Annotated in this window: 43 protein-coding genes (2 of these 43 running past the window's edge); 13 read left to right on the forward strand and 30 right to left on the reverse strand. The window is 65.7% G+C overall.

Features of this window, described 5'->3' with window-relative positions; translation table 11 throughout:
- The 7 genes from BW38_RS12080 to BW38_RS12055 all read left to right on the forward strand — a co-directional run.
- On the forward strand, window positions 1-719 hold the end of the coding sequence (locus BW38_RS12080; protein WP_235189927.1) for a ShlB/FhaC/HecB family hemolysin secretion/activation protein. It extends 958 nt beyond the left edge of the window; the window shows 719 of its 1,677 coding nt (coding positions 959-1,677); its start codon lies beyond the left edge, outside the window; it ends in the stop codon at window positions 717-719.
- Between the two features lie 21 nt (window positions 720-740).
- Entirely contained in the window at window positions 741-13,406 is a 12,666-nt protein-coding gene (locus BW38_RS0120620; RefSeq protein ID WP_235189925.1) for a hemagglutinin repeat-containing protein, read from the forward strand.
- Between the two features lie 3 nt (window positions 13,407-13,409).
- Window positions 13,410-13,838 (forward strand): hypothetical protein, encoded by a 429-nt coding sequence (locus tag BW38_RS12075; RefSeq protein WP_051584975.1) that lies wholly within the window; start codon window positions 13,410-13,412, stop codon window positions 13,836-13,838.
- 140 nt (window positions 13,839-13,978) lie between these two features.
- Window positions 13,979-14,851, forward strand: a complete 873-nt coding sequence (locus tag BW38_RS12070) for a DUF2628 domain-containing protein (protein ID WP_235189926.1) — start codon at window positions 13,979-13,981, stop codon at window positions 14,849-14,851.
- Between the two features lie 142 nt (window positions 14,852-14,993).
- Complete coding sequence (locus BW38_RS12065) at window positions 14,994-17,216, forward strand: methyl-accepting chemotaxis protein (protein WP_032976011.1); 2,223 nt, start codon at window positions 14,994-14,996, stop codon at window positions 17,214-17,216.
- A 154-nt stretch (window positions 17,217-17,370) separates the two neighbouring features.
- Window positions 17,371-17,739: a glycine zipper 2TM domain-containing protein gene (locus BW38_RS12060; RefSeq protein WP_025873797.1), complete on the forward strand. Its 369-nt coding sequence runs from the start codon at window positions 17,371-17,373 to the stop codon at window positions 17,737-17,739.
- Between the two features lie 190 nt (window positions 17,740-17,929).
- Complete coding sequence (locus tag BW38_RS12055; RefSeq protein WP_200867499.1) at window positions 17,930-19,246, forward strand: hypothetical protein; 1,317 nt, start codon at window positions 17,930-17,932, stop codon at window positions 19,244-19,246.
- Window positions 19,247-19,291: 45 nt separating this feature from the next.
- Here the strand turns inward: BW38_RS12055 and BW38_RS12050 are convergent, their stop codons facing one another.
- The 5 genes from BW38_RS12050 to BW38_RS12030 all read right to left on the reverse strand — a co-directional run bounded on the left by BW38_RS12050 (window position 19,292) and on the right by BW38_RS12030 (window position 24,975).
- The gene (locus BW38_RS12050) at window positions 19,292-20,419 is read right to left on the reverse strand and encodes an ABC transporter permease (protein ID WP_032976013.1); all 1,128 of its coding nucleotides are present in this window, start codon (window positions 20,417-20,419) and stop codon (window positions 19,292-19,294) included.
- Window positions 20,416-21,603 carry an ABC transporter permease gene (locus BW38_RS12045; protein WP_032976015.1) on the reverse strand — a complete coding sequence of 396 codons (1,188 nt, stop codon included), beginning with the start codon at window positions 21,601-21,603 and terminating at the stop codon, window positions 20,416-20,418. Before BW38_RS12045 ends, BW38_RS12050 begins: the two co-directional genes overlap by 4 nt.
- The gene (locus BW38_RS12040) at window positions 21,588-22,601 is read right to left on the reverse strand and encodes an efflux RND transporter periplasmic adaptor subunit (RefSeq protein WP_025873793.1); all 1,014 of its coding nucleotides are present in this window, start codon (window positions 22,599-22,601) and stop codon (window positions 21,588-21,590) included. Before BW38_RS12040 ends, BW38_RS12045 begins: the two co-directional genes overlap by 16 nt.
- Complete coding sequence (locus tag BW38_RS12035) at window positions 22,594-23,970, reverse strand: TolC family protein (protein ID WP_181950189.1); 1,377 nt, start codon at window positions 23,968-23,970, stop codon at window positions 22,594-22,596. The genes BW38_RS12040 and BW38_RS12035 overlap by 8 nt, the downstream gene beginning before the upstream one ends.
- A gap of 111 nt (window positions 23,971-24,081) precedes the next feature.
- Window positions 24,082-24,975, reverse strand: coding sequence for a LysR family transcriptional regulator ArgP (locus BW38_RS12030; protein WP_032976016.1), 894 nt, complete (start codon window positions 24,973-24,975; stop codon window positions 24,082-24,084).
- 104 nt (window positions 24,976-25,079) lie between these two features.
- On the opposite strand from BW38_RS12030, the gene BW38_RS12025 reads away from it, so the two are divergent.
- Window positions 25,080-25,694 carry a LysE/ArgO family amino acid transporter gene (locus BW38_RS12025; protein ID WP_032976017.1) on the forward strand — a complete coding sequence of 205 codons (615 nt, stop codon included), beginning with the start codon at window positions 25,080-25,082 and terminating at the stop codon, window positions 25,692-25,694.
- Here the strand turns inward: BW38_RS12025 and map are convergent.
- The 15 genes from map to BW38_RS11950 form a co-directional block, all read right to left on the reverse strand.
- Window positions 25,691-26,473, reverse strand: coding sequence for a type I methionyl aminopeptidase (map, locus tag BW38_RS12020; RefSeq protein WP_200867500.1), 783 nt, complete (start codon window positions 26,471-26,473; stop codon window positions 25,691-25,693). The genes BW38_RS12025 and map overlap by 4 nt on opposite strands.
- A 10-nt stretch (window positions 26,474-26,483) precedes the next feature.
- Entirely contained in the window at window positions 26,484-26,696 is a 213-nt protein-coding gene (locus BW38_RS12015; protein WP_025873788.1) for a ParD-like family protein, read from the reverse strand.
- Between the two features lie 67 nt (window positions 26,697-26,763).
- Window positions 26,764-27,123, reverse strand: coding sequence for a VOC family protein (locus tag BW38_RS12010; RefSeq protein WP_032976020.1), 360 nt, complete (start codon window positions 27,121-27,123; stop codon window positions 26,764-26,766).
- A 186-nt stretch (window positions 27,124-27,309) separates the two neighbouring features.
- Entirely contained in the window at window positions 27,310-28,194 is an 885-nt protein-coding gene (locus BW38_RS12005) for an arginase family protein (RefSeq protein ID WP_032976021.1), read from the reverse strand.
- A 3-nt stretch (window positions 28,195-28,197) separates the two neighbouring features.
- Window positions 28,198-29,262, reverse strand: a complete 1,065-nt coding sequence (locus BW38_RS12000) for a GNAT family N-acetyltransferase (protein WP_032976022.1) — start codon at window positions 29,260-29,262, stop codon at window positions 28,198-28,200.
- Window positions 29,263-29,294: 32 nt separating this feature from the next.
- Window positions 29,295-30,695, reverse strand: a complete 1,401-nt coding sequence (locus BW38_RS11995) for an aminotransferase class III-fold pyridoxal phosphate-dependent enzyme (RefSeq protein ID WP_032976023.1) — start codon at window positions 30,693-30,695, stop codon at window positions 29,295-29,297.
- Window positions 30,696-30,743: 48 nt separating this feature from the next.
- The gene (locus BW38_RS11990; RefSeq protein ID WP_025873783.1) at window positions 30,744-31,430 is read right to left on the reverse strand and encodes an MtnX-like HAD-IB family phosphatase; all 687 of its coding nucleotides are present in this window, start codon (window positions 31,428-31,430) and stop codon (window positions 30,744-30,746) included.
- 162 nt (window positions 31,431-31,592) lie between these two features.
- The gene (locus BW38_RS11985) at window positions 31,593-32,795 is read right to left on the reverse strand and encodes a DegT/DnrJ/EryC1/StrS family aminotransferase (RefSeq protein ID WP_032976024.1); all 1,203 of its coding nucleotides are present in this window, start codon (window positions 32,793-32,795) and stop codon (window positions 31,593-31,595) included.
- Complete coding sequence (locus BW38_RS11980; protein ID WP_025873781.1) at window positions 32,792-33,190, reverse strand: DMT family transporter; 399 nt, start codon at window positions 33,188-33,190, stop codon at window positions 32,792-32,794. The genes BW38_RS11985 and BW38_RS11980 overlap by 4 nt, the downstream gene beginning before the upstream one ends.
- Window positions 33,187-33,546 carry an EamA family transporter gene (locus tag BW38_RS11975; protein WP_032976025.1) on the reverse strand — a complete coding sequence of 120 codons (360 nt, stop codon included), beginning with the start codon at window positions 33,544-33,546 and terminating at the stop codon, window positions 33,187-33,189. The genes BW38_RS11980 and BW38_RS11975 overlap by 4 nt, the downstream gene beginning before the upstream one ends.
- 1 nt (window position 33,547) lies before the next feature.
- A complete protein-coding gene (locus BW38_RS11970; RefSeq protein ID WP_032976026.1) occupies window positions 33,548-34,384 on the reverse strand; it encodes an alpha/beta fold hydrolase in 837 nt (278 codons plus the stop codon).
- 79 nt (window positions 34,385-34,463) lie between these two features.
- Window positions 34,464-35,843: a sensor histidine kinase gene (locus BW38_RS11965; protein WP_025873778.1), complete on the reverse strand. Its 1,380-nt coding sequence runs from the start codon at window positions 35,841-35,843 to the stop codon at window positions 34,464-34,466.
- Window positions 35,840-36,511, reverse strand: coding sequence for a response regulator (locus BW38_RS11960; RefSeq protein ID WP_025873777.1), 672 nt, complete (start codon window positions 36,509-36,511; stop codon window positions 35,840-35,842). The genes BW38_RS11965 and BW38_RS11960 overlap by 4 nt, the downstream gene beginning before the upstream one ends.
- 131 nt (window positions 36,512-36,642) lie before the next feature.
- Complete coding sequence (locus tag BW38_RS11955) at window positions 36,643-37,767, reverse strand: metallophosphoesterase (protein ID WP_032976027.1); 1,125 nt, start codon at window positions 37,765-37,767, stop codon at window positions 36,643-36,645.
- Window positions 37,768-37,841: 74 nt separating this feature from the next.
- A complete protein-coding gene (locus BW38_RS11950) occupies window positions 37,842-38,291 on the reverse strand; it encodes a helix-turn-helix domain-containing protein (protein ID WP_032976028.1) in 450 nt (149 codons plus the stop codon).
- Window positions 38,292-38,370: 79 nt separating this feature from the next.
- Here BW38_RS11950 and BW38_RS11945 point away from each other — a divergent pair, with 79 nt between their 5' ends.
- Window positions 38,371-39,552, forward strand: coding sequence for an MFS transporter (locus BW38_RS11945; RefSeq protein WP_032976030.1), 1,182 nt, complete (start codon window positions 38,371-38,373; stop codon window positions 39,550-39,552).
- 40 nt (window positions 39,553-39,592) lie between these two features.
- Here BW38_RS11945 and BW38_RS11940 read toward each other — a convergent pair whose 3' ends face one another.
- Window positions 39,593-41,008: a GGDEF domain-containing protein gene (locus BW38_RS11940; protein ID WP_032976031.1), complete on the reverse strand. Its 1,416-nt coding sequence runs from the start codon at window positions 41,006-41,008 to the stop codon at window positions 39,593-39,595.
- A gap of 287 nt (window positions 41,009-41,295) precedes the next feature.
- Between BW38_RS11940 and BW38_RS11935 the strand changes: the two genes are divergently transcribed.
- Window positions 41,296-43,542 (forward strand): TonB-dependent siderophore receptor, encoded by a 2,247-nt coding sequence (locus tag BW38_RS11935; protein WP_032976032.1) that lies wholly within the window; start codon window positions 41,296-41,298, stop codon window positions 43,540-43,542.
- A 45-nt stretch (window positions 43,543-43,587) separates the two neighbouring features.
- On the opposite strand, the gene BW38_RS11930 is transcribed toward BW38_RS11935, so the two are convergent.
- Entirely contained in the window at window positions 43,588-44,514 is a 927-nt protein-coding gene (locus tag BW38_RS11930; protein ID WP_032976034.1) for a hypothetical protein, read from the reverse strand.
- Window positions 44,515-44,735: 221 nt separating this feature from the next.
- Here BW38_RS11930 and BW38_RS11925 point away from each other — a divergent pair, with 221 nt between their 5' ends.
- On the forward strand, window positions 44,736-45,710 hold the full coding sequence (locus tag BW38_RS11925) for a cation diffusion facilitator family transporter (RefSeq protein ID WP_032976035.1): 975 nt from the start codon (window positions 44,736-44,738) through the stop codon (window positions 45,708-45,710).
- Between the two features lie 27 nt (window positions 45,711-45,737).
- Here the strand turns inward: BW38_RS11925 and nfi are convergent, their stop codons facing one another.
- Window positions 45,738-46,418 (reverse strand): deoxyribonuclease V, encoded by a 681-nt coding sequence (gene nfi / locus BW38_RS11920; protein ID WP_025873770.1) that lies wholly within the window; start codon window positions 46,416-46,418, stop codon window positions 45,738-45,740.
- Between the two features lie 94 nt (window positions 46,419-46,512).
- Here nfi and gpmA point away from each other — a divergent pair, with 94 nt between their 5' ends.
- Window positions 46,513-47,262: a 2,3-diphosphoglycerate-dependent phosphoglycerate mutase gene (gene gpmA / locus BW38_RS11915; RefSeq protein ID WP_032976037.1), complete on the forward strand. Its 750-nt coding sequence runs from the start codon at window positions 46,513-46,515 to the stop codon at window positions 47,260-47,262.
- A 63-nt stretch (window positions 47,263-47,325) separates the two neighbouring features.
- Here the strand turns inward: gpmA and BW38_RS21760 are convergent, their stop codons facing one another.
- On the reverse strand, window positions 47,326-48,138 hold the full coding sequence (locus tag BW38_RS21760; RefSeq protein WP_152543300.1) for a hypothetical protein: 813 nt from the start codon (window positions 48,136-48,138) through the stop codon (window positions 47,326-47,328).
- A 25-nt stretch (window positions 48,139-48,163) separates the two neighbouring features.
- Window positions 48,164-49,141 carry a 5'-nucleotidase gene (locus BW38_RS11910; RefSeq protein ID WP_081794552.1) on the reverse strand — a complete coding sequence of 326 codons (978 nt, stop codon included), beginning with the start codon at window positions 49,139-49,141 and terminating at the stop codon, window positions 48,164-48,166.
- 179 nt (window positions 49,142-49,320) lie between these two features.
- On the opposite strand from BW38_RS11910, the gene BW38_RS11905 reads away from it, so the two are divergent.
- Entirely contained in the window at window positions 49,321-51,411 is a 2,091-nt protein-coding gene (locus BW38_RS11905) for a M13 family metallopeptidase (protein ID WP_032976040.1), read from the forward strand.
- An 81-nt stretch (window positions 51,412-51,492) separates the two neighbouring features.
- On the opposite strand, the gene BW38_RS11900 is transcribed toward BW38_RS11905, so the two are convergent.
- From BW38_RS11900 to BW38_RS11880, 5 genes are all read right to left on the reverse strand, one after another.
- Complete coding sequence (locus tag BW38_RS11900; RefSeq protein ID WP_032976041.1) at window positions 51,493-52,053, reverse strand: hypothetical protein; 561 nt, start codon at window positions 52,051-52,053, stop codon at window positions 51,493-51,495.
- A gap of 99 nt (window positions 52,054-52,152) precedes the next feature.
- Entirely contained in the window at window positions 52,153-52,758 is a 606-nt protein-coding gene (locus tag BW38_RS11895) for an HD domain-containing phosphohydrolase (protein WP_025873766.1), read from the reverse strand.
- A 182-nt stretch (window positions 52,759-52,940) separates the two neighbouring features.
- On the reverse strand, window positions 52,941-53,456 hold the full coding sequence (locus tag BW38_RS11890) for a hypothetical protein (protein ID WP_032976043.1): 516 nt from the start codon (window positions 53,454-53,456) through the stop codon (window positions 52,941-52,943).
- Window positions 53,457-53,538: 82 nt separating this feature from the next.
- Window positions 53,539-57,003 (reverse strand): transcription-repair coupling factor, encoded by a 3,465-nt coding sequence (gene mfd, locus BW38_RS11885; protein ID WP_032976045.1) that lies wholly within the window; start codon window positions 57,001-57,003, stop codon window positions 53,539-53,541.
- A gap of 126 nt (window positions 57,004-57,129) precedes the next feature.
- A protein-coding gene (locus BW38_RS11880) for a GNAT family N-acetyltransferase (protein WP_025879325.1) crosses the window boundary here: on the reverse strand, window positions 57,130-57,671 show its 3' portion. Its footprint extends 4 nt past the window's final position; the window shows 542 of its 546 coding nt (coding positions 5-546); its start codon lies beyond the right edge, outside the window; the stop codon is at window positions 57,130-57,132.

Consider the following 57,671-nt stretch of genomic DNA (forward strand, 5'->3'; position numbering starts at 1 on the left):
TGCTGCGCAATGCCAAGACCAAGCTGGGCATCTACGGCCGCGGCTGGCAGCGCACGTCGAAGAACTACATCGACGATACCGAGATCGAGGTGCAGCGTCGCCGTACCTCGGGCTGGGAGCTCGGCCTGACCCACAAGCAGTTCATCGGTGCGGCCACGCTTGATGCCACGCTGGCATACCGGCGCGGCACCGGTGCCTTCCATGCACTGCGCTCCCCGGAAGAGATGGCCCGGGCGTGGGATCCAAGCCTGCCGTTGGAAGGCACCTCGCGGATGAAGCTGATCACGGCTGACGCGCAGTTCAGCGTGCCGTTCCAGCTGGGCAAGCAGCGCCTGCGCTACACCGCTGCCTGGCGCGCGCAGTGGAACCGCACACCATTGTCGCCCCAGGATCGCTTTGCGATCGGCGGCCGCTACACGGTGCGTGGCTTCGATGGCGAAAGCTCGCTCAGCGGCGAGCGTGGCTGGTCGCTGCGCAACGATCTGTCGCTGGGTATCGGCGGCGGCCAGGAGTTCTACGTCGCCGCCGACTACGGCCGCATCGGCGGACCATCGGCGCAATGGCAATCCGGCCGGGATCTGGCCGGCATGGCATTGGGCCTGCGCGGCGGCTGGCAGCAGCTTTCCTGGGACGGCTTCGTGGGCTCGGCCCTGCACAAGCCCTCCAACTTCCCGACTGACTACACCACCTTCGGCTTCAGCCTGGCGTGGCGCTACTGATCTGGCACAAGGATTCGTGAAATGAACAGCATCTATCGCCTGGTTTTCAACCGCGCGCTGCGCGTGTGGCAGGTCGCTTCGGAACTGGTGAAAGGCGGTGGCGGCCTGGTCGGCCAGGTCGCCGGCCGGCAGACGGCAGCCGTGTCGCCGCTCGGCTTCGCGCTGATGTGCGCGTTGGGATGGGTCAGCCTGGCGCCCGTGGCTGCAGCGCAATCGGTCGGCCACATCGTGTCCGATCCCAAGGCGCCCGGCCGTGAGCGGCCCACCGTGGTCAGCGCGCCGAACGGTGTGCCGATGGTCAACATCACCACGCCATCGGCCGGTGGTGTTTCGCGCAACCGTTACTCGCAGTTCGATGTCGGCCGCGAGGGCGTGATCCTCAACAACGCGCGTGGCCAGGTGCAGACGCAGCTGGGTGGCTGGGTGCAGGGCAATCCGTGGCTGGCCACCGGCAGCGCCCGGGTCATCCTCAACGAGGTCAACGGCCCGGCCAGCCGGCTCAATGGCTACGTGGAAGTGGCCGGACAGCGCGCCGAGGTGATCATCGCCAATCCTGCCGGCATCCAGGTCAACGGTGGCGGTTTCCTCAATGCCAGCCGCGTCACGCTCACCACCGGCACGCCGGTGTTCAGCGGCAGCGGTTCGCTGGAAGGTTATCGGGTCAGTGGTGGGGCAATCGAGGTCAACGGCGATGGCCTTGATGCCAGCCGCGCCGACTACACCGACCTGATCACCCGATCGCTGAAGGTCAACGCCGGCATCTGGGCCAACCAGCTGCAGGCGACCCTCGGCAGCAACGTAGTCAGTGCCGACCACAGCCAGGTCAACGCTGCGGCGGCCAGCGGTGAAGCGCCGACCTTTGCGCTGGATGTGGGCGCGCTGGGTGGCATGTTCGCCAACAAGATCTGGCTGGTCGGCAATGAACACGGCGTGGGCGTGCGCAATGCCGGCAGCATCGGTGCCCAGGCCGGCGAACTCGTGGTCACGGTGGATGGCCGGCTGGAGAACACCGGCGCGCTGCAGTCACTGCAGAACGTGCGCGTGCAGGCGAGCGGCGATCTGGCCAATGCCGGCACCATCGCTGCCACGCATGAAGCTGCGATCACCTCCGGTGGCACGCTGGACAACAGCGGCGGCAAGCTCAATGCACAGCGCCTGCAGCTGCAGGCACAGGCTCTGCGCAACCGTGGCGGTGCCATCGAGCAGACCGGCGTGCAGGCGTTGAGCCTCACCGCAGGCAGCGTGAGCAATCGCAGCGAAGGCCTGATCGGTGCGCTGGATGCGGTGGCGTCGGGCGGCTCCGGCGGTACCCCCAGTGGCACCTCGCCGGGAAGCGGCGGAACGCCAGGTACCGGTGCGCCCGGAACCGGCACGCCCGGTACGGGTACTCCGGGTACGCCGGGTACCGGCACTGGCGGCGGTACGCCGGTGACGCCGGCTGTTCCGTTGGCCGCCGGTGTGCTGGACATCGCCGGCACGCTCGACAACGACGGCGGCAGCATCAGCAACGGCGGTCGTGTATCGCTGGTTGCGGGCAATGGTCTGGACAACAGCGGAGGCCGCCTTGGTGTTGCCTCGCTGCGCGCCACGGGCGATCTGAACAACGATGGCGGCACACTGCAGGTGCACGGTGACGCTGCGCTGCAGCTGGGCACGCTGTCCAACCAGAAGGGCGCGCTGAGTGTGGCCGGTGCGCTGCAGCTGCAGACACTGTCGCTGGACAACCGGGCAGGCGAGCTGCGCCATGCCGGCAGTGCCGAGTCGGCATGGACAGTGCAAGACGCGTTCAACAACGAGGGCGGCCTGCTGGCGACCAATGCCGAGCGCTTGACGCTGGGGGCAGGTCGGGTCTTCAACGCCGGTGGCCGCATCGAGCATGCCGGTAACGGCGGCCTGTTGCTGACCACGGGCGACTGGAGCGGTGCCGGCGGTCGCCTGAGCACGCTCGGTCGCCTGGACTGGACGGTGGGCAATGCGGACGTGCGCAATGGCACGCTCACTGCAGCGCAGTTCCAGATCGTCGCCGGCACGCTGGACAACCGCGGCGGCAGCCTGCTGTCGCTGGGCAACCAGGGCAGCATGCTGCGCGCCGGTACGCTGGACAACAGTGCTGGTGGCACCGTGGCCGGCAATGGCGAGCTGACCGTCTCGGCGGGGACGCTGGACAACAGCAAGGGCCTGCTGCAGCAGGCCGGCAACGGCGCGTTGCGTGTACATGCCGATACGCTGCGTGGCAGCGAAGGCCGCCTGCTCAGCAACGGCGACCTGTCGCTGACCGGTGGCCAGCTGGATGTGAGTGGCGGCACCACCTCGGCGCAGAGCGTGCAGATCCAGGCCGACGGCCTGCGCAACGCCGGTGGCCAGATCGTGTCGCTCGGGAATTCCGAGTTGGCGCTGGATGTACGTGGCACCTTCGACAACCAAGGCGGGCAGGTGCTTGGCAACGCGGGCCTGCGCATCGATGCGGGCCGCATCGACAACCAGAAGGGCACGCTGCAGTCGGCCGGTAGCCAGGGCGCGACACTGACCGTGCGCGACGAACTGGACAACAGCGCCGGTACGATCTCTGGCAACGGCCAGTTGCAGCTGCACGTCGGCAGCCTGCTCAATCAGGGCGGCAAGGTGCTTGCGGCGGGTAACGGCCTGTTGCAGGTGCAGGCCCGCGAACTGCTGGACAACAGCAACGGCGGCCGCCTGGCCGGCACGGGCGACGTGCTGCTGCAGGCGGCGCGGCTGGACAACCGCAGCGGTGCAATCGAGCACGCCGGCAGCGGCACGCTGCAGATCCGTGCCGATGCGCTGCAGGGCGCGGGGGGCCGGATTCTCAGCCAGTCGGCGCTGACGCTTGGGGGGGGCGAGCTGGTGCTGGGTGCCGGCAGCACCACCCAGGCCGAGCGCATCGCGATCAATGCCGAACGCCTGGACAACGCCGGCGGCAACCTCAGCGCCACCGGCAGCGATGCACTGCAGTTGCGCGTGGCACAGACCGTGGACAACAGCGGCGGCACGATCGCAGGCAACGGCGCCCTGGATGTGCAGGCCGGTGAACTGCTCAACCGCAAGGGCACGCTCAGTGCTGCCGGTGCAGCCGACAGCACGTTGCAGGTCGACGGTACGCTGGACAACCATGAAGGCACCATCGCCAGCAATGCCAACCGGCTGACCCTCACTGCCGCACAGCTGGACAATACCGCCGGTGCCATCCGCCAGGCCGGCAACCAGGGCCTGGATATCACCACGGCCCGCCTGGATGGCAGCAAGGGCACGCTGGTCTCTGCGGCTACGCTGACCCTGCGCGCGGATGAGGTAGACCATCGCGACGCAACGCTGGGGGCTGACCGCTTCGACCTCGAGGCCGGAACGCTGGACAACACCGGCGGCCGCATCATCGCAAGTGGCGAGGGTGCCAGCCGCATCCATGCCACCACGCTGGGCAATGCCGGCGGTACGCTGGCCAGCAATGGTGACCTGACGCTGCAGGCGCAGACGCTGGACAACAGCGCAGGCAAGATCCAGCACGCCGGCAGCGGCCAGTTGCAGGTGCTCGCACAGACCCTGCTGGGTGCGGGTGGCAGCGTGCTCAGCAATGGCACGTTGGTGCTGGAGGGCAAAACGCTTGACCTGTCGAAGGCGACCACCTCGGCGCGCCGCATCGATATCGACGCCGATAGCCTGACCACCGCCGGCGGTGCGCTCACTGCCACCGGCGAAGAAGCACTGCGCCTGCGGGTGCAGGGGCTGCTGGACAATCGCGGCGGGTCGCTGGCCAGCAATGGCGTGCTCGACGTTTCCGCGCGGCAGCTGATCAATGCGCAGGGCACCCTGCAGGGCGCCGGCAGCGGCCGTTCCACCCTGGCCGTCGGCCAGGCACTGGACAACCAGAGCGGGCGCATCCTGCTGGGTGGCGCGGGCACGATCAATGCCGCCAGCCTCGACAACCTCGGCGGTACTGTCCATGCCGGCGGCAGCGAACTGGTGCTGGGCATCGACGGTCGCCTCGACAACGGCAGCCAGGGGCTGCTGTCCAGCGCCGGTGCGATGACCCTGGGCGCCGCCAGCCTCGACAACCGGCACGGCACGGTGGTGGCAGGCAAGGACCTGCTGCTGACCACGGTTGCAGGCGTGGACAACAGCGATGGCGCGATGCAGGCCGGCGAGCTGCTGCAGCTGCAGGCCAATGGCCTCGACAACCAACGCGGCACGCTGCTGGGGGGGCAGCTGACCGTCGATACCCGCGGCCAGCGGCTAGACAACAGCGCAGGTACGCTGGGTACGCAGAAGGGTGCGCTGACCGTGCACAGTGGCGCGCTGCTCAACCAGGGCGGCCGGGTGCAGTCGGCCGCCGATCTGCGCATCGATACCGCAGGGCAGACCATCGACAACCGGGACACCGCCAGCAGTGGTGGCCTGTTGGCGGCGGGCACACTGCAGCTGGACGCTGGTGCGCTGGACAACCGAGGTGGCACGCTGAACGCACAGGGCGATGCGCGGCTGGTGCTGGCCAGTGCCGACAACAGCGCTGGCGGTACGCTTGCCAGCGCGTCGGGCCTGTCGCTGCAGGCGACGACGCTGGCCAACGGCGCCGGGCGCGTGCAGGCCGGGCGCAATCTCGACCTGACCCTGAGCGGGCACCTGGACAACACTGCCGGCGCGATCGCCGCCGGCCAGTTGCTGACCCTCACCGCAGCCAGCGTGGACAACCGCAACACCCGCGGCGGCGATGGCACCCGCGGCCTGCAGGCAGGCCAGCTGCAGTTCGGAACGCAGTGGCTGGACAACAGCCAGGGACAGATCGTCACCGATGGCGGCGCGCGGTTGCAGGTCAACGGCCAGCTGCAGAACAACGGGGGTGTCATCACCACCGGCGGCAACCTCGACAGCAGTGCCGACAGCGTCGCCAACAGTGGCGGCCTGCTGCGGGCCGATGGCAGCCAGACCCTGGTGGCGCGCGCGCTCAGCGAGGACGGCCAGGTACACGCCCAGCGCGACTTGAGCCTGACCCTGCAGCAGGGCCTGAGCAACCGCGGCGAATGGGTGGCCAACGGCACGCTGGCCCTGCATCTGTCCGGCGACCTGGACAACCAGGGCCTACTGCGTGGCGGCAACCTCGATCTCAACGCGCAGAACATCACCAACGCGGCCAACGGCGAGATCTCCAGCGAAGGCATCACCCATCTCAATGCACGCGGCCAGCTGACCAATCGCGGCCTGATCGACGGCAAGGTGACCCACCTCGAAGCCGACGTGCTGGACAACCTTGGCACCGGCCGCATCTATGGCGACCACGTGGCGATCTCGGCCGGCGTGCTGAAGAACCATGCCGAGGATGCCAACGGTGCCACCCGCGTCGGCACCGTGGCCGCGCGCGAGCGCCTGGACCTGGGCGTGCGCGAACTGCAGAACACCGGCAAGGGCCTGATCTACAGCGGCGGCGACGCGGCCATCGGTGGATCGCTGGGGGCTGATCGCATTGCTGCGGGCACGGCCGGCAGGATCGACAACATCGGTTCGATCATTGATGTGAGCGGCAACCTGGCGATCGATGCGGGCGCGATCAACAACATCCGTGAGAACGTGTCGGTCGTTTCGACAAAGACGATCGACACCACCGCGAGCATGACGGTTGCGTCGTGGCAGAAGAACAGCAAGAACACGGCGGGAACGGTCAGCGACACCAGCAACTACAAAGCATGGGAGTTCTACTACATCGCGCCGGAAGACGTGCTGCAGGATGAACCCTTCATTGCCGCCGACGGCACCCGGCTGGGCAAGGCGGTGATCCGCCTGACTGCGAACACCTCGCGCTTCTTCTTCGGCTCCGGCGGCTTGGGCTATGACGTGCGTGGCGAGCGCTGGCGCATGGATCCGGTGAACGGGACGGTCACGATCTACTACGTAAGCAAGGGTACTGCCGCCAATCCGGACCAGGTGGCAGGTGGCGATCCCTTCGATGTGCTCAAGTCCAAGGAGAAGTTCACCTACCAGACCGACCGTCTGACGTTCTCCAACGCGTACGGAACCTGCAGTACCACGTGCATCCAGTTCATCACCCCCGCCGGCTTCAACAACCCAGACGCGACCATCTTCGGGCGGCGCCAGCACACCCAGGAAACCAGCCTCAACGAGCAGAACCGCCTGGCGCACCATGTCGCCTACGAGGACCAGCTGCAGTCCGGCGTCGGCGCCGATGCGGTCATTCGATCGGGTGGCAACATGCGCCTTTCGGTAGATGAGCTGAACAACCTCTACGCGCAGATCGCTGCCGGCGGCAATATGCAGATCGTTGGCCACGGCGCGGACAGCCGTGTGCGCAATGAGGGCGTGGAGCTGTTTCGAACGCATACGTTCAACAACACATCGATTGCCTACAACGGCACCCGCACGCAGTGGGAAGCAGCACCCATCTCCGAAAAGATTGGTCAACTGGGCGGGCAGATCACTGCCAACGGTACGCTCAGCATCGACGTCGGCGATCTGAGCAACCTCAACCAAGGGCGCAACGCACCCAACGTGCAGGATGGCGCGGCAATGGCCAACCTCAACGTGCAGGGGCCGAAGACGCTGCCGGACGGCCCTGGCCATAACGGTGCGCAGGGACCGGGCCACAGCGGAGGGACGGGGGCGGAACGCGCGCTGGCACGGGCGGCAGATGCCGCCGGCACGCAGCAGGGCGGCACGGTCGGGGGCATCGCCGGCAATGGCACTGCATCCGGGGCGCGCGTGGTCGCGGCGGCCGGCGGCTCGCCGGACCGCATTGCGATGGGCGCGCCGGACACCCGTGCACCCACGGCCAGCCTGTTCAACGTCAACCGCAACGGCGGCAACTATCTGGTTGAAACCGATCCGCGTTTCACCGACCACAAGACGTGGCTGAGCTCGGACCACCTGCTTGGGCAGATGGGCTACTCGCCCGATACCGTGCAGAAGCGGCTGGGTGACGGCTACTACGAACAGAAGCTGGTGCGCGAGCAGATCGGCGAGTTGACCGGACGCCGCTTCCTGGACGGTTACGCCAGCGACGAGGCGCAGTACCGCGCGCTGCTGGAAGCCGGCGCTACCGTGGCCAGCGAATGGGGCCTGCGCCCCGGCGTGGCGCTGACCGAGGCGCAGATGGCGCAGCTGACCAGTGACATCGTCTGGCTCGTCGAGCAGACCGTGACGCTGGCCGACGGCAGCACCACCACCGCACTGGTGCCGCAGGTCTACCTGCGCCTGCGCCCGGGCGATCTGGATGGACAGGGGACGCTACTTGCCGGCGCCAACGTCGATATCAAGTTGGCCAATGGCCTGGTCAACACCGGTGACATCGCTGGCCGCAAGCTGGTGACCATCGATGCCGGCAACATCGAACACCTGGGCGGCAGCATTTCCGGACAGTACGTCGGGTTGGCGTCGGACAAGGACATCCGCATTGCCGGCGCGACCGTGACGGCGACCGATGCGCTGTCGGTGCAGGCGGCGGGCAATGTCACGGTGGCCTCGACAGTGGAGACCCTCGGCGCAGGTGGAACGCATGCGTTCGAGATTACCCAGCTTGATCGTGTCGCCGGACTGTATGTGACCAACCCAAGCGGCGATGGCGTGTTGTCGGTGGTGGCCGGCGGTGACATCAGCCTGCAGGCCGCGCAGATCCGCAATGCCGGTGCTGATGGTCTTACCCAGTTGGCGGCAGGCGGCAGCCTTGATCTGGGCGCGTTGACGCTTGGCCAGCGCAACGACTCCACCTACGACGAGCGCAATCATGTGCGCAGCAGCCAGACTACGCACGCAGCCACCAGTGTGCAGGGCGGCGGCGATGTGGTGCTCGCTGCCGGCAAGGACATCAACCTTGCTGCAGCGCAGATCAAGGCCGGTGGTGGCCTGGCATTGCAGGCCGGCGGTGACATCAACAGCCAGGCGCTGGTGGACAGTGTCAGCAGCGACTCCAGCGCGGCGGGCAAACGCAGCTCGCGACAGGTCAGTCAGAGTGATGAAACGGTGCGGGGCAGCACGCTGCAGGCAGGGGACAATCTGCTGCTGAGCGCTGGCCGCGACGTGAACCTGACCGCCGCACTGGTCGAGAGCAGCGATGGCGCAGTCAGCGTAGTCGCTGGCCGCGACGTGAATCTGCTCTCGGCCAACGAGACGCACGACTACAGCCTGGACAGCTACGAGAAGAAAAAGAAGACGCTCTCCAGCACCACCACCACGCGCAGCGTCGACAACAGCGACAGCTATGCCATCGGCACGGCGATCCAGGGCGAGAGCATCAACATCACTGCCGGTCGCGATCTGACCGCAGTCGGTGCGGTGGTCGATGCCACTGGCAACGTGATTCTGGGAGCGGGCAACAATGTACTGATCACCGCCGCAGAGGACCATCACAGCAGTGAGTCCAGCGAGAGCAAAAAGAAATCCGGTATTACCGGAGGCTTTGGCAACGGCGTGGCGTCGGTGGGCTACAGCAGCGCGAAGAACAGCAGCACCAGCGCCGAGCAGTCCACCACCCAGGTCGGCTCGGCCATCGCCTCACGCGAAGGTAATGTGCTGATCAATGCCGGCAACCAGCTGACCATTGCCGCTTCGGACGTCGCCGCTGGCGAGAACCTGACGCTGGTGGGCAAGGACATCGCGCTGCTGGCGCGGCAGGACATCACGGACAGCCAATCCAGCCAGGCGAGCAAGTCCAGCGGCTTCTCGGTGGGCGTGACCTACGACCCGACCAAGGCCTACCGCAGCGCCCGCGACTCGACCACCGACGGCATGGGCGACAGTGGCTCGGCGATGGGGCGGATCACCCGCACCGCTGAAGGTGCGGCCTCCGGCCTGCGTGCAGCCACCACGTCGACCGTGGTGACCGCCGGCAGCCAGCGGTCCAACAGCGAGCAGAGCCATTCGACCAGTGACGCGCGTGTCAGCCAGCTGGCTGCCGGTGGCGATCTTACGCTGATTGCCAACGGAGGCTCGATCCTCAGCCAGGGCACGCAGATGTCGGCCGAGGGCAATGCCGTGCTGCTGGCCACCAAGGACATCGTGTTCGACGTTGCCCACAACACCGAGCGCAGCGACAGCAGCAGCCGGGGCAAGGGCTGGGGCCTGGCCAACAACACCAGTGGCCTGCCGTTTGGCACCAACAACTCGCAGAGCGACGGCAGCGGCAGCAGCGACACCATCACCGGCACTCAGTTGTCGGTGGGAGGTGGCGTTCGCATGGCCACCACCGAAGGCAACATCAGCCTGACCGCGGCCAACATCGCCGCCGAGAAGGACGTGAACATCCGTGCGGCCGGTGATCTGCTGGTGCGCAGCGGGCAGGACACGGTCAGCAATGCCAATACGTCGGACAGCAAGGCGATCGGCTCGGTGCAGATTTCCGATACCGAAAAGTTCTCCGGCTGGCACCGCGAGCAGCACCAGGACGACAGCGCGCAGGTGTCACAGGTGGCCAGCAGCATCGGCAGCCTGGGCGGCAACGTGAACCTGACGGCTGGCGGCAAGTACACGCAGACGGCCAGCAACGTGGTGGCCGCCAAGGACGTGAACATCACTGCCGCCGAGATCGAGCTGCTGACCGCCGATGAAAGCGGTCATTACTCGCAGAGCGACAAGGACCTGAAGATCGGCGTGTTCGCACGGGTGAAGTCGCCGCTGATCGACCTGATCAACAACGTGGACGCGGCCCGTCAGTCCGATGACCGCCTGCAGAAGATGCAGGGCATGGCCGCCGGCGCCAACGCGTATCAAGCGGCCAGTGCGATCTCGGCGCTGTCCGGCCGTGCCGGCAGCGGCGACCTGTTCAGTGCTGAAGCCGGCATCGGCTTCAAGACGGCCAACAGCAGCGCCGATGGCAGCAGCACGGTCTCGCGCGGCTCGACCATCCAGGGCGGCGGCAACGTCAACCTGACCAGCACCACGGGCGACATCCACGTGGTGCAGGGCAACCTGAGCGCGGGCAACACGCTCAGCCTGGATTCGGCCGGCGACATCCTGCTGGAAGCGGGCAAGGCACACGTGGCAGACCGCAGCAAGAGCAGCAATGCCGGCGCCGAAGTGGGCGTTGGCGTTGTCGTGGGCGCGCAGACAGGCGTGTATGTGTATGCCGAAGCCAGCGTGGGCAGCAGCAAGGCGAACTCGGACAGCAATACCTGGCAGAACACCACGCTGACCGGCCAGAACATCTCGCTGAAGGCCGAGGGTGATACCACCTTGCGTGGCGCGACTGCCACGGCCGATCGCATCGACGTCAAGACCGGCGGCACGCTGACGATCGAATCGCTGCACGACATTGCCGAGAGCATGTCCAAGAACAGCCAAGTGGGTGGGCGCGTGCAGGTGGCCTTCGGTAATGCGTGGAATGCCGATGGCTATGCCAGCGCAGGCAAGGCCGAGGGCAGCTACCAGGGCGTGGGCCAGCAGAGTGGCTTGTTTGCCGGCAACGGTGGCTATCACGTGGATGCTGGACACGTGAACCTGATTGGCGGCGCGATTTCCAGTACCAACGCGGCCAACAGTGAACTGACCGCACAGACGCTGACCTTCAGCGACCTGCAGAACCAGATGGACTACTCGGCCAGCTCCGGCAGCATCAGCGGTGGTGCGGGCGGGCAGATGAAGGGTTGGGACCCGAAGGCGGGCACTACCGCCCCCCGCGGTGGCCCAGGCATGTCGATGACGGAGAACGGCAGCGACAGCAGTTCAACGCTTGCGACGCTGACCGAAGGCAACATCACCATCGGTGGCAAGCAGACCACGGCGGCGGAGCTGGGTATCAATACCGATGCCAGTGCAGCGCATCGTGCGCTGGAGGCGATGCCGGATGCCACCAAGCTGCTGGCGGACCAGCAGGCGATGGCGGCTGCGGCGGGGACGGTGCTTTCCACAAGCCAGCAGATCGCCAACGACATTGGCAGTGCTGGAGCGAACAAGATCACCGACAAGTATCGGGAAGGGCTGAGCGTCGAAGAAAGACGGGTATTTGATGACCTTCCTTGGGACGAGCAGTTCAATCGTCTGGTGGCGTTCGATCCCGCCTATCCCGAAGCGCTGGTGACCCAGCAGAAGTGGGCCCCCGATGGCGTCTATGGCCGCGCGCTGGGTGCGGTCACCACCGCATTGGTCGGTGGCGTGGCCGGGCAGGGCTTGGGCCAGCTGGGCTCCAATGCGTTAGCGCCGTATGCGGCGGAACTGATCGGCAAGACGTTCGATCCGAACAAGCAGAGCGCGGTCCCCAGTGAGGCCATGCAGATGCTGTCGCACGCACTGCTGGGAGCATTGTTGGCGGAGGCCAATGGTGGCTCGGCGGGGAGTGGGGCGCTGGCGGCGGGTGGGGGTGAGCTGGCAGCGAAGTTCCTTGGCGACTACTACGCCAAACAGAATGGCGGGCAGTTGACTCCCGAGCAGGCGGAGCAAGTAAGGGTGCTCGGACAAGCGGTCGGCGCAATGGCGGGAGGACTTTCCGGTGCAGGAATTTCTGGCGCGACATTGGGCATGGGTATCGCGAAAAACTCCGTTGAGAACAACTACCTGAATCACGACGAGCGGATGGAGTACCTTCAGGCGACTGTTATCTGTTCTGATGCAGGTAAAGACTGCGATATCAAGGAGAACTTCGAGCGGCTCTCCGCTGAGCGCGATTACAAGCTGATGATGGCATGCCAAGTGCCAGGGTCTATCGCGTGCAGTGAGCAGCGATCACTGGCGAAGATTGCATTGGAATCGCATAACTCTCCTATATATAAGGGGGAGTATGACGCCTGGATGGCGGAAAACGCCGATAAGCTCATCGCTGCGAGCAAGAATGCCGGTTCTGGGGTCAACCTTGACACGTTGGCAATTCACTCTTCCACCGAAGATCTGCAAAGGAAGGTGTACTGTTCGCTGGTTGGTGAGTGCGGTTCGAACACTGTCGATCTATTGCGTGGTGCAGGCTACGGTGCGGAAGCCGACTGGCTGTTGTCGACGAATCGAGCGGTCGCTGGTGCTGCGTTCGTAAACGGGCTCTGGACCGGGGGGAAGGACCTTGTAGCTGGTGCGGCAAGCATGAACCAGATCAGTGTTCTGCTGGGCTTTTTCTCGGATTACAAGGAGATGGACAAGCTTGGCTTGCAAGCCTTCTCCGAAAAACGCAACAACGCGATCAGTCAGGGCATCAATGAGTACATGGAGAAGACGGCAGGCCTTGCGTACTACCTGACTGGTGGTAGGAACTCGTGGAATTTTGAAGACGTAGATCAAGCGGCTGACATTGGTGGAAAGTTCACGTTTGACATCGGAACTTCCTTGGTCGGGCCGGGGGCATTCCTCGCCAAGAGGACCATGACGGCTGCTTCGGAGGTAAGACTTATCGCCGATGCGGAACAGCAGCTCATAAAGTACATCGCAGGTATTGGGAGGAACCCGCCAGCAACCGCGATCGGTGCCGTTGATCCTACAACTGGTAGAATTGTGACTATGTCGAGTGGCCCTGTTCCTGCCGTGATCGCACCGGAACTGAAGGCGTACGCCGATTCGCTCGGAGGCCTTGGTGTCAAGACGGCATGTGGGAATACTATTGGTCGTTGCGCAGAATTCAGAGCTGCAAACGAACTGATGCTGGCAAATCCACGCCTGAAGCTTGAGGATATCAAATTCACTGCTGCTGTTCGGCCAAGAAGTGGTCTTCCTGTTCCTAGATGTGATAATTGCAAGAATATATTTGGAGGTGAGTAATATATGGAGATGGATGAGGAATTTCTTGAGGTCAATGACATAGATTGGTTTGCAGTTGGTGCTGATGGATATGTTTGTCATTTTGCTACGGGAGGGCGTGGTTTCGTGCCGCGCCAGGTTGCGTCGTCCATCGAGGGCTGGCAATTGGTGTGTGACTATATTTACTCGCTTCCTATTTGCTCGGGCGTCATCGTGGTTGAAGAGAGCTTGCCTGATTTCAGCGGCCTCGCTCAGCGCGAGGCTTATCTTCGCTCTTTCCTTGAAATGGCAAGTCGCGGGATTTTTAGTCATGACGTAAGCGGGGATGGTTATCGCCTTATCGCCAAGCCGGAGCTTGCGCTTCGCGATGACGACCTTCCCGAGCGTGTTCGAAATCATATTCCAAGGATCGCCATCGGTTCGGACGATGTTCTGCTTCATTTGATGCGCTGAATGTGGCTTTTGTGGAAGAGTGTGAAAGGGGCAGGCGATGCCGGACCGGGCAATTGATCGGCTACCGGGTTACCCGGCTAGAACAGTCAATCCTTCGAATGACTGTCAGTGTGTTTTTTTTGGATGAAGAATCAGTGCAGATGAAGATCGAGCCCACTTTCGGTAGTGCAGAGGGTGGCGCGGAGCGAGACGCAGACTCGGCCGCTGACGAGTCAAGTGAAAAGAGTGCGCTGGCGATTGTGGTTGGGGACCGGTTCTCCACCTATTGCCATTTCTGGAGGCTGGACGACGCAGCCGGCAGGGCGCCGAGACGGTGGCATTGGCCGGCGTTCCTGTTTTCATCATTGTGGTTCTTCTTCCGACGCATGCCTGTATGGGGCACGATCTGGTTCATCGTTCCGCCTTTGGCGATGACCACGTTCACTCAGATGGGTCTGCCATGGTTCGCGGTAGTCGTCTTCGTGGTCTGCCGCGTGCTTGCCGGAATTCTGGCGAATTCCCTGTACCTGTCTCATTGCCGGAGGATTGCCCGCAAGGTGCTTGCCGGGCATGGAGGCGCGCATCGGCGGCGTGCCGAACTGCAGAAGGCCGGTGGTGTCAGCTACACCGCTCTGGTGATCGCCTTGGCGGTAACGGCCTCACAGAACACCCTGATCAATCTGGCAGTTCGTTCGATGCCGAAGGCAGCGCCCAGGCAGTCTTCACTGCACCTGCCGGCGAACCGGCCGGACCCGGATCTCGAATATGCGGAGAGGGAGGTGTACCAGGAGGAGCTGCGTGCGATCGCGATGACGGCGTGGCCGGCGGGTGTTCCAATGGACAACAATGTCTGCATTGTCGAGCTACGTCTGACGCCACCGGGTACCGTGCTGGATGCCAATGTTCTGGAGCCTTGCACGTTGGACGAAGCACAGCGCGAGCAACTGCTCGTCGAAATCAGGCGTACCGATTTCACGGTCGAGGGGAAAATGCGGTTCTTCACCCGCCATACCGTCATCGGCTTGCGTGGCTGATTCCCGCCACGGGCCTGATTTCCTCACGGTGAGATTCTGCTTGAACGCGTTTATGTTAACGCGGCGTTGTTTCAATAACTGATCTTAAAGTTTCCCGCAGTCGTGCCGCCACCGATATAGGGCCACGATCAAGGGAATTGAGATGCTCGCCTTACGCAACCTCCGTGTGGGATCCCGGCTTTCTGCCGGCTTCGGTCTGCTGTTGCTGTTCATCCTGGCCATTGTCGGCCTGGTGTTGTACGGAAACCATTTGAAGTCCGCCCAGTTCGAGAAAGTGGTGGGCGTGAACATGGTCAAGATGCGGTTGTTGAACGACATGCTCGATACCAACAACGCGGTGCTGATGCATCGCCGCCTGATGGTGATCAAGCGCGGCGAGGAGTTCGACAAGGATTACCAGCGGGCGCAGGAACTGAGCCGCACCTACGATGGAATCTGGGACAAGTACGTCAAGATTCCCCGCGATCCCACCGGCGATACGCTGGTGGCGCAGATCGCGGCGGCACGCAAGGCCACCGACGTCTCCACTCAACAATTGCATGAGCGGATGAAGGCGGGCGACTACGACGGTGCAGCCACCGAGCTGCTGGCCGAGCACGGTCTGGCCACGGCCTGGAATGGAGCGATCTCCAGCCTGCTGCGGCACCAGGAAACCCTGACCGAACGCAGCCGTGAGGAATACCGCGCCACGGAAGCGTGGACGGGAACCCTGTCCATCGCCTTCGGTGTGCTCAGCCTGATTCTCGGCGCACTGGCCGCGTGGGCGATCACCCGCAGCCTGACCCGCCCCTTGGCGGGCGCGGTGAAGCTGGCCGATGGCATCGCCAACGGTCGCTTGGACAACGTCATCGATGCCTCGGGCAACGACGAGGTGACCCAGTTGCTGAAGTCCATGCAGCGCATGCAGGGGCAGCTGCAGGCGGTGATGGCCGCGCAGGGCGAGATGGCGCGGCAGCACGATGATGGCAGCCTGGGTTATCGCATGGACGAGAGCGCCTTCCCCGGCGACTACGGGCGCATGGTGCATGACACCAACGCGCTGGTGGGCTCGCACGTGCACGTGCAGAACCGCCTGATCGAGGTGATGAAGCACTACGCGCGCGGCGACCTGTCGGTGGACATGGATCGCCTGCCGGGCGAGAAGGCGGCGATCACCCAGGCCATGGACGAGACCAAATCGAGTCTGTCGGCCATCAACGGCGAGATCCGCCGGCTGGCCACAGCCGCGGCCGCAGGCGACTTCAGCCTGCGTGGCGACGAAACACGCTTCGAGCATGATTTCGGCGACATGGTGACCGGGCTGAACCGGTTGATGCAAACCACGGACGAGAACCTGGTGCAGGTGTCGAGCCTGCTGCAGGCGATCTCGCGCGGCGATCTGACAGTACGCATGCAGGGCGATTTCCACGGTGTGTTCGCCCGCATGCGCGACGACTGCAACGCGACCGTCGAGCAGCTGACCCAGATCGTCGGCCGTATCCAGGCCAGTGCATCCAGCATCAATCTGGCAGCGGGGGAGATTGCCTCCGGCAATACCGATCTGTCGCGGCGTACCGAGCAGCAGGCGGCCAACCTGGAAGAAACGGCAGCGTCGATGGAGGAGCTGACCTCCACGGTGAAGCAGAACGCCGAACACGCGCGCCAGGCCAACCAGCTGGCGATCGGTGCACATGGGGTGGCTTCGCAGGGCGGCGAGGTGGTCGGCCAGGTGGTGACCACCATGAGCGCCATCGAAGCGTCGTCGAAGAAGATCGCCGAGATCATCAGCGTGATCGATGGCATCGCTTTCCAGACCAACATCCTGGCGCTCAACGCCGCCGTGGAGGCCGCGCGTGCGGGTGAGCAGGGCAGGGGCTTTGCGGTGGTGGCCAGCGAGGTGCGCACCTTGGCACAGCGCTCGGCGGGTGCGGCCAAGGAGATCAAGGGCCTGATCGAGGAGTCGGTGGGCAAGGTGTCCGACGGCTCGGCGCTGGTGCGTCAGGCCGGCACGACGATGGGCGAGATTGTCGCCTCGGTGCAGCGGGTGACCGACATCATGGCGGAGATCTCTGCAGCCTCGCAGGAGCAGAGCTCGGGCATCGAGCAGGTCAACCAGACCGTGATGCAGATGGACGAGACCACCCAGCAGAACGCCGCGCTGGTGGAAGAGGCCAGCGCTGCTGCGCGGTCGATGGAAGAACAGGCAAACCTGCTGGCCGAAGCGGTGTCGGTGTTCCGCACCGGCGCTTCGGTGGCGGCGGCAGCGGTCCGTCCGATGTTGGCAGCGGTCGCTGCAAGCGTGCCGCCGGTGCGTCGCGTGACCGGGGTGCCGCTGCGGAATGCCCCGTCGCTCGCTGCCAACACGGGTGGGTGGGAAGAGTTCTAAGCCGGGTGGGAGACGGCGCCCATCGCGAGGCTGGTCGCGATGGGCGCATTTTTGTTTCCTGAACCGATGATGGCCGCTCAGCCTCCGGAGACGTGGATTTCACCTGCAGTTGCCACGTGCAGGCAGACACTTGCGCCATACCGGAGCACAGGAGATGGCCATGAAGACCTCGACCCGATTGATGGTGCTGGGCACCCTGCTGGCGGCCTCGTCCGTTGCTGGCGCACAGAATTACGGCCCGCGTGATGAAGGGCGCAAGTTCAACGATGGCAGCCGCGTGGTCTGCAAGAACGTGGAAGTACAGCGCAATACCCGCGATCCCAACCGCATCACCGGTACCGCTACGGGCGCCGTGGTCGGCGGCCTGTTGGGCAACCAGGTAGGCGGCGGCAACGGCAAGAAGCTGGCGACCGTCGCCGGTGCCGTGGCGGGCGGTGCAGCTGGGCGGCAGATCCAGGGCAACCATCAGCAGAAGACCGGCGATCGCGTGGTCGAGCGCCGTTGTGAGCGCGTCTATCGCTGATGCCTCCATGCGATAACCCCTTCCACACTGCTGTACCCCGAACGCCGGCCCTGTGCCGGCGTTCTCCGTTTCCGGACCCGTTCCGTGGGGCAGGGCGCATGCCTATACTGCGCCGACCTCCAGGGATGAATCGCCAGTGAACAAGTCGAGCGCTGTAGACCGTCGGGAACCGTCCGATGTTGCTGATGCAATGCCTCGCACGACAGCCAGCTACTCCCGCGTGCGTGACCGCACCGACGAGCTGGAGCTGTTCATTTCCGGCCTGCTCGCCTTCGCACTGCTCGCCGTGCCGGGCTACCTGTTCGATGCGTGGGCGCGCAGCAGCCTGCATACCGAAGGTGTCTATTTCCAGGCGCTGTGGTTCGCCTTCAGCATCGGCGTCGGCATGTGCTACGTGCTGGCGGTGGCCTTGATCATCCACTTGGCCGTGCGCGGCTACTGGATCGGCCTGATCGGCCTGAAATCGCACTTCCCCAACGGTATCGACTGGGATCGGTTGACGATGCTGGGGCCGTTCTCACGCGCGTTCCTGCAGCAGCGCGACGGCGGCCTCGACGGCACCATTGAACGCGCGGACCGGCTTGCCACCATGCTGTTCTCGACCACGCTGTTGTGCGTGCAGACCCTGGCCGGCACGCTGGTGGTAGCCATTGTCTCGCTTGGCGTGGCGATGGCCATCGGCGCCGCCTTCGGCGATGTCGATCGCATCACGCTGGGAATCGTTGCGGTGTTGATGCTCTGTCTGCTCGGTCTGGCGATGGTGCCGATGCTGCTGGAAAAGTCGATCGCGCGGCGTCGCGCGCGGGGCCTGGACACGGCACGGCAGGAGAAGCGACTGCAGTCGGTGCTGGCTGGCCTGCAGCGGGTACCCATGCTGCGCCTGCTGCAGACCATGCAGTGGACCCTGCAGAGCAACCTGCGCGGCCGCTCGTTCACGGTGATCTATATTTCGGCGGTGATGCTGGCGATGGTGCTCGCCGCCCTGCAGGTCTATGGCTCGATGACGTTCTCGCTGTTCAACCGCTACAGCGTGCTGACCGAGGAGGCAGTGAACCACGGCATGCTGGGCGCGCACTACGAATCGCTGCGCTCGGCGCACGACCAGTTGCTGCCTTATCCGATGATTCCGGCCGATACCATCAGTGCATCGCGGTTGCGCCTGTTCATTCCCCATCGCCCGCAGCGTGACAACCCGGTGGCGCGACAGCGCTGCGCCGGTGGTGCACGCAACGAAGCGCAGGGCGCACTGGCCGCGACAGCAGCGGTGAACTGCATGGCCACGCTGTGGACGGTGCAGCTCGACGGCGGCAAGGTCGACCTGCATGATTTCGTGCCGATGGAACGCCGCGACCTGGACATGCGCGGGCTGGTGGGCTATCTGCCGATGGCGGACCTGGAGCCGGGCCGGCATGACCTGCGACTGGTCTGGAACGTGGACGGCGGCGAACGCGGCCCCAGCCGTCGTCGCGAATACAGCATCCCGTTCTGGTACGCGCCGGAGCCGTAAAAGGAGACGGAGGGCATTAAGTCGATTTCTCCCTCTCCGTGCCAGCTACGACTTAATCCCCTTCGTCCCCTTTGGGCTGTGCAGACGCCAGAGGGCGAGGGCGCCGTACAGCACCAGCAGCACGGCCAGGGTGATCAGTTCGCGGCTGACCTCGGCCAGGCTGGCGTCCATCTGGTTCAGGCGCACCATCAGGTTGATGCCGGAGGTGGTCGGCAGCAGCTGCGCCAGCCACACCAGCGGGCGCGGGGTCATCACCGCCGGCCACGACAGGCTGGCCAGGAAGAACAGCGGGATCGAGGTGGCGATGATGTACTGGAAGGCGCGTTCGCGCGTGCGGAAGAAACTGCCGACGAACAGCCCGAACGCCACCGTGGCAGCGATGAACAGGGTGCCGCCGAGCAGCTGGCCGAGCGGGTTGCCGCCACGCGGATAGTCCTGCACCCAGGCGGTGAAGCCGGCGTACCAGAACAGCCCGAACAGCCCGATCAGGCCGAAACCGAGGGCCATGCCGGTCAGGGTAGGCAGGTCGAACTGCAGGCGCCGGCCCAGCACCAGCCGGCGGCCACCGAGCAGCACGCCGATGCCCATCAGCAGCGTCTGGTGCACGATCAGTTCGGCCACGCCGGGCACGATCGCGCTGCCATAGCCTTCCTGCGTGTTGAACAAGGGCCGCTGCACGAGGGTGACCGGTGGTGCCTGTGGCGCGCCCATGAACGCGGCCTGGGTGACCGCCGCCTCACGGCCGAACGCACCCAGTGCATCGGCCACGCTGCCCAGCACCCAGCTGGCGCGGCCAAGATAGGCGCCGTTGCCGAGCAGCACCAGTTTGGCCGGATGCCCGCGCAGGATGTCGCGTTCTAGGTTGGCCGGGATCAGCACGATGCCTTCGGCATGGCCGGCCTCCAGCTGTGCGCGCGCTTCCTGCAGGTCGGCCGGTTGCCCGACCACATGGGCCACGCGCAGCGAATCGAGCTTGCGCAGCAGTTCGCGGCTGGTCGCGCTGTGGTCTTCATCGACGACCAGCACGGGCAGGTTGCCGGCCACCTGGTGGCGATAGGCGGCGGGGTAGAAGAACGAGTACAGAATCACCGCGCCGACCATCACCACGATCGCGTAGCGGTCGCAGAGCACGGCCAACAGGGTCTGTCGCAGGCTGTGCCAGATCCGGCTCATGTGCCTGCCCCGGCCGGCTGCGCGGCCTGCGGCGTGCGCGCGAACGCCAGCAGGCGCCAGCCGCCGATGCCGCCAGCAACCGCGATCATCAGCAGCAGCGTGGCCAGCGGCCATAGCGACACCGCCAACGGCGAGCCGATGAACTGCTGCTGGGTCTGCAGCTTGATGTAGGCGCTGAGCGGCAGCAGCAGGTGCCAGACGCGGGTGAACAACGGTGCGTCGATCACCGGGAACGTGGCGCTGGAGAACGCCAGCGCGGTGCCGATGCTCAGGCCCACGGCGGACAGGGCCGTGCCCATGTCACGGGTGACGCCGACGAAGAACAGGGCATAGGCCGCGGTGGCCAGGTAGAACAGCGGCTGTGCGAGCAGCAGCAGAAGCACGCTGCCAGCGATGCCGTCGCCACGCAGCCAGGCCAGATAGGCCGCGCCCAGCGCGCCGTACAACGAGAACAGCAGCACGTAGGGCAGCACCTTGCCTGCAATGGCCGACCATGGTGCATGGCCCAGCCAGGCGGGCAGGGTACCGTCGCGGATCTCACGGCCGAGGCTGCCGGCCACGGCCAGCGCCAGTACCAGCGACAGTACCGCCGGGAAGATCAGTGGCAGCAGGAACAGCTCGTAGCTGCGCGCCGGATTGAACAGGATGTCCGACTGCACCGCGATCGGGGCGGCACGCAGCTTGCCCGGCCCGACCTGCAGGCCGATGCGTTCGCGCAGCAACCGCGCGTTCCACGCAGAGACCGCGTCGCCGATATCCCGCGCGGCGGACTGGCCGGTGGTCATGTAGGTGGCGTTGTAATAGGAAAACACCGTGCCCTGCCGGCCGCGAAGCGCCTGGCGGGTCACATCGCGCGGCACCAGCACCACCGCGAACACCTCCAGCCGACGCAGCTGCGCGCGCGCCTCATCCATATCGACCGGTTGGCTTGCGATGCGCACGCCGGGGCTGGCGTCGAGCATGCGCAGCAGCAGGCGGCTGTCGCTGCTGTGGTCAAGGTCGACCACGGCAATCGGCACATCGCGCATCACCGATGCGGAGAACATCCAGGCCATCACCACCAGCATCAACAGTGGCAGCACGGTGACCAGCGCCAGGTCCGCACGGCTGCTGCGCAACCGGCGCAGTTCGCGCTGCCATGAGCTGCCGAAGCTGCTGCGGCTGGTGTTCAGTGCTGCGGCCATGCGAACAGCACGCTCATGCCGGGGCGGAAGCCCTCGATGCGGCGTACCGGGCGCACCCGCACTTCGAAGCTGCGCACGTCATAGCCCGATGACTGGCGGGTGGTGCGCCAGGTGGCGTAGTCGCCCGCGGGATTGATGAAGTAGACCTCGAACTCACCGTCCTTGCCGAGTGCCGGCACGCTGCCCTGCAGCTTGCTGCCGACCTTCAGGCCCTGCATCTGCGATTCGCGCAGGTTCATCGACACCCACATGCGGTCGATGTCGACCAGAGTGAACACCGGGTAGCCGGCTGGTACCAGTTCGCCCGGGTCGGCCATGCGCTTGTTGATCTCGCCGGCCACCGGCGCGCGGCCTTCCACTTCAACGCGCGCGGCGTTGACTTCCGCCACCGCGCCCTGGGCCTGCTGCACCTGGCCCTGCGCGGCACGCTTGTCCTGTTCGCGCGCGCCGGTCAACGCCATGTCGTACTGGGCGCGGGCGGCGCGGGCCAGTTCGCGCGAGCTGGTGGCCTGGGCCGCCGCTTCATCGCGCTTCTGCCGGGTCATCACCCCTTCGTTGAACAGGTTCTGCACGCGCCGGTAGGTGGCATCGGCAAGCGTGGCACCGGCTTCGGCGCGCTTCCAGTTGGCTTCGGCCGCGCGGATGTCTTCGCTGCGTGCGCCTTCGGCAGCCTTGTCGGCCACCGCCTGCGCCGCAGCCAGTGCGCCGTGTGCCTGCTGTTCCTTGGCTGCTACTTCGGGGCTGTCGAGCAGGAACAGCACCTGCCCGGCCTGCACGCGATCGCCCTCGCGGACCTTCAGTTCGGCCACGCGCGCGGTGATCTTGGCCGACACGTTGAGGGTGTCGGCGTCGGCCATGCCCTGGATCTGGTCGGCGGGGCTGCGCCAGGCCAGCCACAGGCCCAGCACCACCGCCACCAGCAGCACCACCAGCAGAATCGGCCCCAGCCGGCGCTTGCCCGGGGGCGTCGTTGCTTCGTCGTGCAACACATCACTCATGATCAATTACCTCGTCTGCACGCCGCCGATGGTCTTCGAAGCGGTCCATCTGTCCACTCACCTCGAGCAGTTGTGCCAAGGCGATATCGTATTGGTAGGCGGCCTGCGCACGTTCAACGCGGGCACCGCCAAGACCGAGCCGTGCGTCGATCACGTCCAGCGAGGTGGCCTGGCCTTCGCGGAAGGCCAGCTCCTGCAGGCGCAGGTTCTCGTCGGCCTGGGCGATGCTGCTGTCCAGCAGCACGAACTGCTGGCGTGCGGTTTCCAGCTCGTTCCAGGCCTTGCGCACACCCAGCGCGACCTGGTTCTCGGCCTCGCGCAGGCCGGCCTCGGCCTGTTCCTGCTGCGCGCGTGCCGCACTGATCTGTGCCGGCCGTGAGTTCGGCGACAGGAACGTGTACTTCAGGCCGATGCCAAACGCCCAGTCCGGATCGGTCAGCATTTCGTCGCGGCGCCGGAAGTCGTACTGGCCGAACAGGAATACCGTTGGCTTCAGCTTGGCCTGCTGCACGCGCACGCCCTGTTCGGCCTGCGCCACGATCGCCCGCAGGCGGGCGATCTGCGGCTGCCGTGCCTGCGCGGTGCGCTCGAAGCTGGCGACCGGTTCCAGCGGCGCGCGCTGCACGAACAGCGGCGACAGCGGCTGCACATCGCCGCCACTGCGCAACAGCGTGGCCAGCGCAGCCTTCAGCGTGGCCAGATCATTGAGCGTCTTCTGGTACTCGCGCTCGGCCTTGTCGCGGGCGACGGTGGCCTGCAGGCGCTGCGCACGCGTGGCGAAGCCTTCGCGTTCCAGTTTCTCGGCATCGGACAGGTGGCGGTTCAAGCCATCGCGCACGTCGCGGCGCACGACCACTGCCTGTTCGGCCAAGCGCTGACCGAAGTAGGCCTGGGCCAGTTGCACGGTCAGCGACTGCCGCTGCGCTTCGCGCTCGGCGCTGGCCTGTTCGCTGGCCGCGCCGGCAGCACGCTGCGCGGCCGGAATCAGGCCGCCGGTGTACAGCGGCAGCACCGCAGTGACCACCGGCCGTGTGCGCCAGTCGCGCTCGGTGAACGACAGCGGTGAGTCGATGCCAAAGGCTTCGGCCACCGGCGCCAGCGAGCCCAGCGGCAGGGTCAGTGTCTTCTGGAACTGCAGCCGCCGCACTTCGCCGGTGATCTCCGGCAGGCGCAGCAGGCGGGTGGCCTCGTGCAGGTCTTCCTTGTTGCGCACGCCGGCATCAGCAGCGGCCAGCGCGTCGGAGACCTGTTCCAGACGCTGCCGCGCCTGTTCCCATTCCAGTGCGGGAGGCGCGCTGGTCTGTGCCGCTGCAGCCAGCGGCAGGCTGGCCAGCAAGGCCAGGCCGGCAGCGCCGAGCGCGCGATGCATCCTTGTCCGTGGGCAGCTCAGGCGCATGCCGTTCCTGTAGTGAAGAAGTGGGCAAACGGTAGTGGTCCGCGCGTGAAGCCGGGGTCTGCGGTGGTCTGGATCATGCTCTTTTCAACGTAGGGTATTGCCCGCGGCGGTACGCAGCGCGTGGGTGATGTGTTGCAACGTGCTCGAACGCACGGCGGCATGCTGCCAGAACAAGGGTACGTCGAGCCAGCGACGCGGTTCCAGCACCACTATCTGTCCGGCCTCTGCCGCTGGCCTGACCAGGGCCTCCGGTGCCAGGCACCAGCCCAGCCCACGCGCGGCAGCATCGACGAAGCCGGTGGAGGAGGGCAGGTAGTGTACGGGCGGTTGCATTCGCGCGCGGGTGAGCCTGCGCAGGAAACGCCATTGCAGTTCATCCTTGCGGTTGAACACGATCATCGGCGCCGAGGCCAACGCCTCGGCCTGCATGCCCGTGCTGAAGTGGCGGCGCGCAAATGCCGGTGAGGCGATGGCGTGGTAGCGCATCGCGCCCAGCGGATGCACGTTGCAACCCTTCAGCGGTCTGCGTTCGGCGGTGACCGCGCCAAGCACGCTGCCGGTGCGCAGCAGTTCCAGGGTGTGGTCCTGGTCGTCCATGCGCAGGTCGAACAGGTAGCCGTGGCGCTGGTGCAGCTCGGCGATGGCGGCGACGAACCAGGTGTCCAGCGAATCGTCGTTGACCGCCAGCGGAATCGGTGTGCGGGTGGCATCGCTGCCGCGTTCCGGCAGCAGTTCGGCAAGCGCTTCGGCCTGCAGTGCCTGCATCGGCCGCACCCGCCGCAGCAGCACTTCGCCGGCAGCAGTAGGCCGGCACGGGGCCTGGCGCACCACCAGCACCTGGCCCAGCCGGTCTTCAAGCGCCTTGATCCGTTGCGACAACGCCGACGGGCTGATCGACAGGCGGCGTGCGGCGGCCTCGAAGCTGCCTTCTTCGAGCACGGCGGTGAAGGCGCTCAACTGCGGATGTACCAGGTCCACGCGGTGCCTCTTCAGTTTTTCTGCACAGGATAAAGAAAAACCAGTTTGCCTTAACGAGTCCGTTGGTCGCACCCTGCGCCTCTTCTCAAGGTGGAGAGCGTCGGATGTGGATTGCTGCGGCCCTGGCCGGTCTGTTTGCAGGTGCTGGCCTGATCATCGCCATCGGCGCGCAGAACGCCTTCGTGCTGCGCCAGGGGCTGCAGCACCGCTACGTGGGCATGGTGGTGCTGGCCTGCATGGGCGCGGACATCGCGCTGATCCTGGCCGGCGTGGGCGGCATGGGGGCGCTGGTGCTGCAGTGGCCGTTGCTGTTGCAGGTGCTGCGCTTCGGCGGGGCCGCCTTCCTGCTGTGCTATGGGCTGCAGGCTGGGCTGCGCGCGTGGCGCGGTGGCAGCGCGCTGGCCGCGGCCGATGCCAGTGGTGGCAGCCGGCGGCAGGTGCTGCTGGCCTGCCTGGCCTTCACCCTGCTCAACCCGCACGTCTACCTGGATACGATGGTGCTGCTGGGCAGCCTGTCCACGCGCTACCCGGGTGACCTGCGCTGGGCGTTCGCAGCGGGCGCCTGCGTGGCCAGCGTGCTCTGGTTCTGTGGGCTGGGGTTCGGCGCACGGTTGCTGCAGCCGGTGTTCCGCAACGCGGCAGCATGGCGGTTGCTGGATGCTGGCGTGGCGGCCTTCATGCTGTGCCTTGCGCTGCTGTTGCTGCTGCGCCCGCTCTAGGCCGCATCCAGCGCGCACAACGGGGTTTCACCAGGGCGCAGGGTCAGCACGCGCACGCCGCTGCCGGTCACGGCCACGGTGTGCTCGAACTGCGCCGACAGCTTGCCGTCACGGGTATACACCGGCCATTCGTCGGGCTGCTGGCGGATGGCAGGCTTGCCCTGATTGAGCATCGGCTCGATGGTGAACACCATGCCTTCCTGCAGCTCCATGCCGGTGCCGGCATGGCCGTAATGCAGGATCTGCGGTTCCTCGTGCATCTCCTGGCCGATACCGTGGCCGCAGTACTCCTTGACCACGCAGTAGCCGTGGCTGCGGGCGTGGCGGGCGATGGCGTGGCCGATATCGCCCAGGCGCGCGCCGGGCCGCACGGCGGCGATGCCTTTCCACATGGCCTGGTAGGTCACCTGCACCAGCTTGCGCGCGGCGTAGTCGGCATCACCCACAACATACGTGGTGCTGGAGTCGGCAATGTAGCCGTTCTTCTCCAGCGTGATGTCGAGGTTGACGATCTGGCCATTGCGCAGCACGTCATCGGCCGACGGCATGCCGTGGCAGATGACGTTGTCGATCGAGGCATTGAGCACGTACGGGAACCCGTACTGCCCCTTGCTGGCGGGCCGTGCCTGCAGCTCGTCGACGATCATCCGCTCGACGATGTCGTTGATCTCCAGCGTGCTGCGGCCCTGCAGCGGCAGGGCGTCGAGCATGGCGAAGATCTGCGCCAGCAGTCGTCCGGACTCGGCCAGGCGGTCGATCTCGTCGGGGCGCTTGATCATGGCCATCGGCTCAGGCCCGCCCGGGGGCAAGCAGCTGCGGCTGCACACCGGCGGCGCGCAGTTCACTGGCGACGACGTCCTGGAAGCTCAGGGTCGGGTTCATCTCGCACAGCATGCCGACCCGGATCCAGAACGTGGCCTGGGCGTTGATCGAGCGGTTGGAGACGGTGCAGGCACGGCGCAGCTGGTCGTGCAGGGTGTCATCGATGTTGACGATGCCCATGGGCGTTCTCGATTGGGGATATACGAAGCGTATACGAAACGTATATTCCCGTTCAAGCGCGTGGCATTCAGCCAGCGTCGGTGGCGAAGCGCAGGCGGTTGCCGTCCGGGTCGACGATCAGCATCTCGCGGCTTCCCCAGTCGGTATCGTGTGGCGGCTGCTCGATGGATACTCCCGCAGCGCTGAACGCGCGGTGCAGGCCATCGACGTCGGTGACGATGAAATACACCGCACCGCCCACCTCGCAGTCGCCGGTGTGTTCGGTCAGGAAGATCGTCTGGCCTTCGCGGGTGAGCCGGGCGAACAGCGGGAAGCCGGGTTCGAAGCGGTGCTCCCAGTCGACGAGGAAGCCCAGGCCCTGCACGTAGAAGGGCAGGCTGGTATCGGCATGGCGCATGCGCAGCTGCGGGATGACGGTCTGGGGCATGGCAGCGGCTCCGGGGGCGGACGTCCAGTGTAATGCCGGCCGCTGGCCGGCATCCTCGTGAGCCCGGGAACAACGAGGTTGCCGGCCAGCGGCCGGCACTACCGACTCTGCCTGGGTCTGGCAGGTGCCAACCTTGGTTGGCACATCGTGGTACAGCTGCCGGTCAGCGGCCGGCACTACCCCCGCTCAGCAGGCCGTCGGAACGGCGGCCATCGCCGCCAGCAGTTCGCGGTTCACCTGCTGGTGCTGCTGCTGCCATGCCGGAAGATCATCGGCGCTGACGTCGGGCTGACCATCCAGCGATGACAACCAGCGCTTGAAACGGCTCTGGTAGTTGGCAAGTGACACCTCGCCGGTGATGTCGCTGCCCACCAGTCCACCGGTGCGCAGGGCCTCGATCACCATCAGCGCGTGTTCAAGCTGGAAGCGGCCCTGGTCCCAGTTGCTGCGGGCGACATCTTCAGCGAACACGTCCTTGTCGATCGACAGGTAGGTCGGTTGAGGGGCCTGCGCCTGTTCGGCGGCGAACGCGGCGACCAGGGCCTCGGGATGGTCGAAGTGGCGGAAGGCAGCTGACATGCCCACGCGGCTGGCCCAGCCCACATCCACATCCATGCACCAGTAGGTCAGCCGCCGCCCCAGCAGCGGCCGCCAGTGGTTCTCCCACGCATGGCCCAGGCCGATATCGGCGGAGGTGATGCCCAGCACATGCACATGCGATACCTGCGGCAATGCGGCGGCAGCATTGACCCAGGAACCGCAGTGCATGCCGAAGGGAAAGCGCATGTTGTCCGGATGGTTGTCCAGCACCACCAGCTGGAACGGGGCACGCGTGTGCAGGTGCTGCAGCAGCGGCAGGCTGAGATGGTGGAAGTCGCCGCTGCCGAGCATGACCGTGCCGAGCTGTGCCGGCAGCGGCCGAAGAACTTCAGTGGCGAAGCGTGACAGCGTGGCGTTGCGGCAGGCAAAGCGCAGCGGGTCATGCCAGTGCTGCAGCGCAAGCGTGCGTGCCTGTGGCAATGGCAGTACGCCACCATCGAGGTCGAGGATCAGCGGCGGACGCAGTTGCATCGGTCAGCCTCCTCCATCCGGCTCAGCCTGCAGGTGCGGGGCCAGCCTGCGCAGGACGGCGCGCAGCAGCGGCGAACGCGCATGCACCGCGTGTACGGTGGAGGTGAAGCGGGCACCCAGTTCGGCCTTGATGCGTGAATCGGTCCAGCCGGCAACGTAGTGGCTGAGGCCGTGCTGCAACGCGTATTCCAGGTTGTGCATCCAGCTGACCGAGTACAGGTTGTGGTCGCGCGACTGCGGATAGGACAGGCCGATGTACTTGTCCACCAGCTTGCCGGCATGCACGTAGCACAGGTTCCAGCCGATCAGCTCGCCGTTGTGGCGGTAAAGGAACAAGCGCCCCTGTCCCTGCGTATCTGCCAGCAGGTGCTGGAAGAAGGGTAGCTCAAGCCGGTCGAAATGCACGGCGCTCTGTGCATACACCTGCAGGTACAGCGCATGCAGTTCGGCCTGCAGCCGCGGTTCGGCAAGGGCAGGGTCACCGGTGGCGATGCAGTCGATCTGCAGGTTGCTGCGTGAGCGCAGCTTGCGCCGGATGTTCTTGCGACGCGCTGCGGACAGGCGTGCCAGATAGGCGTCGATGCAATCGAAATCGATCGCCACCCATGCCAGCGGCATGCCTTCCAGCGGGATGAAACCGCGTGCTTCCAGCGCCTGCAGGAAGGCGTGGCTGTGTGCGTTGGCGGCATCGTCCAGCAAGGGCGAATCGATCGCCAGATCCTTGACCACCAGCAGCCGGCTGTCACCGACGCCATGGCGCAGCACGTCGTCGGCCAGTGCAGCCGCCGACACATGCGCCGGCAGCGGTGTGTACTCGGTGCTGGTGGCACCGATGAACCGCGTCTGCCAGGTCAGCCACGGCCGCCACAGGCGCGACAGCGGCAGCCCCAGCAGGCGCGAGCGCAGTGCATCGTCCAGGGTTGTGGTCAGATCCAATGGCGCACGGAAACTGGGCAGGCCGCTGGGCAGGCGGCTGGCATCGAACCCCAGGGGAGGGTGGGCCAGGAAGCCCTCCAGCAGCGCGGCCGGTTCCAGCGCGGTGCTGGATACACGCGGGATCATGTCCATGCGGGGCACGGGAACCGGCAGCGCATTCCCGCTCAGCCCTTGGCCTTGGTCAGCAGCTGGTCCAGCAGGGTAATCGCCAGGTCGATCTCTTCGTAGCTGATGTTCAACGAGGGCGCGAAGGTGATCACGTTCTTGTACCAGCCACCCACATCGAGCACGAGGCCCATGCGCTTGCCGTCGTGCAGCAGGTCGCCGGCCAGGCCGATGTCGACCATGCGGTCCAGCAGTTCACGGTTCGGGGTGAAGCCATCGGCGGCGCAGATTTCCGCACGCAGTGCCAGGCCGAGGCCATCGACATCGCCGATTTCCGGATGGCGCTTCTGCAGACCGCGCAGGCCGTCGAGGAAGTAGGCCCCCTTCTCCGGCACGGTGCGCTCGTAGTCCATCTCCTTGCCCAGCTTCAGCACTTCCAGGCCTAGGCGCGTGCCCAGCGGATTGGAGTTGAAGGTGGAGTGGGTGGAGCCCGGTGGGAACACGGTCGGGTTGATCAGCTCTTCGCGCGCCCACAGGCCAGACAACGGGTTGAGGCCATTGGTCAGCGCCTTGCCGAACACCAGCACGTCCGGGGTGACATCGAAGTGTTCGATGGCCCACAGCTTGCCGGTGCGCCAGAAGCCCATCTGGATCTCATCGACGACCATCAGGATGCCGTACTTGTCCAGCACGCGCTTGAGGCCCTTGAAGAAGTTGCGCGGCGGAATGACGTAGCCGCCGGTGCCCTGGATCGGCTCGACGTAGAACGCGGCGTACTCGGCCTGGCCGACCTTGGGATCCCACACGCCGTTGTACTCGCTTTCGAACAGGCGCTCGAACTGGTGCACACAGTGGTCGGAGTACTCGTCCGGGGTCATGCCCTTCGGGCGACGGAACGGATACGGGAACGGGATGAACATCGCGCGTTCGCCGAAATGGCCGTAGCGGCGGCGGTAGCGGTAGCTGGAGGTGATCGACGAGGCGCCGAGGGTGCGGCCGTGGTAGCCGCCTTCGAAGGCGAACATCAGGCTCTTGCCGTTGCGCGCGTTGCGGACGATCTTCAGCGAATCCTCCACCGCCTGCGCACCACCGACGTTGAAGTGCACACGGCCATCAAGGCCGAACTTCTCGTGCATGTCCACCGCGATGGTCTTGGCCAGCTGCACACGGGTGGGGTGCAGGTACTGGCTGGCGACCTGCGGCAGGGTGTCGATCTGGTCCTTCAGCGCATTGTTCAGGCGCTGGTTGGCGTAACCGAAGTTGCACGCCGAGTACCACATCTGCAGATCGAGGTACGGGGTGCCGGCGGCATCGAACATGTAGCTGCCTTCGCAGCGCTGGAAGATCTTCGGCGGATCAACGTAGTGCACGGTGTCGCCGAAGGAGCTGTAGCGGGCTTCATCTGCCAGCAGCTGTGCATCGGTGATGGCGGCATCGGCGTTCTTGTCAAAAATATTCATCGGTTCGATTCCGGAGAGGGCATTCAAAGGAAGCAACGGGCGGAGCGATCAGGCGGTGGCGAGCAGCCGCGGAAGCGAGGGCTGAAGCAGGCTGCCGTCGAGCAGGCGCGGCAGCAGCGCAGTAGCGTCGTGGAAGGTGTCGATGGCGGCGTGGGGAATGCCGGCGTCGGTGCAATGGGCAATCAGGCGACGCTTGGCGAACACGAAATCGGCGTGTTCGGATACGCAGAAATCGGAGGCGCCATCGCCGATCATCAGCACGCGGGGAGCTTCGTCAGCACGCGCCTGCGCCGCGCAGGTGCACTTGCAGGTGCCGCTGCGGCAGCCTTCGGCCTGGTAGGGAGATTCAAGCTGCCAATGGCCGTCAGACCAGCGCAGGTGATTGGCCACCACAGGCAGCGGCGGCAGGCCGTGATTGGCGAGGATGCGATGGATTGCGTAGTCCAGGCCGTCGCTGACGATGCGCAGTGGCAGGCCCAACGCCTGCGCGCGTTTGACGAAAGCGGCGAAGCCCGGATCGATCCGTACCTGGTCCAGGTGTGCATCGAGGGTGGCCGGATCAAGCTTCAGCAGGCGGACCTGGCCCTGCATGCATTCACGCGAACCGATCTCGCCTGAGCGCCACTGGTCTTCCAGCTGCTGCCAACCGGGCTGGCCGAAGTTTTCCAGCAGCGAATCAATGACGTCCTCGAGGCTGATGGTGCCATCGAAGTCACACAGGATGCTCCATTGCATGGGCAGCTCCGTCGATGAAGAGAGGCCTTGGCACGATGCCGGCGACGGGGCCAATGTAGGCAGGCCGTCTTTCTCGTTCCTTTCCACCTGAAAGCCCGAACGGAGGCACTCGGGAAGCGTTCAGCCAGTGAGCGCGAAGCAGGCTTTGCCCGGCTTCAACCTCTACTGACCAGCCAGTACCTTCACGATCTCGCAGCTGTCTTCGTGGGTCAGCCAGGGGCTGTTGCCCACGGTCAGGGAGCGGGCGGCGAAGTCGCGGGCATTGGGTACGTCCGCGTCTGCGACGACGCCTCGCAGATAGGCATAGTCCGGCAGGGCGTGGATGAACATGCGGCTGACACCCAGGCCGCGCTGCCACAGCGATGAAAGCGCTTTGTCACGCGCAAGTTCGCTGGGCAGCAGCAGCATCAGCATCGGCCAGGTGCCAAGAGTGCCAGGCATCCCGTCCACCACTTCAACGGCAGGCAGCGATTCCAGCTGCACGCGCAGCTGCAGCGCGCGCAGGCGGGCGGCCTGCAGGAAGGCGGGCAGGCGCTGTGCAGCGTGTGCCCCGACGTTCTGCCGCCAGCGGCTGACGCGATGCTGCGGAATATCCAGTGGAAACACATCACCCACCGCAGCTTCCAGGTCGCCACGGCGCAGGGCACGCCGCAGCGGATTTCCATACACCAGCGACAGCAGGGAAGGGCGGTAGCAGGCCGCCAGGCCCAGCAGCTGCAGGCTGCGCGTCAGCTCCCAGCGCGGGTTGAAGGGCGTGTGTCCTGCGGCCTGCTCGATCAATGCCGCACGCAGTTCTTCATCACGTGTCAGCAGCAGGCCGCCCTCATGCAGGCTCAGGCCCTTGCCGGCGGCCAGGCTGAAGAAGCCGATGTCGCCGCGCAGGCCGACGCTGTTGCCGGCCACGCGTGCACCCAGTGCCTGTGCAGCGTCCTCGATCACCCACGCACCGACGCGGTGCGCAATGGCACATGCGCGATCAACATCGGTGATGCGCCCGCCCAGATGCGTGGGAATGATCGCCAGCGTGCGTGCATCGGCTGCGGCGTGCAGCGCCACCGGGTCGAAATCGAAATGGTCGCGGCGGGTATCGCACAGGTGTATGCGCAGGCCTAGGCTGTGCACGGCAATCGGTACCAGCGGACAGGTATAGGCCGGCAGGATCACCGTATCGCGCTGCGGCGCGCGCCTGCGCAGGGTGCGCAGGGCGATCAGCAGGGCATGGGTGCCCGAGCAGGTCAGCTGCAGCGGCGGCGTGCCCAGCTGCCCGGCCAGAATCGTGCACAGGTCGCCGCCGCCGGGAAGGAAATCGCTGGCCTGCAGGGGCAGGCCAGCGGTGGGAGGCAACTCGCGCGACAGCAGGCTCACGGGGCCGCTTCGGTAACTGCATGCGGATCATCCGCCTCGGCACGGCCCAGGCAGATGATGCCGGCCACGATCAGCACCGCACCGATCAGGTGATGCAGCGTCAACGGTTCGTGCAGCAGCCACGCCGACAGCAGCAGCACGCTGATCACTTCCAGGTGTGAGGCCGCGAACGCAGGGCCGATCGGCGCGTGCCGCAGCAGGCTCATCCAGGTGAAGAACGCGCCGACGTAACCGAGCATCGCGCCGTATACCCAAGGCTGTGACAGCACGCGCAGCAGCCATGCGCTGTTGGCCTCGACCGGCAGCGCGGCGTCTCCGGCATACTTGAAGCACAGCTGGGCCAGGGTGTCGAAGGCCATCAGCAGCGGGAAGCCGACCAGGTACAGCCGCCTCATGTTCCGGCTCCGACCACGGCAACGCCGGCGCTGACCAGCAGCATGCCGGTCACCCGCAACGGCGTCAGCCGCTCGCGGAACAGGATGCGGCCGGCCACCATCAGCGCGACGATGTTGATCGAGCCGAGCAGCACGCCCTGCGACAACGGCACCAGCGACAGGAAGGCGATCCAGGCGACGAATTCAAGCACGTAGCAGGCGATGCCCAGCCACAGCCAGGGACGGCCGAACATGTGTTTCCAGCGCTGCAGGCCTTCGACATCCTGCGGGTCGCTGGCGGCAGCCTTGAAGGCCAACTGGCCGCCGGTATCGAGCACCACGTTGACCAGCCACAGCAGGGTCGCAAGCGATCCCATCTCAGGCGACCGCCTGCAGCACGCCCGCACGTTCGCCGATGTCGCTGAAGAAGCGCGCGCTGCGGCGGATCACTTCGCGCCGTTCGCGATCGATGGTGATCATGTGGTAGCTGTCTTCCAGTACAACCAGTTCGGTCGGTCCGCTGACGCGCGAGATCACCAGTTCGGCATTGCCCATGCTGGCCACGTCATCCTCGCGGGCATGCATCACCAGGCATGGTGCCGTGACCTGGTGCAGGTGACGGCGTGTCCAGGTGCTCAGTGCACGCATTTCGGCCAATGCATGCCACGGGTTGCCTGGCAGGCCGGCAGCGGCACTGTCACCAGAGAGCATGGCGGCGCTGACCTGCGCACGCAGGCGCTCGTCGCGCAGGCCGTACGGCGGCTCTTCCATGAACATGCGGTCGCGGCCGATCCCCAGGCGCTTGAACCACGGAAACAGGAACGAGAAGCGTGCGACCGCCGGAATGTTCCAGCCGTCGTAGCGGAAGGTGGCGCCGTACACCCCCACGCCGGAGACCCAGTCCGGCCGCCGCGCGGCCAGCGCCAGCGCCAGTACCGCCCCCATCGACAGGCCGCCGACGAACAGCTGGTCGACCTTGCCACGCAGGTCCGCCGCCGCGTCTTCCACGCCCTGGTACCACTGTTCCCAGCGGGTCTGCAGCAGGTCTTCGACGCTGCCGCAGTGACCCGGCAGCTGCACGCCATGCACGCTGAAGCCCGCGTTGTTCAGCCCTTTGCCCAGCATGCGCATTTCGGCGGGCGTGCCGGTCAGGCCATGGATCAGCAGGACACCCTGCGGGCCACCGGGAAGAAAGAACTCATGGGATGCAGGCACCAGTCGGCTCCAGCGCGGCAGTCGGGAAGGCCAGCATCGCAAGCGCGATTTTCGGCAACCTTTCAGCGGTTCGTCTGGATCAAGGGCCCTTCAGCAATGGTATGGTGATGGACACCTTCAGGCCACCGCCGGGACGGTTGAGGTAGCCCAGGCGTCCGCCCAGGTGCTCGACGGCCTCATGGGCGATGGCCAGGCCCAGGCCGGTGCCGCTGGCTGCAGTGCCGGGCGCACGGAAGAAGCGCTCCCCCAGCCGCGACATCACGTCCTCGGGCACGCCCGGGCCATTGTCTTCGACGTACAGCTCGACATCGTTGTCGTCCAGGGCCTGCACGCCGACGGTGACGGTCGCATCCGCGCCGGCGTAGCGCAGGGCGTTGTCGATAAGATTGTCCAGCGCCTCGTGCAGCAGTGCGCCGTTGCCCAGTATCCGCACCGGCTGCTGCGGACCCAGGTAGCCCAGGTCGATGCCATCGCGGATCGCTTCGGGCACGCGCATGCCCACCCATTGCGGCACCAGCTCGGACACATCCAACGCCTCCACCGTCTCCGGCACGGTCTGTGCCCGGCTCAACGCCAGCAGCTGGGTGCTGACGCGTGCAGTGCGCTGGTTGAGCCGGCGGATGTTCTGCAGCGCTTCGCGCACGGTCTCTGGATCGCCGTGCGCCAGTGCCTGGTCCACGTGCAGTGCCATGCCCGCCAACGGCGAGCGCAACTGGTGGGCGGCGTCGGCAATGAAGCGGTTCTGCAGCGTGATCATTTCCGCCTGCCGCGCGAACAGGCCATCGATGGTGCTGATCAGGGGCTGGATTTCCTCGGGCACGTCCGCGTCGGAAATCGGTGCCAGCTCGCCGCGGCGCTGGGCCAGGCGCGAGGTCAGCGGGGTCAGGATACGCAGGCCGTGGGTGACGCCGAACCAGACCAGCGCGGCCATTCCCAGCGCCAGCATGGCCATCAGCGGAATGACGATCATCAGGATTTCGCGCGCACGCTGGCGACGGTCGGCCATGCTTTCGGCCACGGTCACTGCCAGCTGGTCCTGCGGATCGTTCATCGCCTGGGTGCAGACCGTCGACATGCGCACCTGCTGGCCGTTCAACTCACCTTCGTACAGCGCCGGGTGCGTACCGCTGCAGTCCTGCGAGGGCGCATAGGCGCTGAAATCTGCGTTGCCGGCGATGGTGCCCAAGCGGCTGCTGTCGACGTTGAAGTAGCGATGACCGTCGGGGTCGTACTCGATCAGAAAACGTGCCTGCGGAGACAGGTCGCTGCTGACCGGCATCGTGCTGAGCATCTGTGCGAACGACACCGTGTCATCGGTCAGGTTGCGGTCGTGGATGCGGTTGGAGTAGTCCAGCGCCACGTAGTAGGCCAGCAGCGTGTTGAAGGTCAGCAGGCCCAGCATCGGCAACGCCAGGAAGGCGAGCAGGCGCCGGCGCAGGCTGGGCGGTCCGCTGATCACGCGCTGGCGTCTTCCAGCATGTAACCCAGCCCGCGCACCGTGCGGATGCCCATACCACCCGGCTGCAGCTTGCGGCGCAGGCGGTGCAGGGCGATGTCCAGGCCGTTGTCGGTCAGGTCCTGGCCCCAGTCGCATAGGGCCTCCACCAGCTGCGCACGCGAGACGATGCGCTCGGCACGCACCGCCAGGGCGGACAGCAGGCCGAATTCGCGCGCGGTCAGCTCCAGCGTCTGCTCGTCTATCCACACCCGGTGCCCGGTCAGGTCCAGGCGCAGCCGGCCGATGCGCAGGTCGGGGTTGCCGTTGCTGGTGACCCGGCGCAACTGCGCGCGCACGCGTGCTTCGAATTCGTCCAGGGCGAAGGGCTTGACCAGGTAGTCGTCGGCTCCCAGGTCGAGCACGCGCACGCGCTCGGCCAGGCCATCGCGTGCGGTGACCACCAGCACGGCCAGGCCATCGCCGCGCTGGCGCAACCGCTGCAGCACATCGCGGCCGTCCAGCTGGGGCAGGCCCAGGTCCAGCACCAGCAGCGCGTACTGGGTGGAGTTCAGGGCGGCATCGGCATGCGCGCCGTTGTCCACGTGGTCGACCACGTGGCCCTGCCGGCGCATCGAGGCGCACAGGCCAGAGGCGATGTCCGGATCGTCTTCTGCGATGAGTACGCGCATGCGCGGGGCTCCTGGGGGCGGATGGGCCGCCCGCTGGACAGGGCGGGCCTCTCGGCTGCCGAGGGTAGCGGCAAACGGGGGGGAGGTGGCAGGCGTGAGGGGGCCAGGCGCACCCGGCGCTGGCCCTTCGTTCAGTCCTGCAGGCCAGGCTGGCCCTTGGCCAGCGGCACCCGCGATCCGTCCAGCAGGCCGCGGCTGAGCTTGCCGTCCTCGATGAACAGCAGTTCGCCGTTCTCGCCATTCTTGATGCTGCTGTCGATGGCAATCACGCGGCCGTCGTGGAAGCTGCTGACGTGTGGCATCGAGGTGTGGCCGACCACGATGCGCTTGAGCTGGAGACGGTCGAGCACCGCCTGTACGCCCTGGCTGTCCAGGCGCCCGTCGAAGTAGCCGCGGTACCAGATCGGGCTGGTCTTGCCGTCGTACAACGGTGCGGTGACGGGGTCTGCCTTCACCTCGGCCTTGGGAATGCCCAGCGAGGCCTGGTAGGCGGCATTGGTGTGGGCCGGGTCCAATGCCATCTGCACCGCTTCGGGCGAGATGCCGCCATGCAGGAACAGGGTATCGCCGATCTGCAGCAGCACCGGCCACGTGCGCAGCCACTGGCCGATCACCGAGTCGGCAGCATACAGCTGCGGATAGCTGCGACCGAGCAGCTGCGCGCTGCGCAGGTATTTCGGATTGACGTAACGCAGGTCGTCGTACAGCACCATGGTCTCGTGGTTGCCGAGCACGAAATGCACCGCGCCACCGGCGGCGGCCGCCTGCTGCTGCAGGCCATACAGCAGCCAGAACGCTTCGGTCACCTGCGGGCCGCGATCGAACACGTCGCCGGCGATCACCAGCGTATCCGTGCCCAGTGCCCAGCGGTCCTGCGTGTCGATCACCCGGTTGGCGCGCAGCAGGCGGACCAGCAGCGCGTACTGGCCGTGGATGTCGGACACGGCGACGATGCGTGGCACGGCCGGCAGTATCGATGCCGACGGCGCGTTCGGCGGCAGCACATGCACCGCATGCGGGTAGCCGCAGCGCGCGGCAACCTCCGTGCCATCGGTGCCGGCCTGCACGCTGTGGGTTTCCACCTGGTCCTGGCAGATCCACTGCGCTTTCAGCTGCGCGCCTTCACGGAACAGGTAGGGGCCGTCGCTGTCCACGTGCTCTGCAGGTGCTGCCACGTCGCGGGCAGAGGCCAGTGGTGCGGCCAGCAGCAGGACCAGTGGCAGCAGGATCGACAGGGTTCGGGCGTGGTTCGGCATCGGCGGCATCCAGCGGCAGGAGACGAGCGATGCTAACCGTCCACGGACGCCATCGGTGTGCGCGAACGGGCGGATCAGGCCCGGCCGCCTTCCCCCTTGAGCTTGCGCACGCGGGTATCGGCGGCGCGCACGGGCTGGCCGTCACGGCCATGGGGTTGCATGTAGGGCAGTGGCCGGCGGCTGCTGGATTCGATCAGTTGCGAGTGCGCTTCGCCAGCAGCGAAGCAATGCCGTTCTCCCCATTGGCGCAGGGCCACCAGCAGCGGAAACAGGTCCTGGCCGGCCGCGGTCAGCACATAGTCGTGGTAGGCGCTGCCATCGGCGGCGGGCTGCTGCACCAGCAGCCCCGCCTCGACCAGGCGCCGCAGGCGGTCGCTGAGGATGTTGCGCGCCGCGCCCAGGCTGCGCTGGAAATCGCCAAAGCGACTGACGCCATCGAAGGCATCGCGGATGACCAGCAACGCCCAGCGGTCGCCGAGCAGATCGGCGCTGCGGGCCACGGGGCAGGGGCTGTTGGCGTGCATGGCGGACTCCCTCGATTGTGGTTGCAGTTTAAAACCAGTGGCGCTACCGTGCACCTGGTTTCAAAATGCAACCACACTGATGATGCCTTCGCTGTCCCGCCCCGTGTTGGGCCTGCTCGCCATTGCTGCCGGTGCCAGCGTGGCCAATGTCTATTTCGCGCAGCCGTTGCTGGAGCGCCTGGCCCGCGATTTCGCCCTGGATGCCGCCGTGGCCGGTGCAGTGCTGGCTGCCACCCAGGCCGGCAGCGTGCTGGCCCTGCTCGGGCTGCTGCCGTTGGCCGACCGTGGCGACCGCCGTCGACTGCTGCGGGTGCAACTGCTGGCGCTGGTGGTGGCGCTGCTATGGCTGGCCGCCGCCCGCAGTACCGCGTGGTTGCTGTCGGGCATGCTGCTGGCGGGTCTGCTGGGTACCGCGCTCACCCAGGGACTGATCGCCTACGCCGCCAACCTCGCTGCACCGGAGCAACGCGGGCGGGTGGTCGGCATGGTCCAGGGCGGCGTGTTCATCGGCCTGCTGTCGGCACGCGTGGTCTCAGGTGCGGTAGCCGCCGTAGCGGGATGGCGCGCGGTGTACCTGCTGTCGGCATTGCTGATGGCGGCGCTGGCACTGCTGCTGTGGCGGCGCCTGCCGCACGTGCCGGTGCCCGCAATGCCGCCGTCGTGGCGCAACCTGCTGCGTTCGATGGCCGATATGCTGCGGCAGGATCGCGCGCTGCGCGAACGCGGGCCGCTGGCATTGTTCCTGTTTGCCGGTCTCAACGTGTTCTGGGCCGCGGTGCCACTGCCGTTGTCGGCGCCGCCGTTGAACTGGTCGACCGCCGCCATCGGCGCGCTGGGCCTGGCCGGCATCATCGGCGCACTACTGGCAGCGCGGGTCGGGCACTGGATGGATCGTGGCCTTGCCCACCGGGTGAGCCTGGGGGCGCTGCTGCTGATGCTGGTCGCCTGGCTGCCGTTGCTGGGCCTGCCGTACTCGCTGGCCCTGTTGCTGCTGGGCGTAGTGGTGCTGGATCTGGGCGGGCAGGCGTTGCATGTGTCCAACCAGGCCCTGCTGCTGCGTGCACCGGCCGAACAGCATGGACGCCTGGTGGCGCTGTACATGATGTTCTATGCCGTGGGCAGCGGTGTGGGGGCTGCGGCAGGCACCTGGACGCAGGCGCGCCATGGGTGGCCGGCGGTGTGCGCGCTGGGCGCGGGCATCGCGCTGCTGGCACTGACGTGGTGGGCGACGTGGCGCATACCGCGCAAGGACGCTGCGTAGCGTCGAGACCGTCCGGCGCCACGTCACGCGCGCTGCAGGCTCAACGTTGCAGCGCGCGTCGTCCCGGAGCTTCCGGCAGTGCGTCGTCGGCCACCACCACCCGGTTGCGGCCCTGTCGCTTGGCGGCATACATCGCCGCGTCGGCGCGCGCCATCAGCCGCTCGTAATCGGGATGCCCATCGTGTCCGGCCACGCCGATGCTCGCGGTCAGCGCCAGCGTCTGTCCGTTGGGCAGGGTGATCGGCGACTGTGCGATCTGCCGGCGCAGGCTTTCGGCGATCACCTCCGCCTGTGACTCGCTTGCCGCCACCAGCACCACCACGAACTCCTCGCCGCCGTAGCGGAACAGGTAGTCGCTGCCTCGGGTCTGCTGGCCGAGCAGGGCTGCGACGTGCTGCAGCGCGCGGTCGCCGGCGTCATGACCGTGGCCATCGTTGATCGCCTTGAAATGGTCCAGGTCCAGCAGCAACAACGAGAACGGCGTGTGGTTGCGCGTGGACAACTCGATCTCACGACGTAGCACGGTCGGCAGGAAGCGCCGGTTGAGCAGGTTGGTCAACGCATCGCTGCCCGCATCCAGTTCACCGATGCGTTCGAACAGCAAGGTCATCAGGTTGCGGATGGTGGCCAGGTCTTCGCGGATCATCGGCAGGGCGGTCAGCCGCCGTGCCGGATCTTCATCGGTGGCGCGCTGCAGGCGGTTGTCGATGCGGGCCATCAGCTGGCCCACCTGCTGCGTCTCGCTGCTTTCGCCGAAGCTGGGAATGCCCTTGTGGGTGAACCACAGGCCGAATTCCGAGCTCGCCAGACTGGCGTTGTCGGCACCGGTCGCATGGCCGGCGAGGGTGTACAGCAGGCTGTTTTCCCAATCCAGCAGCAGGGCGCGCTGGCGCTCGCGCTCGGTGCTGACGTTCTGCACCAGCGAGAACAGCCGGTACGCCGCATCGGTGCGCGAAGAGCGCTCACGGGCGTGCGTATAGGCCAGCGTCATGCCTTCCATGGCGATGTCCATGATCGCGCTGAGGCAATCGATGGCGGCGAAGGCGGTGTCGTTGTCAGCGGCATCGGCGCGCAGGCGGATGAACAGCTCGTGCTTGAGTACGCGCGCACCGCGGGCCACCAGGTCCACCGGAATACCGACCCGTGCGTGCACATCGCCGATCACCCGTTGTGCGGCGACGGTAGCGGCAATGCCATCCGCATCGGTGGTCAGCAGCTGGGCCAGCCAACGCTGCATCGCCGGTTGCAGGCGCTGCTTGACCTGTTCGTGGGACAGGAAGCGGCGCGCACGCGTGTCCTGCAGCAGCACTTCGTAGAAGCGCTGCGCCAGCGTCGGCGGTGCATCGGCGGCCACGGCATGCAGCAGCGCGGCGGCGGCGGGGCCGGCCAGCAGCAGACACTGCTGCCAGGCCTGAGCCAGCGGTTGGCTGGCTTCGTCCAGTTGGGGTGTATCCACGTCGATCTCTAACGGCGCACAACAGACCACGGTATCGGCCGCAGCTGTCGACGGTTGATGGCAGGGAAGCCGGCCAGTTTAAGCGCCATGCAGGCCGAAAAACGCGGATGAAGCACATGCCGGCCGATGCCGCAATGCGTTGACGCATTTGAGAATCACTCGCATTTATGAAAAAATGATGGCAGGAACCGGCATGCGGGCATCCCGCAGTGATCGTTCCGCCTCCCCCGTCGCCGCCTCGTGCCCTATGCCAGAGGCTTCCGTTGCCCTGCCAGAAGGTTCAGAACATGCCTGCAAACACTCTTTCACCGCGCCCGCTGGCGCTTGCCATCGCTGCGCTGCTGGCCACCGCTGCCGTCACCGCCCATGCGGAAACCGATGCCACCGATATCGACACCGTGCATGTCACTGCCTCGCAGATCGCGCGGCAGGCGCTGGGCACTTCCACCATTACCGCCGAGGACATCGCCAAGCGGCCGCCGGTCAACGACATCGCCGAACTGCTGCGGACGATGCCCGGTGTCAATCTGACCGGCAACAGTGCATCGGGCCAGTACGGCAACAACCGGCAGATCGATCTGCGCGGCATGGGGCCGGAAAACACCCTGATCCTGATCGACGGCAAGCGCGTGGGTGCACGCGACGCGGTGCGCATGGGCCGCAGTGGCGAGCGCAACACGCGCGGCGATACCAACTGGGTGCCGGCGGAAATGATCGAACGCATCGAAGTGCTGCGCGGCCCGGCAGCGGCACGCTATGGCTCGGGTGCCTCCGGTGGCGTGGTCAACATCATCACCAAGCGCCCGACCGGCGACCTGACCGGTGCGGTTGACCTGTACGGCCTGGTACCCGAACACAGTGCCGAGGGCGGCAGCGAACGCCTCGGCCTGCAGCTGAGCGGGCCGATGACCGACACGCTGTCGTTCCGGTTGTACGGCAACCTCAACAAGACCGATGCCGATTCGCTGGATCTCAACCGCGACTTCGCCACCGGTGCCAATGCGGTACCGCCAGCGGGCCGCGAAGGCGTCAAGAACCGCGACGTCAACGCGCTGCTGCGTTGGGACGTGACCGCCAACCAGGTGGTCGAGTTCGAGGCCGGTACCAGCCGCCAGGGCAACATCTATGCCGGCGATCGTGCGGTCAGTACCACTGGTACCTCCACCGGTGTCGACCTGGCCGCGCTGGCCGAGCAGCAGGCCGAGACCAACCGCATGTATCGCACCACCGGCGCGATCACCCATCGCGGACGCTGGGGCGATGTCAGCTCGCGGCTGACGGCAGCGGTGGAAGGGGTGAACAATTCGCGCATCAACGAAGGCCTGGCCGGCGGTCCGGAAGGCAGCTTCAATGGCGCCGACTGGTCGACCTCGCGCCTGCGCAACTACCAGCTGGACGGCGAGGTCAGCTTCCCGACCACCCTCGGCGGCGCGGAGAACGTGTGGACGCTGGGCTTCGAGTACCTCGACAGCCGACTGACCGATCCCTATTCGATGAGCCAGTCCAGCAGCAGCGGTGGCGGCATTCCGGGCCTTTCGGCCGATCGTGCACGCGGCAAGTCCGATGCACAGACCACCGCCGTCTACGTGGAAGACAACATCTATCTCGGTGAACGCTGGATCGTGACCCCGGGCCTGCGTTTCGACCATCACAGCCAGTTCGGCAACAACACCAGTCCGAGCCTCAACGCGCAGTTCCGGCTCAACAGTGACTGGGTGGTCAAGGGCGGCATCGCACGCGCGTTCAAGGCGCCGAACCTGTACCAGTCCAACCCGGACTATCTGTATTACACCCGTGGCAACGGCTGCCCGAACGCGTTGCCGAGCCTGGGCGCCGGCTGCTACATGCAGGGCAATGCGGATCTCAGGGCAGAGACCAGCCTGAACAAGGAACTGGGCGTGGAGTGGGCACCGCAGAGCGGCTGGCAGGCCTCGTTGACCTATTTCCACAATGACTACAAGGACAAGATCCAGGCCGGTTACACCCAGATCGGCCTGACGGCCGACCGCAAGGGCCGCATCTTCCGCTGGGAGAACGCACCCAAGGCCATCGTGCAGGGGCTCGAGGGCAACCTGGTGATCCCGCTGCTGGGCGAGCAGGGTGACCGCCTGAAGTGGAGCAACAACTTCACCTACATGGTGGAGAACGAAAACAAGAGCACCGGCCAGCCGCTGTCGGTGATTCCCAAGTACACCGTCAACACCATGCTGGACTGGCAGGCCACCGAGCAGCTGTCGCTGCTGCTGACCGGCACCTTCTACGGCAAGCAGGAACCGGCCACGGCCAACATCAACAACGATCCGCGCTGCACCGCCAACTGCGATGCGTCCACCGTGCTGCAGACCCGCGGCGCGTACAACGTCTGGGGCGTGAGCGCGCGCTACAAGGTGACCGACACGGTCAGCGTGGGCTTCGGCGTCAACAACCTGGCCGACAAGCGCCTGTTCCGCGAGGCCAACAGCAGTGACGCCGGTGCGGCGACCTACAACGAACCCGGCCGCGCGTACTGGGCCAGTCTGCGTTTCGGCTTCTGATCCGATGAGCGCTGCGCCGGGAGGGTTCCGGCGCAGCCTGATGGCTTACTTTACCTGGCGGCAATCGCGAAGGTGGACACCACCGGTGTCCATCTTGTCGACCACGCCGTCCAGCTTCACCCAGTCGTTCTCGCGCAGGGTGGCGCCCAGCGCCATCTGATCCGGGGCCAACGCACAGTGAACGGTGAAATTGGCATTGTTGTTGTCGTTCGACTGGCGCCCGCCGATGCCACCGATGCCCTTCATCTTGGTGACCAGATAGCCCACCTCGATGGTGTTTGTAAAGCGGTTGGGCTGGGCGGTGTAGACCTGGCCATCGATGATGAAACGACGGCCGAAATACTTGACCAGCAACGGCTGGTACATTGCTTCCGTGTCGGGCGGGGTGCTGGAGCCGGAGAACAGCGCCTTGAGCGGTGCGGTATTGATTTCCCGCTGCAGCCGCTTGGAGTCCTTGCCCATTTCGGTGGACATGCCGACCGCGGTGGCCTGGATCGGCTTGTCGAAGCCACTGGAGACACGCACGGCTTCGGCGATCGCCTCGCCCTCGGGGCCGGTCTTGAGCTTGTCCAGCCAGCCACACAGCGCGCTGCGTGCGTCCTCTTCCTTGGCGGTCTGCCCCCGTGACAGTTTGGTGCCGACCGCCACGTTGCCGCCATTGGAGGCGGTGATGACGCTGACCAGCGGCACCTTCGTGTCGGTCTGCAGCACGTACATCTGGCCTTCCGTCTCGGTGATGACGTCACCGCTGACGAAATTGTTGCCCTCATCAAGTGCCGCCTTGCGCAGCTGGCCCAGCGCACTGCGCGGCTTCAGGCCGGGAAGAGTGACCTCGGAGGTAAAGAACTGGCCATTGCGGGGGTCACCTACCGAGCGGAAATTCTGCTGGCAGGTCTTGGCCGAGGCGCTTGCGGCCATGCCCAGCGTACAGGCCACGGCGACGGCGACCCAGGGAGTCTTGGTAGTCCACATGTTCCGAATTCCTTGTGCTTGTGTGTCCATTGCGGGCAGCCACGCCGAGGCGATACGGCTGCCCGTCCCCGTCCAGAGGGGATGCGGCCATCATAGTGTGGCCCGGCACGGGCGCAAGCCGCAGCGACCCGCGTCGCGGATTCTGCAATGTTATAAACACCGTGATAGTTTCCCGACACCCGCCGGCGTAGCCTGACTCCCATCGCCAAGGAGCTGTTGCCATGGGTCACGACCACGATCACCTGCCATCCGAGATCCGCCACGAGAAACCCTTGTGGTGGGCGCTCGGCCTGACCTCCACCTTCCTTGTCGTGGAGGTGGTCGGTGCGTTCTGGACCAACAGTCTGGCACTGCTGTCCGATGCCGCGCACATGGCTACCGACACCCTGGCGCTGATGATCGCGCTGGTGGCCGTGCGGCTGAGCCGGCGCCCGCCGGATGCGCGCCGCACCTACGGTTATGCACGTCTTGAAGCACTGGGCGCGATGATCAACGGCGCAATGCTGTTCGTGGTTGCCGGCTACATCCTGTGGGAAGCCATCGGTCGCTTCCGCCAACCGCAGGAGATCGCCTCCACCGGCATGCTGGTGATTGCAGCGGTCGGCCTGGTGATCAACATGATCTCCATGCGCCTGCTGCAGGCCGGCAGCGGCGAGAGCCTCAACGTGAAGGGCGCCTACCTGGAAGTGTGGGCCGACATGCTCGGCTCGGTGGCGGTGATCGCCGGCGCGCTGTTGATCCAATGGACCGGATGGAAGCCGATCGACCCGATCCTGGCCGTTCTGATCGGTTTGTGGGTGCTGCCGCGCACGTATGTGCTGATGCGCGAGGCCATCAACGTGCTGCTGGAAGGCGTGCCCAAGGGCATGGACGTGGCCAGGGTCCGCGACCGCCTGTCCGACCACGACGCAGTGCTGGACGTGCATGACCTGCACGTGTGGGCGCTGGCGTCCAGCACGCCGGCACTGACCGCGCACATCGTGATGCGCGAAGGCGACGACGCCGACCGCCTGCGGCGCGAACTCGGTGATCGCCTGCACGATGATTTCGGTATCGAACACGTGACCCTGCAGATCGAAGCCGACCACTGCGGCGAAGCCTGTGGCCAGCCGTCGGCGACGAGGGACGACGATCACGCCGGGCACGATCATGCAGCTGCCGATGCGCAGGGCCATCGCGGTCACGTGCATCGCTGAAGCGGGTGTGGCGGCCGGTGCCCGGCGCTACCTCTGTTCGTCGCGCCGCGAGGCCAGCCGATCCGCCAGCCGGGTCGGCTCGGGCAGGCGATAGCCGCGCAGCGTGCGCTGTACCCAGGCCAGCGCGGTATCGGCACTGACCCGATGCCCGCCGGCGACGAACAGCGGCTTGCAGCGAAGCTTGCTGCGCAACACCCAGCCGAGCTGCTCGCCGCCGTCCAGCAACGGCGTGTGCGCGCCGGCCTCAGGGTCGGGCTCGATGAAGCGGCCCACCAGCTTCGATTTGGCCACGCCGATGCTCGGCAGGTCGGTCACCACGCCCAGGTGTGCGGCAATGCCCAGCCGGCGCGGATGGCTGATGCCATGGCCATCGACGAACACCAGGTCCGGTGCGCGCGGCAGCAACGCCAACGCAGCCAGCAGCGCCGGCAGTTCGCGGAAGCTGAGCAGGCCCGGGATATAGGGCATCACGGTGGGGATGCGGGCGATTTCCTGCGCCACCGGCTGCAGGGTGTCCGCGTCGAGCAACACGGCCGCAGCGCGGGTGATCGCGCCGTCTTCCTCGAAGCCGACATCCAGCCCGGCCAGCCAGCGCACGGTAGCGGGCAGCCGGTCCTGCCGCTGCACGCGGGTCGCCAGCTGCTTCTGCTGTTCGCGGGCGGCGCTGACGCTGCCTTCCCAGCGCCCGGGGTCGATCAGTGTATTCATCGGCCACAGGATGACATCCACACCGCCACGGCGCGGTGAGCGGGCGCCGGGGCTACAATGGCCGCCTGCCTTTCCTCGCGTTGGAGACCCTGCAGTGACCCGTAAACTCGTACTGTTGCGCCATGGCCAGAGCCAGTGGAACCTGGACAACCGCTTCACCGGCTGGGTCGATGTCGATCTGACCGAGCAGGGGCGCCGGGAAGCGGCTGCCGCCGGCCGCCTGATGCGCGAGGAAGGCCTGCAGTTCGACGTCGCCCACACCTCCGTGCTCAAGCGCGCCATCCACACCCTGCAGGGTGCGTTGGCCGAGCTGGAGCAGGACTGGCTGCCGGTGAACAAGTCCTGGCGCCTCAACGAGCGCCACTACGGTGGCCTGCAGGGCCTGGACAAGGCCGAGACCGCCGCCAAGCATGGCGAGGACCAGGTCAAGGTGTGGCGCCGTTCGTACGACATCCCGCCGCCGGCGATGGACCTGGAAGATCCGGGCCACCCGATCCACGACCGCCGCTATGCCGGGCTGGATCGCAACGCGCTGCCGGGCACCGAATCGCTGGCCACGACGCTCGACCGCGTGCTGCCGTACTGGCACGACGCCATCGCGCCGCAGTTGAAGGATGGCAGGACCGTGCTGGTCACCGCCCACGGCAACTCGCTGCGCGCGCTGTACAAGTACCTCAACAACGTCTCGCGCGAGGAAATCCTCGAGCTGAACATCCCGACCGGCATTCCGCTGCTGTTCGAGTTGAACGACGACCTCACCGTGAAGTCGTTCCGTTACCTGGGTGACCCGGAAGCGGCACGCAAGGCCGCCGAAGCCGTGGCCAACCAGGGCAAGGCCAAGTAAGAACGAAGGGCCGGCGCAAGCCGGCCTTTCTAAGACTTGGAGTTTCAAGACCGAAGAAGCTAGTCAAAACGGAATATCATCGTCTTCAATGAAGCGGGTGCTGGGACGAATGGGTTCTCTGCGGGTAACAAGAAGATCCTTGTGAAGCTTCATCCATTGGATGCCTTCAGGAGTTATTTGGTAGTGCTTGACGGGGTATGTTTGCCCGTTTGAATCCTCCTCAACAAGGCTCCGGGAAATTAGGAAACTCTTTTCGGTCAGTGTCGCGACGCCGAGGGCGATGCCCACCTCAGTTAAGCCGGCGCTTGAGAGCTTTCTATCCAGTTCCCAGTGGCTGATGCTTCCGATTTCGGTGGGCCAGAATGCAAACGCCAAGGACAAGACCGCGATCTCATTTGCATCAAGGTCTGTGTTGTTCGCGATGTTGGGATTCAACGTTGGCGCAAGCTGTGATCGTTGCTCGTTGCGCAATTCGTGTTGAATGAGTTTGACAAGATTGGCTTCCAGTTCTTCGTAGCCGCTTCTGGAGTCAGTTCGGTAAAAGACAACAGGTCGATGTTGAACATCAAAAGGAAGCCTGGGGCGCTTTCCTTTTTCACAGAGTATGACAACAGGTCGATTGAGGGCTAGTGCGTAACCGAGTTCTAGCCAGACGTTGGGGTTGTCTTCGGAAACTTCGGCGATACAGATGGATGCGCTGGCGATTGCGCTTTCAATTTTTTCAATTATCGGATTTAGACCAAGGATTTCATCTGCTCTTTGAGGCTCCACTTCTGCAAAAAGAAGTGCCGGGCGTATGGTCTCTCTATATCTTCGGTCGTAGACGTTCCCATCGAAAGTCTGAATCACAAAGCAGGTCGGTTTTGCCTGTTGCATGTGAGGTTCTCTTGGGTGATCCAATTTATTGACCGGTCGCCGCTAGCTCTTCCGTCTGTGGCGATGTCGTCTTCGGTTTGTTCGTTATTCCGAAGGGAATGTGTACAGATGGTGCGGCTTGGCTTGCTGCGGCAAGGTGCAGTGATTGATCGTCGAAAAATATATGAGGCTTGAGGACTTCGAGGATCAAGCGTTTTTCAATTCCACCCAAGAAGAATGCGTCGTTTACAATTACGCCCCAACTCTTCAGTGTGTTGATTGCGCGCTCATGCGATGGAGCATTTCGGGCGGTGACGATGGAGACACGAAGCCTATTTTTGTATGTTGGGTCCGACTTCCTTTTCAGCTCCTCGGCCTTCTGGATTGTTGAGATCTTGAGGAGGAACTGCTTTAGTGGGCCGCCACCGTGAGGTTCCATGACATTGGCTGTCTCGTGAGTGTGGAATTGCGCAAGGTTTCCATTCTGCATCACGGTTTCGGATGAGTCGTCAGCAAGAACTCCATCGAAGTCGAAGGCAATGCGAAGTGTTGTGTCGCTTGGGTCGTCAATTTTCTTTGAATCCATTACATATCCGGCCGGCAGTCCAAGTGCAATCGCTTCGAGAACATCGCTCTGATTGCCTGATAGGAATAGGGATATGTTGAGCGCAGGCACATATGCGTAGGGCGAAAGGCCTTGCTGAAAAATTGCGCGAGAGATGCTCAAGTTGTGGTGGGCAATTGAATTCATCACCCGAAGTCCCGTATCTGGATCATTACGAGATAGAAGGACGACTTCGACCAGCGGAGCGTGGGGGGCGGGACTTAGGTCATTGAGAGAGAGAAGGCGTCGGATGAAGGAGAAAGCCATTCCCGGCTGGAGTGCATCGTTCCTGTGCTGCTCTTGATATGTGCGATAGGCTTCCTCCCCCTCGTTTCGAAAGACCCTATCCGACTCGCTCAAGTCGAACATTGCACTAGATGCGACACCTACCACCAAACGATCCTTTAGTTCGTAAGGCATATCTTCTCCATTTTTTATGATTTTTGCGGTAGATCCGATTGGGGCGATGTTAGCAAGCACGATAGCGGAAAACCCCAAAGGCGAAATCCAACAGCTGTGGAGCCTGCGGCGTGACCTTTGGCCGGTCCCCACCATCGCCGCAGCGGCTACGCTGGACGATTCGCCGTTGGAGACACGCCATGAACGTCCGTAATCTGGTCCCGCTGGGCCTGACCATCGCCATCGCCGCTTCGCTCGCCGCCTGTGGCAAGAACGAGACCGCGCCCGCTGCCGACGCCGCCAAGCCGGCGTTCGACCAGTCGCAGATCAAGACCGCGCTGATCAGCCTCAACAGCGCCGATCTGGATCCGTCCATCGCCGCGTGTACCGACCTCAACGGCTTCGTCAACAGCAAGTGGCTGAAGGCCAACCCGGTGCCGGGCGACCAGACCACCTGGGGCAGCTTCGAAATCCTGCGCGAGCGCTCGCTGGAAGTGCAGCACGCGCTGGTGCAGCAGGCCGCCGCCAGCCAGGCCAAGGCCGGCTCGGTGGAAGCCAAGATCGGTGACATCTGGAAGACCGGCAACGACGAAGCGAAGATCGAGGCCGCCGGCCTGGCGCCGCTGCAGCCGACGCTGGACAAGATCACTGCGCTGAACGACACCGCCGCCATCACCCAGTACCTGCGCGACAGCCAGGCGCAGGGCCAGGGCGTGCTGTTCTCGCTGTTCGCCAATGCCGATTACAAGGATTCGGCCAACGTCATTGCGTACGTCGGCCAGGGCGGCCTGGGCCTGCCGGAGAAGGGCTATTACTTCGACGACGCGCAGGCCAAGATCCGCGACGCCTACGTGGCCTACATCGCGCAGGTGCTGACGCTGTCCGGCGTGGACGCGGCGCAGGCTGCCGAACAGGCCAAGGCGGTGATGGCGTTCGAGACCCGCCTGGCCAAGGCCTCGATGTCGCGCATCGAAATGCGTGACCCGGCCAAGCGCTACAACCCGCTCAGCGCCGCCGACGCGGACAAGCTGACCCCGAACTTCAGCTGGACCGCGCTGTTTGACACCCTGAAGGTGCCGGCCGCGCAGAAGTTCTCGCTGGCCCAGCCGGGCTTCTTCAGCGAAATGGACAAGATGCTGGCCGACGTGCCGGCCGCCACCTGGCAGTCCTACCTGCGCTTCCACACCATCGACGACGCCTCGCCGTACCTGAGCAGCCAGTTCGAGAAGGCCAACTTCGAGTTCTACGGCAAGACCCTGCGCGGCCAGCAGGAAATGCAGCCGCGCTGGAAGCGCGTGCTGGAGTCGGTGAACGGCGGCATGGGCGAAGCCCTCGGCCAGCTGTACGTGGACGCGGTGTTCCCGGCCGAATCGAAGGAGGCCATGCAGCACCTGGTGCAGAACCTGTCGGTGGCGCTGAAGGCGCGCCTGGAGCAGCTGCCGTGGATGGGCGAGGAAACCAGGAAGAAGGCACTGGAAAAGTGGGCCAGCTTCACCCCGAAGATCGGTTACCCGGACAAGTGGCGTGAGTGGACGGGCCTGCAGACCAACGGTGACAGCTACCTGGGCAACATGCAGGCAGCGCGTGCGTTCAACTACCGCTACATGCTGGACAAGATCGGCAAGCCGGTGGACAAGACCGAGTGGGGCATGACCCCGCAGACCGTCAATGCCTACTACAACGCCACCAAGAACGAGATCGTGTTCCCGGCGGCGATCCTGCAGGCACCGTTCTTCGATGCCAAGGCCGATCCGGCATTGAACTATGGCGGCATCGGGGCGGTCATCGGCCACGAGATGATGCACGGCTACGACGACTCGGGCAGCCAGTTCGCCGCCAACGGCAACTTCGACAACTGGTGGACCGACAGCGACCGCAAGGCCTTCACCGAACGCACCGACCAGCTGGTCGCGCAGTTCGACGGCTATGAATCGGTGCCGGGCGTGTTCGTGAAGGGCAAGCTGACCCTGGGCGAGAACATCGGTGATCTGGGTGGCCTGACCGTGGCCTACGATGCCCTGCAGATGGCGCTGAAGGAGAACCCGAAGGCGAACGTCGAGGTGGACGGTCACAGCCAGGACCAGCGCTTCTTCATGAACTGGGCCACCGTGTGGCGTCGCAACTTCACCGACGGTGAGCTGCGCGTGCGCCTGAACACCGATCCGCATGCACCGGCGAACTTCCGTGCCAACGGCGCGCCGTCGAACATGCCGTCCTATGCCGCCGCGTTCCAGTGCAAGGCCGGCGATGCGATGGTGCGTGCGGACGACAAGCGCGTGGTGATCTGGTAAGCGATCGCCGGTAACGCGTGAAGCAGAAGGCCCGGCGAATGCCGGGCCTTCTCGTTGCAGTCGGCTAGAACAGGCGGCAGATCAGCCCGGGCATTTCAGGTACTGAGACAATGTGGCCTGCCATGCGCTGGCCGGGTCGAAGCCTGGCACCAGGCCACCGCCCTTGCCGGTGAAATTGGACATGCCATGGGCCAGCATGTAGGTCGGGGTGTACGAGGGCGGCCCCATGCGCTTGCTGAAGGTGCAGATGCCAGCGACGTAGGCTGGCGCCTTGTCGGGGCTCAGCTGCGCCTTCAATGCGCTGTCGAAGCGACCGAGATTCTCCTCGCCCATGGCCGAACCGGCCATCGCCTTGAGCGCGTTGTAGGCAGCGTGTCCCGTCTCGTCTGCGACGCGCTGGCGATCGAAATGAGCGAACACGCCGGCGATGTTGTAGAGATCGATGGCGTCCTGCATGCGTCCATCCTGCACGCAGCGCGGCAGGGCATTCATCAGGGTGGCAGGTGAGGTGCCAGCGGTGACCTGGTTGCGCGACAGGCATGCGGCGGCTGGCGCGGTGCCATCCTGCTGGGCCTGCGCGAACGGCGCCAGGGCCAACAGCAACAAGCCCAGCGGTGCGGCGATACGGGTGTTTCCTTTCATGGGTGATGCTCCTCGTAAGCAGGGCCGTCTGCGGCCGACCCTCAGCTTGCGGGGATCGGCGCGGCTGCGCAAGCGAGGCGCCGTCCAGCCGGTGAAGGCTCAGGCCAGCGCCGGCTCGTTCCTGAGCATGCCGTGGAAACGCTGCAGCACGTAGGGATCGATCAGGCCACCGGCCTGCTCATCGAGGATCCGCAGCACCGTCTCGTGCTCCATCGCCGCGCGGTAAGGGCGCACGCTGGTCATTGCATCGTAGGCATCGGCAATGGTGACGATGCGGGCGCCGAGCGGAATGGCCTCGCCGTGCAGGCCATCGGGATAGCCGCTGCCATCGAACGCTTCATGATGGGCACGGATCAGTCGCGCGACCGGCGCGGCATCACTGCGGCCGGTGGCCAGGAAAATGTGCTCGCCGCGCACCGGGTGCTCGCGCATGATCGCGCGCTCTTCGTCGCTGTGCCGGCGCGGGCTCAGCAGTACCTCGTCGGGGATGCCGATCTTGCCGATGTCGTGGAAGCGTGCGGCCAGGCCGACCTGCGCACAGGCGTCCTCATCCAGGTCGCAGTGCAGGGCAAGGTGCTGCGCAAGAAGGCCCACGCGGTCACAGTGGTGGCGGGTATAGGCATCACGCATCTGCAGTGACATCGACAGGGCGTCGATCAGGCAGGCCTGCGCGTGCAGGAGGTCGGGAGGTCTGGGCTGGGGCATCGGAACTGGCGGCGCGGCGAAGCTGCGCAGAAAACGGAAAGGCCCGCGAGAGCGGGCCGGGGCGGCGCATAGGGTACCCGCATCGGTGTCACGCGGGGGGCATCGACGGTCCCGCGTGGGGCTGTGCGTTCAGTCGCATGCAGCATTTGGCCCCGGCCGCATCGCAACCGGGGCTGCGCGGATCAGCCGGTGGTCTGCAGGTGGATGCGATGGGCTTTGGCGAAGGCGTCCTGCGCGTCGCTCAGGGTCTGCATGTCTTCGTCCATCCTGGTCACGGCCTCATCCAGCGTCTGCAGCAGCGGGGTGACCTGTTCTTCGCTGTAGCCATCGGGCAGGGCGGCCAGCTGTTCCATCACGGCGAACATGTGTTCGGTGCTCTTCAGGGAATCGAGCAGGTTCTGGTGCAGTGCGTCGGCGTCCTTGCCATGGGTGAACTGCTGGACGAAGACCAGCCGGTCGGCGATTTCCTTGTGCGCGTTCTTCAGGCCGAAGCGATGCTGCTGCATGCTCTTGCCGTCCTGCAGCGACGCATGGAAGGACTCGCCGTTCGGGCCGTTGGTCCATTGCTCGACCACGCTGACCGTGCCGTTCCAGCTGGCGACATTCTCATGCAGGTAATCGCGGTTGCTCATGCCGCTGTGGCAGGCCGCAAGCAGGCCCAGGCTGGTGGCGAGCAGAAGGGGGGCGAAACGATTCACGGCAACACTCCTTGTCGCGGGCGCAGGAAACGGAAAGGGCGCCGGTCTGCCGCCCGCGGCGGACCGGCACCCTGCAGATCGATCAGCGCAGGGCCAGGGTCAACAGCAGTGCCCGCGCGGCATTGAAGCGGTCTTCGGGCAGCGGCAGCGGATGCTTGACGCGCAGCTTGTCCGGACCGTCCATGGCATAGAGGTTCGGTTGTTTCTGGATCAGCTGGATCACCGCCATCGGATCGATGTTCGGCTTGGATTCGAACACGATGCGGCCACCGTTCTCGCCCAGGTCCAGCTTGCGGATGCCCAGCGAGCTGGCCTGCAGCTTCAGCTCGGCAATGGCGAACAGGTTCTTGGCCGCATCCGGCAGCAGGCCGAAGCGGTCGATCATCTCCACCTGCAGTTCGCGCAGCGCATCGCTGTCGCGCGCGCTGGAAATGCGCTTGTACAGCGTCAGGCGGGTGTGCACGTCCGGCAGGTAGTCGTCCGGAATCAGCGCCGGCACGTGCAGCTCGACCTCGGCGCCCCGCGCTTCTTCGCCGGCATCGATGTCGGGCAGATGGCCCTGCTTGATGCTGCGCACTGCGCGTTCCAGCAGCTCGGTGTACAGGCTGAAGCCCACTTCGGCCATCTGCCCGCTCTGGTCCTCGCCCAGCAGTTCGCCGGCGCCGCGGATTTCCAGATCGTGGGTGGCCAGGGTGAAGCCGGCGCCCAGTTCGTCCATCGAGGCGATCGCTTCCAGGCGCTTTTCCGCATCCGGCGTGATCGAACGACGGTCGGGCACGACCAGGTAGGCATAGGCGCGGTGGTGCGATCGACCGACGCGGCCACGCAGCTGGTGCAGCTGGGCCAGGCCGAAGCGGTCGGCACGGTTGATGATGATGGTGTTGGCGTTGGGGATGTCGATGCCCGATTCGATGATCGTGGTCGACAGCAGCACGTTGAAGCGCTGCTTCTGGAAGTCCAGCATCACCTTTTCCAGCTCGCGCTCGGGCATCTGCCCATGGGCGATGCCGATGCGCGCTTCGGGCACCAGCTCGGACAGCTCGCGCTGCATGCGGCCGATGCTTTCCACGTCGTTGTGCAGGAAATACAGCTGGCCACCGCGTGCCAGCTCGCGCTGGAAGGCTTCGCGCAGCAGCGCGTTGTCCCACTGGGTGATGAAGGTCTGCACCGCCAACCGGTTCGGCGGCGGGGTGGCGATGATCGACAGGTCGCGCAGGCCGGCCATGGCCATGTTCAGCGTACGCGGAATCGGCGTGGCGGTCAGGGTCAGCAGGTGCACGTTGGCGCGCAGTGCCTTCAGCGCCTCCTTCTGGCGCACGCCGAAGCGCTGCTCCTCGTCGACGACGACCATGCCCAGGTCCTTGAACTTCACGTCCGGCTGCAGCAGGCGATGGGTACCGACGATGACGTCGATGGTGCCGGCGGCGACCTTTTCCAGCTCGGCCTTGATCTCCTTGGTGCTCTTGAAGCGCGACAGCACCTCGACCTTCATCGGATAGTCGGCGAAGCGGTCGCGGAAATTGCGGTAATGCTGTTCGGCCAGCAGCGTGGTCGGCACCAGCACCGCCACCTGCTTGCCAGCGCTGGCGGCAGCAAATGCGGCACGCACGGCAACTTCGGTCTTGCCGAAGCCCACGTCGCCGCAGACCACGCGGTCCATCGGCTGGCTGCTGGCCAGGTCACGCAGGGTGGCGTCGATGGCGGCCAGCTGGTCCGGGGTTTCCTCGAACGGGAAACCGGCGGCGAACGGCTCGTACATCGCGCGGTCCACCTGCAGTGCCAGTCCGGCACGCGCCTGGCGGCGGGCCTGGATCTCCAGCAGTTCGGCGGCCACATCGCGCACCTTCTCGGCGGCCTTGCGCTTGGCCTTGCTCCACTGTTCGCCACCCAGCGAATGCAGTGGCGCGGTTTCGGCGGACGCGCCGGAATAGCGGCTGATCAGGTGCAGCTGTGCGACCGGCACGTACAGGCGGTCGCCCTTGGCGTACTCGATTTCGAGGAACTCGCCGGGCATGCCGCCGACGTCCATCGCGATCAGTCCGCGGTAGCGGCCGACGCCATGGTCCTCGTGCACGATCGGCGCGCCTTCGGTCAGTTCGCCCAGATCGCGGATGATCGCTTCCGGCTCTCGTCCGGCGCGGCGCGTGCGACGGGTGCTGCCGGCGCGCTCGGGGAACAGCTGGCGTTCGGTCAGCACCGCGATGTGCGGCGCATCCAGGGCGAAGCCGTCTTCCAGCGGCGCCACGGCAATGGCGAAGCGTTCGTCGCTGGCCAGGAAGGACAGCAGGTCGGCCACCACCGGTGGCTTCAGCTCGGCGGCCTGCAGCACTTCCAGCAGGGCCTCGCGACGGCCCGGCGAATCGGCGGCGATCAGCACCCGGCCAGGGTAATGGCCAAGGAAGGATTTCAGCGCGTCACCGGCCGGTGCTTCACGCGCGGCCACCGGCAGCGGCGGCAACGGCTGGTCGCCCAGCGCATGCGCCTCGGCGATGCGGGCGTGATCGGCAGCCCATACTTCGATGCGCGGTGCGTCGTTCAAACGCTCGCGCAGCAGGTCCGGCGACAGGTACAGCGCCGACGGTGGCAGCAGCGGCCGTTCAACGTCATGGCGGCGTTGCTCGTAGCGCTCGCCGGTCTGCGTCCAGAACGTCTCTGCCGCTTGAGCGGCGCCCACGCAGACGACCGGCAGGCTGCCGGCAGGCAGGTAGTCGAACAGGGTGGCGGTGCGCTCGAAGAACAGCGGCAGGTAATACTCGATGCCGGCCGGGGCCAGGCCCGATTTCAGGTCCTGGTACAGCGAACTGCGTCGGGTATCGACGTCGAAGCGCTCGCGCAGGGTCGCCAGCACCCGGGCGATGCTGGCGTCGTCCATCGGTACTTCGCGGCCGGGCAGCATGTGCACCGCCTCGACCTTGTCCAGCGAGCGCTGGCTTTCCGGATCGAACGCACGGATCGAATCGATGTCCTCGTCCAGCAGTTCCACCCGCAGCGGCTCGTCGGCGCCCATCGGGTAGACGTCAAGCAGGCCGCCACGCACGGCGAAATCACCCGGGTCCATCACCTGCGGCACGTTGCGGTAGCCGGCGCTTTCGAGGCGACGCTTCTCCGCTTCCAGGTCCAGGCGCTGGCCGACTTCAAGATTGAAGCTGCCGCCGATGACATAGCTGCGGGGAGCCAGATGCTGCAGCAGGGTCTGCACCGGCACCACCACCAGGCCGCGCTTCAGCGTGGGCAGGCGGTGCAGGGCCGACAGGCGCTGCGAAATGATGTCCGGGTGCGGGCTGAAGCGATCGTAGGGCAGCGTCTCCCAGTCCGGGAACGCCACCACCGGCAGGCTCGGGTCGCCTCCCAGCAGGGTATGCAGATCCGCTTCGATCTGGTTGGCACCGTGGTTGTCACGGGCCACCACCAGCAGCGGTGCGTCATGCGTGCGCGCTGCCTGGGCCAGATACCAGGCCAGGGCAGTGGGCGAGGCGGGGGCGCGCCACCAGGCGCGAAGCTGGCCGGCACGTGGCAGCGGCGGGGCGGGGTATTGAGTACGCGACATGAACCGCGGATTTTAGCAGAAGCCCCCGCCTGGCCCATGATCGTTACGTGACCGGGGTAGCGCCGGGCCATGCCCGGCGAGCGCAGCGGTCGGATCAACATCGCCGGGCAGGGCCCGGCGCTGCCGTCAGTTGTCCAGTTCCAGCACCATCCGCACCAGGCCTTCGGCCCCGTTCGGATGGGGGACCGGCTTGAAGCCCAGCGAGGCGGCCAGCTGCTTCATCGGCTCGTTCTCGGCGGCGACATCGCCATACAGGCGGTCCAGGTACTTGCCGCGGCCCCATTTCACCAGCTTGCGCATCAGCTGGCGGCCGAGGCCCTGGCCGATCAGGAAGCGGCTGATCAGGATCGCGTACTCGGCTTCCCGGGTACCGGGGATGATCGAGGCACGGGCCACCGCGCCGACCACGGCCTCACCGGCCGGCAGCGACTCGGCGGCGACCAGGGTGATCTCGGTCTTCGGGTTGGGATGGGTCAGGCGCTGGGTGGTTTCCGGTGACAGCTCGGTCACCGATTGCAGGAAACGGTCGCGGATTTCTTCCGGCCCGAACAGGCTGAAGGCGGCCTGCAGCGGCGCGCCATCTTCGGGGCGGATGGGGCGGATCAGCAGCTCGTGGCCGCTGGGAGCCTTGAAGATCTCATGCCAGGGCGGCATGCGGTTGCGAGTGG

The organism is Stenotrophomonas sp. RIT309 (assembly GCF_000632045.1).
In the GTDB taxonomy this organism is placed as follows: Bacteria; Pseudomonadota; Gammaproteobacteria; order Xanthomonadales; family Xanthomonadaceae; genus Stenotrophomonas; species Stenotrophomonas indicatrix.

Excerpts from the sequence above, each read along its gene's own strand:
- BW38_RS12000 (WP_032976022.1), bottom strand. The coding sequence starts at position 29,262 with ATGGACATGATCCCGCGTGTATCCAGCACCGCGCTGGAACCGGCCGCG.
- BW38_RS11975 (WP_032976025.1), bottom strand. The coding sequence starts at position 33,546 with ATGGGATCGCTTGCGACCCTGCTGTGGCTGGTCAACGTGGTGCTCGAT.
- BW38_RS12055 (WP_200867499.1), top strand. The coding sequence starts at position 17,930 with ATGCCTCGCACGACAGCCAGCTACTCCCGCGTGCGTGACCGCACCGAC.
- nfi (WP_025873770.1), bottom strand. The coding sequence starts at position 46,418 with ATGAATACACTGATCGACCCCGGGCGCTGGGAAGGCAGCGTCAGCGCC.
- BW38_RS11955 (WP_032976027.1), bottom strand. The coding sequence starts at position 37,767 with ATGCCGAACCACGCCCGAACCCTGTCGATCCTGCTGCCACTGGTCCTG.
- BW38_RS12025 (WP_032976017.1), top strand. The coding sequence starts at position 25,080 with ATGTGGATTGCTGCGGCCCTGGCCGGTCTGTTTGCAGGTGCTGGCCTG.
- BW38_RS12015 (WP_025873788.1), bottom strand. The coding sequence starts at position 26,696 with ATGGGCATCGTCAACATCGATGACACCCTGCACGACCAGCTGCGCCGT.
- BW38_RS12010 (WP_032976020.1), bottom strand. The coding sequence starts at position 27,123 with ATGCCCCAGACCGTCATCCCGCAGCTGCGCATGCGCCATGCCGATACC.
- BW38_RS11935 (WP_032976032.1), top strand. The coding sequence starts at position 41,296 with ATGCCTGCAAACACTCTTTCACCGCGCCCGCTGGCGCTTGCCATCGCT.
- BW38_RS12035 (WP_181950189.1), bottom strand. The coding sequence starts at position 23,970 with ATGCATCGCGCGCTCGGCGCTGCCGGCCTGGCCTTGCTGGCCAGCCTG.
- mfd (WP_032976045.1), bottom strand. The coding sequence starts at position 57,003 with ATGTCGCGTACTCAATACCCCGCCCCGCCGCTGCCACGTGCCGGCCAG.
- BW38_RS11950 (WP_032976028.1), bottom strand. The coding sequence starts at position 38,291 with ATGCACGCCAACAGCCCCTGCCCCGTGGCCCGCAGCGCCGATCTGCTC.
- BW38_RS11905 (WP_032976040.1), top strand. The coding sequence starts at position 49,321 with ATGAACGTCCGTAATCTGGTCCCGCTGGGCCTGACCATCGCCATCGCC.
- map (WP_200867500.1), bottom strand. The coding sequence starts at position 26,473 with ATGATCAAGCGCCCCGACGAGATCGACCGCCTGGCCGAGTCCGGACGA.
- BW38_RS12005 (WP_032976021.1), bottom strand. The coding sequence starts at position 28,194 with ATGCAACTGCGTCCGCCGCTGATCCTCGACCTCGATGGTGGCGTACTG.
- BW38_RS11980 (WP_025873781.1), bottom strand. The coding sequence starts at position 33,190 with ATGAGGCGGCTGTACCTGGTCGGCTTCCCGCTGCTGATGGCCTTCGAC.
- BW38_RS11990 (WP_025873783.1), bottom strand. The coding sequence starts at position 31,430 with ATGCAATGGAGCATCCTGTGTGACTTCGATGGCACCATCAGCCTCGAG.
- BW38_RS11945 (WP_032976030.1), top strand. The coding sequence starts at position 38,371 with ATGATGCCTTCGCTGTCCCGCCCCGTGTTGGGCCTGCTCGCCATTGCT.
- BW38_RS12040 (WP_025873793.1), bottom strand. The coding sequence starts at position 22,601 with ATGAGTGATGTGTTGCACGACGAAGCAACGACGCCCCCGGGCAAGCGC.
- BW38_RS11895 (WP_025873766.1), bottom strand. The coding sequence starts at position 52,758 with ATGCCCCAGCCCAGACCTCCCGACCTCCTGCACGCGCAGGCCTGCCTG.
- BW38_RS0120620 (WP_235189925.1), top strand. The coding sequence starts at position 741 with ATGAACAGCATCTATCGCCTGGTTTTCAACCGCGCGCTGCGCGTGTGG.
- BW38_RS21760 (WP_152543300.1), bottom strand. The coding sequence starts at position 48,138 with ATGCAACAGGCAAAACCGACCTGCTTTGTGATTCAGACTTTCGATGGG.
- BW38_RS11960 (WP_025873777.1), bottom strand. The coding sequence starts at position 36,511 with ATGCGCGTACTCATCGCAGAAGACGATCCGGACATCGCCTCTGGCCTG.
- BW38_RS12045 (WP_032976015.1), bottom strand. The coding sequence starts at position 21,603 with ATGGCCGCAGCACTGAACACCAGCCGCAGCAGCTTCGGCAGCTCATGG.
- BW38_RS12050 (WP_032976013.1), bottom strand. The coding sequence starts at position 20,419 with ATGAGCCGGATCTGGCACAGCCTGCGACAGACCCTGTTGGCCGTGCTC.
- BW38_RS12060 (WP_025873797.1), top strand. The coding sequence starts at position 17,371 with ATGGCCATGAAGACCTCGACCCGATTGATGGTGCTGGGCACCCTGCTG.
- BW38_RS12065 (WP_032976011.1), top strand. The coding sequence starts at position 14,994 with ATGCTCGCCTTACGCAACCTCCGTGTGGGATCCCGGCTTTCTGCCGGC.
- BW38_RS11930 (WP_032976034.1), bottom strand. The coding sequence starts at position 44,514 with ATGTGGACTACCAAGACTCCCTGGGTCGCCGTCGCCGTGGCCTGTACG.
- BW38_RS11910 (WP_081794552.1), bottom strand. The coding sequence starts at position 49,141 with ATGCCTTACGAACTAAAGGATCGTTTGGTGGTAGGTGTCGCATCTAGT.
- BW38_RS11995 (WP_032976023.1), bottom strand. The coding sequence starts at position 30,695 with ATGAATATTTTTGACAAGAACGCCGATGCCGCCATCACCGATGCACAG.
- BW38_RS11900 (WP_032976041.1), bottom strand. The coding sequence starts at position 52,053 with ATGAAAGGAAACACCCGTATCGCCGCACCGCTGGGCTTGTTGCTGTTG.
- BW38_RS11925 (WP_032976035.1), top strand. The coding sequence starts at position 44,736 with ATGGGTCACGACCACGATCACCTGCCATCCGAGATCCGCCACGAGAAA.
- BW38_RS12070 (WP_235189926.1), top strand. The coding sequence starts at position 13,979 with ATGAAGATCGAGCCCACTTTCGGTAGTGCAGAGGGTGGCGCGGAGCGA.
- BW38_RS12075 (WP_051584975.1), top strand. The coding sequence starts at position 13,410 with ATGGAGATGGATGAGGAATTTCTTGAGGTCAATGACATAGATTGGTTT.